We start from the raw sequence: 57,671 nt of genomic DNA, 5'->3' as shown, positions 1-57,671 counted from the left end.
GTTGATTTGCTGATTCCAGGCTTTCGGCGTCACTTCCGTAAAAGACTGACGCAGGTTTACTCCGGCGGCATTAACCAGAATGTCGATTTCAGGGTATTTTTTTAAGGCTTCAGTGGTGCAGTCGCGGGCAGTTTCAGGTTGTGAAAGGTCGGCGGTCATATGGTCGGCCTGCAGGTTTTTGGCGCGCAGGCGATCCGCCGCCTGGGCCAGGGCGGCAGAGTCGCGGGCAACGAGAATGACCCGTGCTCCGGCGAACGCAAGGGCCGTGGCCACAGCGTTGCCGATGCCGGAGCTTCCGCCCGTCACCAGGGCTGTCTTGCCCGTCAGATCAAAAAGACTCGCCATATTCATATGCGCCCCTTCATTCAAACATGCAGGGTTGTTACGTCTTGTCGCTTGGCTGCCCGGTCTGTCGTGAATAGCTTCAGGAAAAAGGTTCTTGCAATACCATGGCCTCATTGACGCTTTAATGGCTGGCAGATCTGTTGATGAAAAGCAGTCCCTTATGTAATGGCAATGAGCATTAGCTGTAAAAAAACATGGAATTGGCGTGGGTCAAAATTGCCACTGAGGAGCGGGGATTTATTGCCAGCCATGCGTCAAGCGTTGTCTGCGCGTCTGCTTTGCGCAGCAGGCAGCGGCCTGCGTCAGCCTCTGAGAGTTCTGTATGCAGCACAAGTTCGTGCTGTGCCGCCACGCGTGAAAACAGAAAAGCCTTGTGCGCGCCCATCTTGAATTCCTGCTGCATAAAGTCCTGCAGCAGGCTTTTGTGATCGGTGAAGCGGCTCACGTAGTTTTCGTACCTTTCATCGCCGATGCCTTGAGCACATTCTGCCAGAAGCAAAATGCGTCCGTGTTCTCCAGCGCAGCGCCGTGCGGAATCCAGCGCTTTTTGCGCTTGATAGAGGCAGATATCTTTTGGCGCGCCGCCGCAGGAGGCCACAACGATGTCCCAGGTTCTGGTGAGCTTGAAGCCGTAAAGCTTGCGGGTTTTTTCTGCCAAGGTGTTCAGCAGCGCGCAGGGATCGCCAACGTACAGTGCGGCAATTTTTTTGTCCGGCGTCATGACCACGTTGACGGCCATCCTGACTCCGGCCAGGATGCCGGCCTCATTGAGATCGTCACGCACGGGGTTGTTTTCAATGTTGCCTGCAAAGGCGCGTGAGTGCTGGAGCTGGCTGTGGTTTTTGGTGATCATGCCCGCTGAAGCGCATCCAATGACCACGCCCTTGGCACCACCGGTGAAACCTACGAACTGGTGCGCGTCCACCATGCCCATAACAATCTTGAGGTCTGCATCGGCGTAGGCGGCATTGATTTCCACCGGGGTTCCCCGGCTGGTCGTGCCCATGTGCCGCATGGGGGAATTTTGTGCGTCGTGGCTCACCACCGTGCAGCCGCGCAGGTCTTCAGGAAGGATGCGCGCCAGTTGGGCCTGGTCGGGCGGCTCATGGAGGCCCCCGCCAACCACGATGCGAACCATGTGGTGAGGCAGCGACGGATAGCTTGTAAAAATTCTTTCCAGTAGCGGAGGGAGCAGCAGCTTGATGGGGAAGGGACGGGTTTCATCGGGCACGGCGATGGCCACGGATTCAGGCGTCGGCATGTTTTCCAGGGCCGGACAGCCTTCGGGCGCATCAAGCGCGTTCATGAAAACGGCCAGCGGATTATCAAGCGGATCTACCTGCTGCGGGGTAAACACACTAACATCGCACGTATCTGGAATTTCCAGGTGCAGGCTGCCTGATCCGTATTTGAGCGTTTGGTTCATGGACGGAATCCTTTGGTAGCTGTCCACCGCGATGTTTATAATGCATGCAGTTCCAGTGGCGGGCCATGGGGCCTTGTTTTCATCCGCGTGCCGTAACGGAGTCTTACGGCACGCGGACGAAAAGGTTACGCGCTTTCGTAGAGTCTGGTCATGATAAATTCGCGATGGCCCAGGGCTTCAGCCGCGGTATTACGGCCGTTGCAGGTACGGACGAGCATTGCAAGCAGCATGTCGCCCGCCTGATCCAGGTTGATTTCGCGGCGCAGAATGCCGGAAACGTCCACGTCGATATGCTCGTTCATGGTGCGCACGGTGCGCGGATTGGCCGACAGTTTGATCACGGGCAGGATGGGGTTGCCGATGATGTTGCCCTGTCCCGTGGGGAAGAAGTGGGCCACAAAGCCCGAAGCGGCGCACAGGGTGACCATTTCGGCCGCGGCGGAAGAGGAATCCATAAACCACAGGCCGGAGCCGGTGGGGGTTTCGGCCTTGTCGAGGCAGCCGATAACCGGAGCCTTGCGGCCGATTTTCTGGATGTTGCCGAGAGCCTTTTCCTCAATGGTGGTCAGGCCGCCTTCAATGTTGCCCTTGGTGGGCTGGGAATCGCAAAGGTCGTCGGTCTTGTGGTCGTCAACAACCTTGGCGTAGCGGTCAAAGAAGCCCATGAATTTTTTGCGCACGTCTTCGGTGGCGCAACGGGCCGCGACCAGGTGTTCGCCGCCGGTGATTTCGGTGGTTTCACCAAACAGGGTAGTGGCGCCCATTTCCCACAGCTTGTCAAAAGCGTTGCCAACGGTGGGGTTGGAGGCAATGCCGGAAGTGGTGTCGGACTCGCCGCACTTGGTGGAAACCCACAGTTCGTCCATACTGCATTCGGTACGCTGCAGTTCGGTGGCAAAGTGGACGAACTCCTTGGCCTTGAGGGAAGCGGCGCGGATGGTTTCCAGGTCGCCATGCTGTTCAATGCCAAAGCCTACAACCGGCTTACCAGTCTTGGCAATGCCGTCCACTACGCGCTGCGTCCACACGGGCTCGATGCCGATGACGACAACTGCGGCCACGTTGGGGTTGCTGCCCACGCCGATAAGGGTGCGGAAATGCAGGTCAAGGTCTTCACCGAACTGCAGACGGCCATAGGCGTGGGGCAGGGCCAGGGTGCCTTTGATGTTGTTTCCCACAGCCTCACAGGCAGCGTTGGAAAGGTCGTCCAAAGGCAGAATGACCACATGGTTACGGATGCCCACACGGCCATTTTCGCGGCGGTAGCCCATAAATGTCTTGCTCATTGGTTTACCACCTCTTGGTTTTGACGTTGTGGACATGCAGGTGTTCGCCACGCTTGATGGGCTTGATCACCTTGCCGATGTCGGTGCCGTATTTGATAACGGTGTCGCCTTCAGAAAGGTCCTGGAGGGCGATCTTGTGGCCGATGGGGATGTCGCTCAGGGTTTCGAACACCAGGGTGGTGTCGCCGTCCATAACCCAGCCGTTGAGTTGGTCGCCCTTTTTGACGCCTTCAACTACGACCACGCCGACGCAGTCGCCGGGTTCATGCACCACAAAGTGGGTTGTCATACTGGCTCCTTGGATAGTATGGTAATAATAAAACGTGAATTAATGGACAAGGAATCTTTACTGCATACATGATAATGCGTATTAGCATTTGTCGAACGATTAAATACTATATTGCTTCATAGTATTTATTCGCAGATGCAACGCGGATCACTTGCTTCACCTTGGTCTTTGCCTAATTAATAGCAAGGGGCATGCCAAAAGAGCGAACAGGTCAATGATCTGCGCCATATAAGGAGAATCTTTTGCGCACATGATTGAATATACAACTAATATTGACCAGTTATGGTAATTTTGCTTATATTTGGGCAGAGAAATGATTAAATGTGGGCAGTGATGAGTTATGCCCTACGAGATTTCAGCAGACGGTTTGCGCAATCCCTCCCAGACAGTGGGTCAGGTGGTGCACCATCTGGCAAAGCTGGTTGTGGGGAAAGCAGAATTTGATGGAGTGTGCCGTGCTGTTGACCAATGGCCACCCGTTGGAACCGCGCCATTTTCTGCTTGAAAGCGACGACTGACCTCTGTTTGAGGATGACGAAGCGGATTATGCTTCTGAAGAAAATGGAAGCGCCGCCGACTCTGATGGCGTGCGACCGGCTCAGGACAAGACGTTGCGGCGACCGACCCGGCAGGCCTGTACCGGGACCAGGACGCCGCGCGGGCCACGCCTCAGGGTTCGGCTCATGGTACAAGCGACAGGGGCGCGGCCACAGGCGGCGCGGCAGTACCCCTGCGTGAGATGGAGCGTATCATGATTCTCAAGGGGCTGAAGGCGACATCGGGCAACAGGACCCAGGCTGCGGATCTGTTGGGCATTTCAGTACGTACCTTGCGCAACAAGCTTAACGACTACCGCGCAGCGGGACATCCCATCGACTGACGCGCCAGCGACGCACCCGGCCCTTGCCGCCGCAGCTGCACAAAAATCAGGACTCAGGCCGTATACGCGGCGTAAAATAAAGAAACCCCGGACAAACCGGGGTTTCTTGCCTCTGGCAAATAAGCGCCGCATCATTGCCGAATCTGCCAGTGCTTTCTTGGGGATATGGATTGAAGGGCAATGAACAGGGAGCGCGGTGCGCTACGCCAAAGGAATGCCTTTTTTGCAAAATTTGTTTCGCTTGTTGTCTGTGCGGTTTGCCGGGCAGGCCGCTTTACGTTTGCTCACCGGTTAACACTGTGCAGGCCTTGCCGCTGTGGCCATCTCCATTGGCCTAACGGCTTTGCGGCGAAGGTTGCTCATGTGGCCGCCGAGCCAAGCAAATAAAGGTCTTCTCGACAGTGCAGTCACTAGCAGCCATTGTTGATGGTACAGCAGGATTTTTTGAGCTTTTCGTACAGCCATGTGAAATCCAGCGTGCCCTGCTCTTCAATGCGGCGCAGTTTTTCCAGCCCTTCTTGGGTAATTTTTTGAGCCTGCGCGGCCAGGGTTTCGGCTTCTTCGCCGCGTATGGCCACAATGCCGTCGTCGTCAGCCACAATGATGTCGCCGGGGTTGATGACCACATTGCCGATGCTGACAGGCACGTTGACTTCTCCACAGGCGTCCTTGTACGGGCCATTGGGCGAAACCGCCCGCGCGTAGACAGGAAAGGGCAGTTCGCGCAAGGCGCGGGCATCCCGTACGGCTCCGTCAATGACAAAACCGGCCAGTCCGCGCTTCATGGCCAGATTGGCCATGATTTCGCCGCACACCGCGCGTTCTTCGTACGCGCCGCATGAGGCCACAATCACGTCGCCGGGCTGGGCGTTGTCCACGGCGTAATAGAGCAGTAGGTTTTCGCTGGCGGGCAGGTTGACGGTATAGGCTGAACCTCGCATGTGGCTGCGGCCAAGAGGTTTGAGGGCCGAGGGCAGGGCGGCGTTGCGGCCCAGGGCGTCGCAGATGTCGGCGACGGCAAGGCCGGAATACAGGTTTATGATGCCGGCGGGCAGGCGGTCGATATGGCGGTTGATGGTAAAGCGCATGCGTTAAGCCTTAGCGGTGCTTTGGGGTTGATTTTGTGCCCATCCGTCCGAGGGTATGGCGGTTCAGACGGATGGGCGCGGTTACAATCAAACACGGTTCAAGCAGTTTTCAGCGATTCAGACTTTAGGATGCGTCCTTAGCTTCCCGGTCTGTCGTGAATAGGTTCGAAAAAAAGCTCTTTCCAATTTTTGGCTTTGTTTTTTACCGCTCCTGTTTCATAGAGAAAATCGGAGAACAGAGATATCCTTACAGGCGTGGTGTTATAAACAATCTGGGGGTTTTCAAATATTCCAGTAATAAGTTCGAGCGGTTCTTTGGTTCCTGTTACCGCAATATACATCGCTGCTGCTTCTTTTTTGTTTTTGGTAACCCATTCGCAGGCATCATCCATAGCTTGAAGGACTATTTTTACAAGCATAGGATCTTTGTTATAAAATTTTTGTGAAGTGGCAACAACGTTGAAGATGTGGTTTCCACCCAATACATCGTACGAGTTGAAAACCATGTGAACGCCCTGAGTGCGCAGCTCAAGACTACTGAAAGGTTCTGACGCTACATGCCCTGTGATTTCTGACTTTCCTGAAGTAAGGGCCACGGCCGCATCGGGGTGCTTTGAAGAAACGGTCAGATAATCAAGCTTGTCATAATTTTTGATCCCGAACTCTTTGGCCACAGCCATTTGCAAAATTAACGCAGGCATGGAAACTTTGCCCGCCGGTACGGCGATACGGTCGTTATCGTTGAAATCAGCCAAGGAAACATTTTCAGCTTTTGAGGTGTTGAGTTTGAGCGGGGCCTGATCAATGGCCGCGATGGCTTTTACCTCCCCCTTGGTTTTATCCCAGAGCCTGACAAAGGGGCCGACCCCTAACGAAATAATGTCCACATTGCCGGAAAGAAACGCATCGTTTGTTGATGAACCACTGCCGAGGGTAAGCCATTTCACCGTAAGGTCTTTGACACCGGCGGCCTGCGCGTATTTTTCAATGAGTTTGCGCTGCTCCACGACATTTAAAAGAAAATGTGATATTCCGTATTGTTTGCTTATGCGTATTTCTGTGGCCTTTGCGTTGAGCGCGGGCAGAAGTAGCGCGGCAATAAATAGGGCAACTAAATATTTTCTCATGGTGTCTTTCCTTGCTGGTATGATTGCTAGTGGAGATGCCTATCCAGTGTAACAATTTCTATCATCGTGCGGGCAACCTCTAGAGTTTCATGCCCCATTTAATAATGGTTTTTTTCTCAACATACTTGAAGATAATGTTTTCAACGAGAACGCCAATGAGGATGATGGCGAACAGCCCGGCGAACACTTCGGCTATATCAAGCTGATTTTTCTTCTCGTAGATGAACCAGCCAAGGCCGCCCGACCCGGAGCTTACGCCGAAAACAAGTTCTGCCGCTATCAGGGTGCGCCAGGCAAACGCCCAGGCGACTTTAAGACCTGTGAGGATGTTTGCAAAAGCGGCGGGCACAAGAATGCGAAAGACAAGAGGCAGGCCTTTCAGTTCATAGCTTCTGCCCACCATGCGCAGCGTGCTGCTAACGCTGGAAAACCCGGTATAAATGCTCAAGGCGAGCGGCCACAACACAGCGTGGATTATTACAAAAATAATACTGGGCGCGCCAAGCCCGAACCACAGAAAGGCCAGGGGCAACAACGCAATGGCGGGCAGAGGGTTAAACATTGAGGTACAGACTTCAAGAAGGTCCGTGCCGAACTTTGTGGTGATGGCCAGAATTGTCAGCAGTGTGGCGATCACCACACCGCACGCATAGGCAATGGCCAAAACCTGCAACGATGTTAATACGCGAAGTCCCATTTCTCCTGAAGCTACTGCTGTATAAAACGCTACAAGCGTGTCGCTGAATGTCGGGAACATCAGCTCGTTATCAACTCTAACCGCGTAGATTTGCCATATAAGGGCCAGCATCAAGAGAATGAATATCTTTCTTGCCGCCGTACAGTTATAGAGTTTTTCAAAAGGGGAGAGGCGAACCTTGATTGCCTCCACATTTGTTTCCGGTGGTAGTTCCCTGACGTATTCTTCGCGCAATACTGGATTGGCTGACTTTGCACTCATTTTATTTGAACCTCTTTTGCCTAGTGGCTGAGCATGTCGTCTTTGAAAAGAATCCTCGAAATACGGCTTCGTATGGCAGCAGCTTCTGGGCTGTTGCGCCGTTCTTCCGGTGGCAGACTTACGTTTAACTCTGCTACAACTTGTCCTGGATGTGCAGAAAGCAGCACAATGCGCGAACCCAACATGATGGCTTCATCTATGGAGTGGGTTACAAAAACCATTGTGAATTTTGATTCTTCCCACAAGGAAAGCAATTCTTCCTGCATTTTTTGTCTGGTCAATGCGTCCAGCGAAGCAAAGGGTTCATCCATTAAAACCAGCTTGGACCTGAGGCCAAGGCAGCGCGCGATGGCGACGCGTTGTTTCATGCCCCCCGAAAGAAGGTGAGGATAAGAGTTTTCAAACTTGCTGAGGTTCACTTTTGCCAGCAACTCCTGGGCCTCGGTTTTCGCTTGTTCTTTGCTGATTTTTCTCGTCAGCATGATCGCAAACATGATGTTTTCAAGCGCTGTTTTCCAGGGAAGCAATTGGTCAAATTCTTGAAAGACAAAACCTCTGTCCGCCCCAGGTTTTTTTATTTCGCGGCCATTCAGGCTTATGCAGCCATGAACTGGTTTTATAAAACCGCCGATGGCCTTGAGTATGGTCGATTTACCACACCCAGAAGGGCCGAGAAGGATGAGGCGGTCAGCTTCATAGGCATCGAAATTTATCAAATGGGTGGCGGTAACAAGATGTTCTGTTGTTTTATACTGTAGCGTCAGGTCTTTAATGCTCAAAAAAGGTCGGATGCTTTGATCTTGCATGTGATTAGCTCCCTACCCTGTCAAAAATGGCGTCGAAATAGAGATCTTTCCAGCTATGAGCCTTGGTTTTAATTGCACCCTGGTCATAAAGAAAATCTGAAAACATCGTAATTCTAACAGGAACGGTGCTGTATACGATGTCGGGGTTTTTCAAGATTTCTGTGATGAGCTCGACAGGCTCTTTGGAATTGGTTTTTGTAATGTACAATTCTGCGGCCTTGACCTTGTTGTCGGCTATCCACGCCGAAGCGTTGTCCAATGCCAGAAGGATGGCTTTGCAGAGTTCTTTATTAGAGTTGTAGAAACTTTCAGAAGTGGAGATCAGATTGGAAATGTGGTGCCCGCCGAGAACGTCATAGGAACTGAATACACTATGTATCCCTGGGGAATTAAGTTCAAAGGTGCTGAAAGGCTCTGAAGCAACATGCCCGGTAATTTCAGACTTGCCGGAGGTAAGGGCGATGGCCGCATCAGGGTATTTTGCGGACACGGTCAGATAATCTATTTTATCGTAATTTTCTTTGCCGAACTCTTTGGCCGCAGCCATTTGCAAAGCCAGGGCCTGCATTGACACTTTAACGGCCGGCAGAGCTATTTTGTCGTTGGGCGTAAAATCTTTTAAGCTCTTTACTTCGGGCCGAGAGGTGTTCAGCACCTGTGGGGATTGGTCAAGTGAGGCCAAAGCTTTGACCTTACCTTTTGATTTGTCCCATAGCCGTAAAAAGGGTGCCACTCCACCGGATATAATATCAACATTGCCAGAAAGGAGCGCGTCATTTGACGTTGCACCGCTGCCGAAAGTCAGCCAGGTAACCTTGACATTGTTGAGCCCCACAGCCGCAGCCTGTTTTTCTATCAACTTGTGTTCTTCAACGACCATAAGCGGCAGATATGGAAGGCCATACTGCTTGCTGATGCGAACTTCGCTGTTCATTGCCAATGCTGGAGTGGCAAATAAAGCAATAAGGATGAGTGCAATAATGTTTTTTTTCATTTTATTCCCCATGATAATGCTGTACAGTTGATAAAAATCGCCCTTTATTCAAAATGTTACGCTTTTGAACGTTAGTTATAAAAAAACATGGAATTGGCGTGGGTCAAAATTGCCACTGAGGCGTGGGGATTTATTGCCAGCCATGCGTCAAGCGTTGTCTGCGCGTCTGCTTTGCGCAGCAGGCAGCGGCCCGCGTCAGCTTCTGAGAGTTCTGTATGCAGCACAAGTTCGTGCTGTGCCGCCACGCGTGAAAACAGAAAAGCCTTGTGCGCGCCCATCTTGAATTCTGCTGCATAAAGTCCTGCAGCAGGCTTTTGTGATCGGTGAAGCGGCTCACGTAGTTTTCGTACCTTTCATCGCCAATGCCTTGAGCACATTCTGCCAGAAGCAAAATGCGTCCGTGTTCTCCAGCGCAGCGCCGTGCGGAATCCAGCGCTTTTTGCGCTTGATAGAGGCAGATATCTTTTGGCGCGCCGCCGCAGGAGGCCACAACGATGTCCCAGGTTCTGGTGAGCTTGAAGCCGTAAAGCTTGCGGGTTTTTTCTGCCAAGGTGTTCAGCAGCGCGCAGGGATCGCCAACGTACAGTGCGGCAATTTTTTTGTCCGGCGTCATCACCACGTTGACGGCCAGCTTGACCCCGGCCAGGATGCCGGCCTCGTTCAGGTCTTCACGTACGGGGTTGTTTTCAAGGTTTCCCGCAAAGGCGCGAGGATCCTGGAGCTGGCTGTGGTTTTTGGTGAGCATGCCCGCTGAAGCGCATCCAATGACCACGCCCTTGGCCCCGCCGGTGAAACCTACGAACTGGTGCGCGTCCACCATGCCTATAACAATCTTGAGGTCTGCATTTGCGTAGGCGGCATTGATTTCCACCGGGGACCCCCGGCTGGTAATGCCCATGTGCCGCATGGGAGAATTTTGTGCGTCGTGGCTCACCACCGTGCAGCCGCGAAGGTCTTCAGGAAGAATGCGCGCCAACTGGGCCTGGTCGGGCGGCTCATGAAGCCCCCCCCGACCACGATGCGAACCATGTGGTGAGGCAGCGACGGATAGCTTGTAAAAATTCTTTCTAACAGAGGAGGAAGCAGCAGCTTGATGGGGAAGGGACGGGTTTCATCGGGCACGGCGATGGCCGCGGATTCAGGCGTCGGCATCTTTTCCAGGGCCGGACAGCCTTCGGCCGCATCAAGCGCGTTCATGAAAACGGCCAGTGGATTATCAAGCGGTTCCACCTGCTGCGGGGTAAACACACTAACATCGCACGTATCTGGTATTTCCAGGTGCAGGCTGCCTGATCCGTATTTGAGCGTGTGGTTCATGGACGGAATCCTTTGGTAGCTGTTCACCGCGATGTTTTTTATGCATGCAGTCCCAGTGGAGGGCATGAACCCTGTCTTCATCCGCGTGCCGTAACAATGTCTTACGGCACGCGGATGAGGAGGCTACGCGCTTTCGTAGAGTCTGGTCATGATAAATTCGCGATGGCCCAGGGCTTCAGCCGAGGTATTGCGGCCGTTGCAAGTACTGATAAGCATCGCAAGCAGCATGTCGCCCGCCTGATCCAGGTTGATTTCGCGGCGCAGAATGCCGGAAACGTCCACGTCGATGTGTTCGTTCATGGTGCGCACGGTGCGCGGGTTGGCCGACAGTTTGATAACGGGCAGGATGGGGTTGCCGATGATGTTGCCCTGTCCCGTGGGGAAGAAGTGGGCCACAAAGCCGGAAGCCGCGCACAGGGTGACCATTTCGGCAGCGGCGGAAGAGGAATCCATAAACCACAGGCCGGGGCCGGTGGGGGTTTCGGCCTTGTCGAGGCAGCCGATAACCGGAGCCTTGCGGCCGATTTTCTGAATGTTGCCGAGGGCCTTTTCCTCAATGGTGGTCAGGCCGCCTTCGATGTTGCCCTTGGTGGGCTGGGAATCGCAAAGGTCGTCGGTCTTGTGGTCGTCAACAACCTTGGCGTAGCGGTCAAAGAAGCCCATGAATTTTTTGCGCACGTCTTCGGTGGCGCAACGGGCGGCGACCAGGTGTTCGCCGCCGGTGATTTCGGTGGTTTCACCAAACAGGGTAGTGGCGCCCATTTCCCACAGCTTGTCAAAAGCGTTGCCAACGGTGGGGTTGGAAGCAATGCCGGAAGTGGTGTCGGATTCGCCGCACTTGGTGGAAACCCACAGTTCGTCCATGCTGCATTCGGTACGCTGCAGTTCGGTGGCAAAGTGGACGAACTCCTTGGCCTTGAGGGAAGCGGCGCGGATGGTTTCCAGGTCGCCATGCTGTTCAATGCCAAAGCCTACAACCGGCTTGCCGGTCTTGGCGATGCCGTCGACCACGCGCTGCGTCCACACGGGCTCGATGCCGATAACGACAACTGCGGCCACGTTGGGGTTGCTGCCCACGCCGATAAGGGTGCGGAAATGCAGGTCAAGGTCTTCACCGAACTGCAGACGGCCATAGGCGTGGGGCAGGGCCAGGGTGCCCTTGATGTTGTTTCCCACAGCCTCACAGGCAGCGTTGGAAAGGTCGTCCAGAGGCAGAATGACCACATGGTTACGGATGCCCACACGGCCATTTTCGCGGCGGTAGCCCATAAATGTCTTGTTCATTGGTTTACCACCTCTTGGTTTTGACGTTGTGCACATGCAGGTGTTCACCACGCTTGATGGGCTTGACCACCTTGCCGATGTCGGTGCCGTATTTGATGACGGTGTCGCCTTCAGCAAGGTTCTGCAGGGCGATCTTGTGCCCGATGGGGATGTCGCTCAAAGTTTCGAACACGAGGGTGGTGTCGCCGTCCATAACCCAGCCGTTGAGTTGGTCGCCCTTTTTGACGCCTTCAACTACGACCACGCCGACGCAGTCGCCGGGCTCATGCACCACAAAGTGGGTTGTCATACTGGTCTCCTTGGATAGTATGGTAATAATAAAACGTGAATTAATGGACAAGGAGTCCTTGTTGTATATATGATAATGCGTATTAGCATTTGTATAGCGATTAAATACCCCATCGTTTGAGAGTATTTATTCGCAGATGCAACGCGGATCACTTGCTTCACCTTCGTCTTTGCTTGTTTGATAGCAAGGGGCATGCCAAAAGTGCGCGTGGGCAATGACCTGTGCCATATATGGAGAATTTTTCACAAAGTTGGTTGGACGCGCAGCTAGTATTGACCGGTTGTGGTAATTTTGCTTGTATTTGGGCAGGGGAATGATTAAATGTGGGCAGAGGTGAGTTATGCCCTACGAGATTTCCGCAGACGGTTTGCGCAATCCTTCCCAGACAGTAGGCCAGGTGGTGCACCATCTGGCCAAATTGGTCGTGGGCAAGATGGATCGAAACGCGTTTTTTCGCATGCTTGCAAAACAGCTCCGCGTCTTGTTTCACTATGACCGCTTCTGCATCAACCTGTATGACGCCGAAAGGGAATTTCTCAATCTCTTTACGGCGGCCGACGGCACCGTGGTGGAATCGCTCTCCAACACGCGCATCGCCCAGAACACGGTGGCAGGCCTGGCCATTGCCTCACGCAAGCCCGTGGTCATCAATGACCTGGCGAAACACGATTTCGGCGACTCGCCCATGCCGCTTTCCACCGTGGGCCTCAACTCCACCATCGCCCTGCCGCTCATCGTCAGCGGCGAAGTTATCGGAACCCTGCACGTTTCATTTATAAAGCCCCCTGAAAACATCGTGCAGATCCTCAATGTGCTTTTGGAACTCAGCCCGGTGCTGTCCACCTTTCTTTTTGCCGTATTGTCCGAGGAGCGCCTTGAAAAAGCCCGCGCCACGAACACGACCATGCCGCAAACCCCTGACACGGACACCACGGGCAGCATCCAGCTGGCCTCAAGCCTGCTTGAGACGCCCGACCTGCACAGGCTTATGGCCCTGGCGCGCAAGGTGGCCAAGCTGCACATCGCGGTAATGATCGTGGGTGAAACGGGTACGGGCAAAAGCATGATGGCCCGCTGGCTGCACAGGCACAGCCCGCGCAGGGGAAACAATTTTGTGAAGGTCAACTGCCCGTCCCTGCCCCCCACCCTTTTTGAGAGCGAAATGTTCGGCTACGCCAAGGGGGCGTTTACCGGGGCCACGAGCAAGCGCGTGGGCCGCGTTGAACTGGCCCAGGGCGGCACACTTTTTCTTGATGAAATTGGCGAGCTTGCACCAGAAATGCAAAGCAAGCTCCTGCAGGTGCTTGAAGAAAATTCTTTTGAACGTGTGGGCGAAGCCTCGCCCATCGGGGTGGACATCCGCGTCTTGTCCGCCACCAACATCGACCTTGCGACAGCCATGGACGAAGGCCGTCTGCGCCGGGATCTCTATTACCGGCTTGGCTCGGTGGTGCTGCGCATGCCGCCGCTTCGCGAAAGAAAAAACGACATACCGCTGTTTGTGGATCATTTTGTAAAGCAGTTTGCCAAGGAATATGAAATAACCCCGCCAAAACTCACGCGTTCTGTCATGGAAGCCCTTTATGAGCACCCCTGGCCCGGCAATACGCGCGAGTTGCGCAACGTGGTGAGCCGCCTGTTGCTGCAAACACTGGATGGCCCCATTACCGAGAGCTTCGTGGCCGAGGCCCTGCATTTGTGGAAAACACCGGCAGGCGACCTTGCGTCCGGCCCGGCGTTTCCGGCTGCCGCTCCGCAGCCAGGCGCGCCATGGGGCAATTGGCAGGTGCCCATACTCCCCCAAACGGGCGTTGAAAAGCCGGGGGCTTCCTCTGCGCTGCCCACCCTTGAGCAAAACGAAAAAGCCCATATCGAGAAGGCCCTGCGTCTCAGCGGGGGCAAGCTTTCCGGGCCGGGCGGGGCTGCGGATCTGCTCGGCGTGCCGCGCTCCACCTTGCAGCACCGCATGCGCAAACTGGACATAAAGTAGGGATGTTGCCCCCACTTTCGGCGGATGTGCAGTCTTTCTTGAGTTTCCACAGGATTGCGCATATGATGCCGCTCTACGTCAAGAGCAATTACGCATTCCGGAGTCCGCATGCTTGAGTATATCCGTGATAAATCACAGTCTTTGGGCGTCAAACTGGCCTTTGCGCTTATCATCCTCGTCTTTGTTTTCTGGGGCGTGGGCAACTTTAATGACCGCAGCGCGGGCACTCTGGTGGCCGTGGTCAATGGCGACGCCATTACCATGCGTGAATTCGAGTCCGCCTACCGCAACGCCGAAGAAAACCTGCTCCGGAGCAACCCCGGAGTCACGCGCGAGCAGTTGAAACAGCAGCAGCTGGGTCGCCAGGTACTGCGTGACCTTGTCACCCAGACATTGCTGTCCCAGGAGGCCGCCCGCACAGGCGTGACGGTCACGCCTGTGGAACTGCGCGTGGCCATCGGCAGCATCAAGAGCTTTCAGAATGAAAAGGGGCAGTTTGATCCCGGCGTGTATTCCCGCATTCTGGCGGCGCAGCGTCTTACGCCCGCCCAGTTCGAGCAGGATACGGCGCGCGAGATGCTGCGGAAAAAGATGTACGACATGGTGACGGCCCCCGCCTGGGCCGACCCCGCCGAAGCGCAGAAGCGCTTTGAATTCCTGCGTGAAAAGCGGGATGTGGACTATATTTTCATCAACGAGGCGGATTTTGCCGCTTCCATCAAGCCTACCGATGAAGAGGTGGCGGCCTACTACGAGAGCCACAAGGCCCAGTTCGCCGTTCCCGCCAAGGCCGACGTTTCCTATGTGCTGGTGAATCCGCAGGATCTCGTGAAGGCCAGCAGCATCAGCTCTGCCGACGCGCAGAAGTGGTATGAAGAAAACGCCGCCCGCTTTGAGCAGAAAGAAGAAGTGAAGGCGGCCCATATTCTTGTGCCCCTGGCCGAGGATGCCTCTGAGGCCGATGTGAAGAAGGCCCAGGATCAGGCCGCCAAAATTGAAGCCGAGCTCAAGTCTGGCAAAAGCTTTGCCGCTGTGGCCGACGAGCACAACGGCCCCAATGCCGCCGGGCCTGGCGGCGAACTTGGCTGGGTCAAGCGCGGCATGACCGTGAAACCCTTTGAAGACGCCGCTTTTGCCCTTGACGCTGGCAAGGTTTCCGCTCCTGTGCGCAGCCAGTTCGGCCTGCACATCATCAAGGTTGAAGAAAAGAAGGCAGGCGGTCTGCCGCCCTTCAAGCAGGTGGAAGCCGAAGTTCTGGCCACCATGGCCCAGGAACAGGGCGTGGACAAGCTGCACGACGTGGTGGACAGCCTTGTTGAAGACAACATCCTTGGCCGCCCCCTCAAGCAGGGCGCGGAAAAGTACGGTCTCAAATGGGGTGAAACCGGCCTGCTTTCTGCCGCCGACCTCGTAAACACGCTGGGCGTCACTGCCGAAGGCGCGTCTGTTCTTGTGGGCACTCCGGCGGGTAACCCTGTGGACACGGCACTTGAGGCCGGAAAGTCCTATGTGGTGGCTCGCGTGCTCAAGTCCGAGCCCGCAACCACGGCTCCCCTGGACTCCGTCAAGGGCCAGATCGTCAAGGCCCTGATCGCGGAAAAGGCCCTTGTGGCGGCTATGGACGCCGCAAGCCAGGTGCGTAAGGATCTGGACACCGCGCCCTTGGGCGCAGCGGGACTGAAGGGTCGTGAAGTCAAGATTGCCAAGGGCGTGGAGCGCAACGGCGGTCTGCCCGGTTTTGCGCCCAACCCCGAAATGACTGAAGCGCTGTTTGAGGCCAAGGCCGGCCAGTGGCTGCCCGTGGCCTACGCGGTTGAGGGCGACAACGGCTCCGGCGCCGTTCTCGTGCGGGTCAAGGGCGTACAGCCCCCTGACGCCGCCGAATGGGATATGGTCAAGGATATCATGGCCAATGCCGTTACCCGTGACCGGGCCAATGCCCTGTTTGAAATGTTCATGCAGCGGCTTGCTTCCAGCGCCAAGATCAAGGTTTACAACGAAGATTTTGTTGACCGCAAGAATATGTAACAGCACGCGTCTTTCAGGCGACGGGATTTGCGCGCACATTGTGTGCCCACATCTTTAACAGCCCGAATAAAGAGGCTGTTGCGCCTGATATTATACTATTCTGGCCGGAGCCGCTTGACGGCTCCGGCCTTGTTTGTAAGAGCAAGACATGTGAGCATGGCGCAGGCCTTACAGACCCGCCGCCAGACAAAGGCAAGGACGTTTCAGGGCCGTGAATTTTTGCGGCGCCGGGGGGCACGGTCTTCCGGTTGTATATAAGGAGGCACGCTATGTGCGGTATTATTGGTTATGCAGGACACAGACCGGCCGTTCCCGTTGTGGTGGAAGGGCTGCGCAGGCTTGAATATCGCGGCTATGACTCCGCTGGCGTGGCCTTTGTGCGCCAGAATGACATACATGTGGTGCGCGCCATGGGCAAACTGGCTGCCCTGGAAGAAAAGCTCGCCCACGAGTCCGTCACCACGCCCACCTGCGCCATGGGCCACACACGCTGGGCCACGCACGGCGTGCCCGCCGAACGCAATGCCCATCCCCATTGCAGCAACGACGGCTCACTGGCCATCGTGCACAACGGAATCATTGAAAATTATCAGGAAATCAAGGCGGAACTGACGGGCAAGGGCTATACCTTCAGCTCTGAAACCGACACCGAAGTGCTGGTCAATCTTGTGGCCGAGCGCCGCAAGACCTCGCCCGACCTGCTGCACGCCTTTGCCACGGCCCTGCGCGAGGCGCACGGCGCGTATGCCGTATGCCTTATGGACAAGGACGAACCCGGCGTCATCTATGCCGCGCGCATGTCTGCCCCGCTCATCTTCGGTCAGGGAACGGGCGAAAATTTTGTGGCTTCGGACATTCCGGCTTTTCTGCCCTACACGCGCAAGGTGGTCTTTTTGCAGGACGGCGACCTCGTGCGCGCCACGGCGGGCAGCTTTGAAATCCTGCGCCTTGAAGACCTGAGCCCCGTAAGCCGTGAAACGCAGACCATCCAGTGGGACATGCAGGCCGCGCAAAAGGGCGGTTACCGCCACTTTATGCTCAAGGAAATTTTTGAGCAGCCCCGCGTCATTTCCGATGGCCTCACCGGCCGCCTGAACGCGGACAAAAGCCAGGTGCGCCTGGAAGAGCTGGATGCCCTGCCCGTGCCGAAACGCCTGCACATCGTGGCCTGCGGCACCTCCTATCATTCTGGCCTGTGGGGGCGGCATCTGCTGGAACACTGGGCGCGCGTGCCCGTGCAGGTGGAAATCGCCTCGGAGTTTCGCTACCGCGACACCCTGCTGCTGGACAAGGACGACATGGTGCTTGTCATCAGCCAGAGCGGCGAAACGGCGGACACCCTTGCGGCCCTGCGCATTGCCAAACAGAATGGCGTGACCGTGCTTGGCCTGTGCAACGTGGTGGGTTCATCCATCGCGCGTGACGCTTCCGCCGTGCTCTATACCCAGGCCGGGCCGGAGATCAGCGTGGCCTCCACCAAGGCCATGTGCAGCCAGATGCTTATGCTGGCCCTCATGGCCCTGTACTGGGGCACGCGCAAAGGCTGCCTGCCCGCCGATGATTGCCGGAGCACACTGCAGATTCTCGAAAATCTGCCTGCCCTGCTGGACGACTGCCTGCCCGCGCTGCACGACCGCGCCAAGGAGATATCCCGCAAGTACGCGCAGGTGCGCAATTTCTTCTATCTTGGCCGTGGGCACTGCTATCCCCTTGCGCTGGAAGGCGCGCTCAAGCTCAAGGAGCTTTCCTACATCCACGCCGAGGGGTATGCGGCGGGCGAAATGAAGCACGGCCCCATAGCGCTCATCGATCCGAGCTTTCCCACGTTCGCCCTGGCTCTGGACGACGCGCTGCTTCCCAAGGTGAAATCCAACATGGTCGAGGTTCAGGCCCGGCAGGGCAAGGTCATTGCCCTGACCAACAAGGGCGTGGAGCTGGATGCAGAAGATCGCTGGGAAATTCCGGCCCTTCCCGCCCCGCTCTCGGCCTTTGTGGCCCTTCCCGCCCTGCAGCTGTTCAGCTATGAAACGGCTGACTATCTTGGCAAGGATGTGGACCAACCCCGCAACCTGGCCAAAAGCGTTACCGTGGAATAAGGCTTTTCAAAAGGCCTTTGTGAATATTCCGAAGACAGTGGGCGCGCGCTTGAGCGCGTCCACTGCGGAAATACAGCGCGTCTGTTCCTTCGCGTGAGCTTCTGCACCGCAGAGCCAGAGCAAGTTCACTCCCAGAGGTACTCTGCTCTTTGATTTCAAAAAAAGCCCCTGTTCAGGGGCTTTTCCATTTTGCTCTCAGTCGTAATGCGTAGTTATCCGCCAAACTGGATCATGTGGAAGCGACGCAGCATGGCCGGAGGGATATCAGACGTCCAGTGCCCGGTGCTCACAGCCCACAGGTATGCGGCAAAAAGCACTGCCAGACAGCCGGCGGCAACAGTCCAAAAGGGGATACGACGGTTCGCCGCAGAGAGATGGAGGCAGTCCCTTTGCGGGCAGGCTTCAATGCAGGCCGTGCAGCCAAGGCATTCCGGCGAATTGACGCGCGCCTTCTGGTGCACGGCAATGGCCGCAGGGCAGGCGCGCTGGCAGCGGCGGCAGCTTGTGCAGGCATCGGCATTGCGGCGTATTGCCACCGGGCTCACCAGCGCAAGAATACCCAAAAACGCCCCATATGGGCAGAGATAACGACACCACGCATTGCGCACCACCAGCGAGGCGGCCACAATCACGCCCACCACAATGAACGTGGTGGTTGATGCCCGCAAAAAGAAAAACAGCATGCTTGAATCGGCCACCATGTTGAAGGGCGCGCCCATAAAGGCGTCGATTTCATCCATGCTCATGACAAGCAGGCTGAAATAGCACAATAATGCCAGTGGAATATACTTGATGGACAAAAGGGCCAGTTCCAGCTTTCGCGGCGGATTGCGGTTCAGGCCAAGACGCTCGCCCACGCGGCCCAGCAGGTTGGCGGCAAGGCCCACGGGGCAGATATAGCCGCAAAAGCCCTTGCGGAACAGCAGGGCCATGAGGCCAATGGCTAAAAAGAGCGTCAGTCCGGCAGGATGCACCATGTCCCACATGCCGGTTTCAACCAGGCGACGGGCCGCCATAAGTTCGCTGATGGGCAAAAACCCCTCAACAGAAGGCGGTTTGGGCGTGAATGCCTGGCTTTTTCCTGTGGCCCATTGCACGTAAAGGTAAAAATTCCAGCCCACCCATGTGAGGAAAACAGCGAACGCGACCTGAATGCTGCGCCGCAGCAGAGCGGGGGTCAGGCGGCGTTTTTCAGAAGCAGGAGCAAGAACAGATGCACCAGCCAAGGGAGTATGTTTTTGCGCTGGGGGCATTGTGGTCTCGTGCGCGGAGTTTGTTGTCCGAGGCATTGGGAACTTCCTTTCAGACTGTTCAGATAAACAATTGCGGACTCGTTGTGTCACCATTGGCAGCCACTGTCCATGCCTGGCGTCACAAGACTGTGCTCGAGCGCTGTCATCTCCTGCACCCGTGAATCAAGCTGCTTTGGCCAAAGGAGCTTTCACCGGCTGCGCGTGCCAGCGCGCAACAGAGAACACCGCGCCAGCGGCCTGATTATGCAAAAAGGTATATTTGTCTGTAATTTGCTGGAATGCGAGAGGATGTTGAGCTTTCAAATAAGAATGTCTTTTGCTAGGATGTCATAAGGCTTTTTACATTTTGTATAAAAAGCTTTAAATTACGGAAAGATACTGGATTTCAGCAAGGTTATATAAATGGAAAGACTGGCTAGAAGAAAAATTCGTATATTCTATTATGCAACAAGTTTTCTGGCGATGCTGGCCTTGGCTGTGGCTTTGTCGGTGCCTTATTTCATATCGGTGCGCAAGCAGTTCGACGCGATGGTGGACGAGTCAAGAGCCCGTATATTCGGTGAAAAAAGAGACGCCCTCGCTGAAAGGGTTGAAAGGATCATTGCCGAAATCGAAGTCATAAGAGAGACGGTGTACGCAGAGTACCAATCATTGGCCAAAGCCCAATGCTCGCTGCTGTCCACCCTGAAAATGAAAACTTCAGATATTATAAGCGGTTTTGACCGCAAGGTGACCAAACGCACCTCCCGCTTTTTGCTGCACAATTCGGGCGTGGGGATAGCGGTGTACGACCGTGAAAAGCAGAAGATCCTCTGGACTGATGAAAACGAGCTTGCACCCCAGTTGCTTGCGGCATTCAAGCGCGGGCAGCAGGAGCCCTCGGAGGAGTTTCCTGTCTGGGCCCAGGACAACCTCGGCGACAACCGCATGATTGCCATATTTGCCATTGAGGAGGCCCTGGACAATATCGCCAAGAAGCGCAGCGTAGCCATTGTGCGCAGCCTGCGTTTTCCACTCGGCCAGTATGTGTGGATTAACGGCGTTCGCGACTACACTGGCGGGCCGGGCTACGCCGTGCGGGTGGTGCATCCGTCCATGGAGGGGGATGAGGAGGTGCTGCTGTCAACGGAAACCGCGGATCCGCGGGGCAACCTTTCCTACAAGCAGGAGCTTGAAGGCGTGCTCAAGCAAGGGAGCCTCTATTTTTCCTATGTCTTCAAAAAGCTCAATTCTGACGAGCTGAGTGAAAAACTCGCCTACGCCCAGCTTTACAAGCCTTTCGACTGGATTGTGTGTACGGGCATACACACTGACGAAATGCAGAACATCGTGGACAAGCGTGAAATGGATTTCAACAGGGCCTTCAACAACCAGATTTCATCATACGCCAAGATTATTTCCGTCATCAGTCTGCTGTATATTGGTATGGTGTTTTTTTTCGAACGCAGGCTGACCAGCATGATCAATATTTTCATCGACAAGCTCAGGGAAGACGAGACCGCGCTGCGCGAAGAAAAAAACAAGCTGGACTTTGCCTATCAGGAATTGCAGCGCGTGGCCTACAGCGATTTTCTCACGGGGCTGCTCAATCGGCGGGCCATGTATGAGAGGGTTGAGCAGGAGGTTTCGCGGTCGCAGCGTGAAGATCTCAATTTTTGTCTTATATTGGCCGACATTGACCACTTCAAGGCCATCAACGACACCTACGGCCATGACACGGGCGACAGGGTGCTCAAGGCCATTGCAGGGATTTTTTGCCAGCATATCCGCGCCGAGGACAGCGCCTCGCGCTGGGGTGGCGAGGAATTTCTTATTCTCACCCCTTCGCTACGGCTGGAAGAAGGTCTGGTTTTGGCAGAGAGGCTGCGCGAGGCAGTGGAAAAAACGACCATCTACGATGGGGACATTACCATCAACACAACCATAACCCTGGGTGTGGTGGCGTATTCTCGGGGCAAGACCTTTGACTCCCTCATCAAGGAAGCGGATTTTTATCTTTACGCAGGTAAAAAGCTGCAAAGAAACTGCGTCATGTCCAGCGCGGGCTCCTGCTGATGGGGCTGTGCCGCCCCGGCTAATGCGCCTTCCGTGGTGCCACTCCTTGGCAACAGCCTGGAAATAGAGACAGCCCGGAAAAAACCGGGCTGTCTGTGATTTGGGGTCGCGCTGCGGCAGAGGTGGGCTGCTGGAGCAGATAACGTTTAACCTGCTGTAATGCCTGAAAAGCCTGTTGTTAACATCGCAGCCATGTACCCGCTACCGCCAAAAGTTTTAGGGGGAGGCTTTGTGGGGGAGGGACCCTTTTACAAAAGGGGCCTTCCCCCACAAAGCCTCTCAACGAAACGCGCAGTTATTTTGTTTGGCCAGGCGTGATCTTTTTTTGAAGCAGGAGTGGACTCTTTCGTCCTCGACTGTTTCAAAAAAAGTGAACAACGACGCCAAACGGAATAAATCAGCGTTTCCTAAAGGTACGGCGAGAATATCCAGCAGGCGGCATTGCGCAGCTTGACGGGCAGTGACAGGGTTTTGAGCTTGTCTGCCGTTATTTCGGTACTGCGGCTGATGACATCGTCAATATGGGCGGCGATGCCTTCACAAAACTGCGGGTCGAACACTTCCATATTCAATTCAAAATTGAGGCGCAGACTGCGGGGGTCCAGATTGGCCGAGCCTACCTGGCTGTAATAGTAGTCCACGGTGAGCAGCTTGGTGTGGGCAAAGGGCGGCGGCTGATACCAGACGCGCACGCCTGCCTCAAGCAGGGTGGGCAGCAGGCGAAACTGCGCCCAGTGCACATAAAACAAATTGTTTTTGGCGGGCAGCACCACTTTAACGTCCACACCGCGCTGGGCCGCGCTGCGCAGGGCCGACATAAAGCCGTGCGTGGGCAGAAAATAGGGCGTCATGATGCGCACAGACTGGCGGGCGGCATTGACGACGCCGCAAAAAATATCATTGAGCACGTCCGCTTCGGAGCCGGGGCCGTCCATAATGATGCGGCAATGGCTTTCACCGACAGGCTGGCCGCTGGCCGGGGGCAGGGGCGAGTATTTGCCGGTGCAGAAGCCCCAGTTGAGCAGAAAGGCGCGGCGCAACTGGTCTGCAATGGGGCCCTGGCAATGAAAATGCACGTCCTGGACGTATTTGGTCTTGCCGGCGGCTATGTTGTCATCGGAAATGTTCATGCCGCCGGTAAAGGCGGTATTGTCGCAGACAAGCATTTTGCGGTGGTTGCGCAGATTGATGCTGAAGTTGGGCGGAAAAAGCCTCGGCGGCAGAAACATGGCGACCTGAACGCCGTGCTCCGCCAGTTTTTTCCAGGGCTTGCGCCAGGAATAGAGCATGCCGATGCCGTCCACCAGCAGGCGGACATCCACGCCGCGTTGCGCAGCTTCTGTCAGAGCGTCGCCAAATTCTGCGGCAACCTTGCCCGCATTGAAGATATAGGTGCACAAAAAGACCTGTTCTCTGGCTTCGCGTATGGCCGCGAGCATTTGCGGGTATGCCTCGTCGCCATTGTGCAGGGTCATGAGCTTGTTGCCGCTGGACAGGTGCTGTTCCGTAAGGTGGCGGCCGACTTTCTCCATGCTGATGATGTAGTCGGGCACTTTTTCCGGCGGGTTGTCGGAAAATGGCGGGTGGGCGTAGTCAGGCTCAAGGGGTTCCTGACGCCGCATGATGCGGCTGGCACGGCTTTCAGCCCGGCTGATGCCAAAGGTGGCGTACAAAAGCGGGCCGATCAGCGGCAGCAGCAGGGCCGTAACTGTCCAGCCCAGGGCCGCGCGCGGATCGTGCTTGGTCAGCAGCGCATGGCAGACGGCAATCCACGACAGGATATGAACGGCCACAAGGGCCAGTGTTTCCAGCACACCTATAATCATGCAACATCCTTATTTTATAGCGTTTTCGCTTTGAGAATGTCCATTCTCGCGGTAGCCGTTGCCCGAAGGGCCAGTGACTCCAGCGCTTGTGGCAACAAAAAAAGACGTGCGCTGGAAGGCACAGTCTCTTTTTCAAAGTTAAAATGCTCTAGAGCAGATTAACTTTGAAATGCTTCACATTTCAAAGTTTTCATTCAGCCGAAAATTGCGATTTTCGGCTGAATCCACGCCACGTTGTGGCGCGCTGTACTTTCGTACAGCGTTAGAGCATTTACACTTTTTCAAAGTTAAAATGCTTCTAGAGCAGATTAACTTTGAAATGCTTCACATTTCAAAGTTTTCATTCAGCCGAAAATTGCGATTTTCGGCTGAATCCACGCCACGTTGTGGCGCGCTGTACTTTCGTACAGCGTTGGAGCATTTACACTTTTTCAAAGTTAAAATGCTCTAACATCCCAGTTTTAAATAAAAGTTTACTAAAAGTTTTAGGGGGAGGGGGTGTGGGGGAGGGACCCTTTTACAAAAGGGGCCCTCCCCCACAAGGTATTTCAGAGCCTCATTGCAACCCCCACAGAGCATTTCAAAGCGTCATTTGAAACACTACATAGGGCCCTGGTTGTGCGGGTTGAGGGTAATGCGATTACGCTCAACAGCCACTGCCAGTTCGGGCAAAAGGTCGTGCAGGGCGTTCATGTCATTGGCATTGGCGGCACGTTCCACACAACTGGCCATGCGTGCCAGCACGCGGAGGCCGAAGGCGTCTGAATCATTGGCTATGCGTGTGGCGGCTTCGCCAACACCAGGGCAGTTACGGCTTTTGAAGGCGCGCTGGGCGTCTTCCATGGCGGCGTCCAGGCGGCGCAGCATGTGCAAAAGGGTTGCGTCAACACGCGGTTGCGCGGCAGCCCGTGAAGGCGCTGGGGCCGCAGCAGGTGCGGCAGGACGCGCCGGGATGCCTGCGTCGCCCTTTGTGCCCTTTGTCTGTTCTGCGGGGGCTGGTGCGGCGGCTCCCGCGATGAAGTCCACAATGGAGGGTTCGGCATCAAAGCCTGCCTGCCGTGACGCTGCGGGGCGCTGGGCGGCTGCCGTGCTTGTGCCGCCAGCGTTGTCGGTGGGCGACGCTGGTCTGGCAGCCGGTTCTGTGGACGCCACATTGCCCAAAAGCTTCAGTATGAGCCTGCCTGTCGCGGTGCGCGGCATTTCTCTGGTTTTTTGCGCAAGCTGCGACGGTTCGGCTGCAACCGTGGCGGAGCTTTTGCGCTCTGCTTCAGAGGGGTCGGGCTTGGGCCAGGGGATCGTTCCAAGGGGTTTTGCCGCCGGTGCGGCAGCGGGTTCCGGCATCTGGGAGCTGGCCCCGGTTGCCGTACCGCCAAAAGTTTTCAGGCGCATGGCTGGCGTCGGGTTTGCGGCCTGCTCAATACCGTCTGTGGTTGTCGCGGATTTTGGCGCCATGGGCATGGGTTCGCCCACCCATTCGCCGGGGCCGGACAGGCTGGGGCTCACGTAGCCGCGTGGCGTGGCCGCTTCAGTGACTTTGGGTGAAGTGGCGGAAGGCCCGGCAGCGGTGTTGGCGGTAGAAAGAGGCGTGCCGACGGGGGTGGGTTCACCCACCCATTCGTCGCCCCAGCTCAGATTTTCGTGCAGCGCCGCACCGGAAGCGGGAAGGTTGCGATCAAGGTATTCTTCAGGGCTTGCGGCCGGTGCGGCAGGCGGGAAGGGCGCATTGACCGGGCGTAGTATGGCCTCGCCAATCTTGCCCTGAACCGTAATGACAGGTTGCCCCGCATTGGAGGCGGAATTGCTGATGGCGGCAGCGAGACTGGCGGCCGGGGCCGTTGACGCGGGTGCCAGGGTTTGTGGCGCGGTTTGTGGCGCGGCCATGGTTGATTCGTCCTGAACTGGTTCAGCCTGAACGGATTCGGCCTGCATGGGTTCCGCCAATGCGAAAACGTCCTGCACAGGTTCGGCCGGTGCAGTCTCGATTTGCGCAGGCGTGTCTGGCGCAGACGTGTCTGGCGCAGACTCGCTGTGCACAGATTCGCCGTCCGCAGATTCGCTTTGTGCAGACGTGTCTTGCACAGATTCGTCTTGCGCGGGCTCGCTTTGGACGGGTTCCGCCAACGCGAAGATATTCTGAACGGATACGTCCTGAGCGGCTTCGGCCAATGCAGCCCCGGCCGTCATCTCTCCGGGCTGTTCCGCGATGTCCGTCCTGTCTTCCAAGCCTGTGTCGTCAGCCAGGGGGCCTGAAGGCTGCTGTGCCCCTGCCTCATTCGTTTCATTTGGCTCGTTCGGCTCACCCGCCACACCGGGCATGGTCTGTTCTGGCCCGGAAAGGGGGGTTACAGGCACGCTCCAGGCGGCAGGGTGTTCGGTGGCGGCACTGGCTTCTCCGTCCCACTGGGGGCCTTCCAGGCCCGCTGCGGCTCTGAAGTCAGCGTCATTGATCTGATCAGGGGCGCTGTTGTCTTCAGGTTCCGCTGTTTCTGAAGCGTGCGTGAACTGCGGTTCGGCAGCCGTTTCGGCGTCTGCCTCGGCAGTCGGCACAGTCACGGCAGTCGGTTCGGAGTCCGGCCCGGCGTTCATTTCCGCATCCAGAGCGGCGTCCACTTCCGCGTCCTGGTCTGGACCCATACCGCCACCCATATCAACGTCAATATCATCATCCAGGGCAACGTCGAGGTCTGCGCCCGTATTGTCGGAAATGTTTTCGCTGCCGTCGCCTGCGCCGTCCGCCTGTGTGCGGTCAGAAATGCCCGGAAGCGGCAATTGCAGGGAATCGATGTTGGAAAGATCCGGTATGTCGGGATCGTCGGGATCTTCCGGCTGTTCCGGCAGGGGGGCCATGTCTGGCAGGAGAACCCCGGCGTCCACCAGCATGGCGGTCTGCGGAGCATTTGCCTCGTTGTTGGACTCGTCGTCGGGCTCGTCCTCTGGCTCGGCCATGACGGTCTCGGCCATGACGGGTTCGGGCATGCCGGGCATGGTCATGGCGTCCCCGAATCCTGGCATGGCAACTCCGGCTTCGGCCGACACAGGCTGGCCGTTTTGGCGCATCTGGTCGGTCATGTCCATAATCTGCGGCAGGGCCGAGAAGTCCGGCAGGCGTGAGGCATCGCCACTGGCGGGCTTCCACTGGGTAGCCTCGCCAAAGAGGTCGGGCAAGATGGAAGAAGAGGCTTCAGGCCGCAAGGCGTCGCCGTCCTGAGCGTCGCCCGCGTCGCCATCGGCAGAATGGACAAAAGGCGCGTCTCCGGCCGGGGTCGCGTGGCTGTCCGCTTCCGGCGTCTCCGTCGCACTGGACTCGCCTTCAGACGCGGCCTCTGCTGCGGCTCCTGCTGCAGCTCCTGGGGCGTTGTCCGGCAGGGCGAATCCGGCTTCTTCAAACAGTTCGCGCACGGTGAGGGCAAAGGCCGCCCGCTCCACAGGCTCCAGCAGGGCGTGGGTGTATCCGGATTCCGCCAGGGCGTCCCAGCGGCTGTCGTCCGCAGTGATGGCCAGGGCCTTGAAAAAGGGCAGACCAGCCTCAAGAGCCTGATTTTTGAAGCGCTCCAGCGCATCGGCTTCGGCAGGGCCGTCCATGGGGGAGTGCACCACCAGGAGAAGAGCCGGGATTTCCCTGTTCAGTTCCAGAGCTTCGCGCATGGTGCGGGCTTCTGTGCTTTGCAGGCCGAGGGCCGCTGTCATGTGGGCCAGATCCTGCCGTTCCACGGCCCTGTCGGCCACAATGGCCACATGGGCCTGACGGGCTTCCGGCGCTGCGGCCTCGTGCTCCAGCGGCTTGAGCCGCAGGGTAAAGGAAATGGTCGTGCCCTGTGGCCCGCATTCAACATTGAGGTAACAGTTGTTGGTTCCGGCCAGCTCCCAGGCCCGCGTTACGGCGAGCGTGGAGCGGTTGCGCGGGGGCAGGCCCGTGCCGGTGTCCGTTACCGTAAACAGCAGGTGGCCGGGGTCCGCGCTTTCGGGCACACGCCGCGCCGAAAGGTGCACGGCCCCGCGCGAAGTGGCGCGCACGGCGCTTTCCAGCAGCATGCAGAGGGTTTCGCGCAGGGCTTGCGCCTGCCCTTCATACATGTGCCCGAGTTGGGGCGGCATGTACCAGGCGAGGCCAATGCCGGCATTTTCGGCCGTGGCGCTGACGGCGTCGTGAGCCTCACGCACCAGATGCTGGAGGTTGAAAGGACTGCGGGTTTCGCCAATGAGGCTCTGGTTCAGGCTTTTGCCAGGATTATCCACCACATGGGCCAGGTCGGACGCGGCCTTGAGCATGTTTTCGGCATACTGGCGCACTGCCGGGGGCAAGGAGCAGTTGCCCAGAGCCGCGCCTTCGCGCATGAGGCGATCAAGGGGCGCGCGCAGGGCGTTTTCCCACAGGCAGGGATCGGCGCTGCCGAACCCGGAACCCCCGTTTGTACCGGAAGCGCCCGTTTGCTGGCGCGCTGCCGCTGCGCCGTCCCAGGACGTTCCCGGTTCGGGCGGCGCGCCCAGGGGCGCGTTTTCGGGCGACCGATTCCAGGCATTGACGCCAGTGGGAATCGTGGGCGGCAGCAGGCGCAGATTGGGGTCGTCCAGAGGCTGATCGAGGTTTATGGCCCCGTCTTCCATTAGAAGAGCCGCGCTATTTCCGGAAAGCTCGGGGGAAAAATCGGGCATGGCTGGGCCGCCGAGCCCGCCAAAACCATCCAGGCCGGGCAGCGAACCGCCTTTTTTGCTGTTTTTTTTGCGTCCGCGTTCGGCAGCCCCGCTCTGGGCCATGTCGCGCGGCGCGCCCGTGCCCGCGATGAGCAGGGCACTCAGGGCCGTGCCCCAAAGGGGGGCCGAGGCCATGAGGTTGGCGGCGTATCCGCTGTCCAGCCCCAAAACTCCGGCGGTCACGAAGAGCGGCGGCAGCAGGCAGCCCAGCAGAAAGCGCCGCGCCCCGCCAAGGCCCATGATGGCGCCGCCAATGGCGCTGGGCACAAAGATCAGTGTGCACATGGGCCACAGGGCCAGGTAGCGTATGATCCAGCCAAAGCCGGGCATGAGAGGCAGCAGCGCCAGGGCCGCGCCCGGCAGGGAGAGCAGCACGAACTGCGCGTCCAGAATGCGTGAGCGCTGCTTGGCGCGCAAAAGATGGCGGCCCACGTGGGGCAGCAGCATGAGGGCCACGCCGGGACTGAGCACGGCGGCGGCCTCCATCATGGTGATGCGCCCTGTACCGTAGGCGGGCATGCCCATGACGGCCTGCGCCAGGGCAGCGGCCACGTACAGGGCTGTCCACACGCGCCACTGGCCTTTCTCGGAAAGGCCGCGCAAAAGGCAGAGCAGCATGACCACGGCCAGGGCCAGAATGGCCGCTGTGCCCGAAAGGCTGCCCCAGTTGTTGGCGGCGTCCTGCGGGGTGCGCAGCATGGGCTCAAACCACAGGCCGGGCAGGCCGTCAAGGCGTATGTAGCAGGTCAGGGCTTCGCTGGTTGCCTCGGGCAGCAGAAGCACGGCGCGCTGCGTCGGGACAATTTCCCGCCATTCCACACTGTCCGTGAGGGGATTGGCGTGCGGCTCGTAAAGAACAGGCCCTTCGGGCACGCTGGAGCCCATGTCCAGCAGCATGGCTCCGGCCTTGGCGCCCTGCGGCAGGGGCGCAAGGGTAAAGCGAAGCCACATGATGCCCACGGCGCGGGGCAGGCTTTTCATTTGCAGGGGACGAAAGGCGCTGGCATTGGCAGGGCTGGCCACCTCTTCCACGTCCATGGTCCCTGTCTGGTCGATGAAGTACTGAAGTTTGGGCAGGAGCGGCGCGTTGGGCGTCAGCAGAAGGGGCGGCACCATGACTTTTTGCGCGCTGACAGGCGGAGGAGAAAGAAGCGCCTCGGTGGGTGCGGCCCTGAGCGCACCCGGCAGTGCGGCCAGGACAATCAGGCACAGCAACGTGGCGCAGAAGCGTGCAGCCGCGCCGCGACCACGTCGAAACTGGCGCGCATCGGCGGGGTTCTTGCCGGAATGGAGGCCGGTGGGAGTATGTGTCATGGTAATTCCGCCTGTATCCTCTGGCTGTATGCGACCCTGCCCCGCAAGGGCATGTTTTGAAGCTGGAGGTGCGGCTGCGCGCCGCGCCTTCAGCCTTAGAGCGTTTAACACTTGAAATGCTCGCGGATGGCAGGCTTTCGCCTGCCTGCACGCATTAGCGGCAAGGATTTTCAGGAAAATCCCCGCAGAGCAGTCACCACGTTTCATTCGTAAACTGCTCTGGATCAGATTTACGGAAGCACTGATCAAAGAGCCTCCTGGAAACGCGCAGTTATTTCGTTTGGCAAGGCGCGATCTTTTTTTGAAGCAGGAGTGGACTCTTCCGTCCTCGACTGTTTCAAAAAAAGTGAAGCAAGTCCGCCAAACGGAATAAATCAGCGTTTCCTTACATATCAAAGCTGCATTTCTGCCGAAAAAAGTGCTTTGCGGCAGAATCCACGCCGCATTGCGGCGCGTTGCACTCACGTGCAGCGTCAGGGCAGGCACCCTGTTTAAGGGTACACTGCTTCAAAGTAAAATTGCTCTAATGCAAATGCTGTATCAGTTCTGAAACGGGTTTGCCGTCCGGCGCGCGCGCACCCGGGTTCGCCTTCAGCAGGCGCTTCCAGGCGATTTCGGCTTCGTCCTTGCGCTTGAGGTCATAGTACAGCACAACGCCCTCGTTAAACATGGCGTTTTCAAGGTCGGGCTGCAGGGATGATGCCTTGCGAAAGCTCGCCACGGCCTTGTCGAACTGGCCCAATTCGCGTTGCATGATGCCAAGGTCAGTGAGCACAAGCGCGTTGTCGGGCGCAATGGACAGGGAACGCTCGTAGGCGGAGACGGCCTTTTGCGCCTGGCCCGTGTCAAAATAGAGATTGCCCAGGCTTGTCCAGCGCGAGGCGTCGCGGGGATTGTCCAGCAGGGCTTTTTCCAGTTCGCCAATGCGCGCGGACAGTTCGGGCGTCATTTGCGGCATGCTGGCTTGTGGCGCGGGGCGAGAGTTTTCGGGAACCTGCCCAGGAACCTGCCCAGAACTCTGCGCAGTCGCCTGCGCGCCAGGGGCGGCGGCCTGCTGCGGGGGCATGGGTTGCTGGGCGGAACCGTGCAGCATGGACGGGATCAGGCTGCCCACATACAGACCCAGCACCAATGCCAGGGCCACGCCCATGATAAAGGTGCCCTTGCGTACCATGCCTGTGGGGGCTGCTTCCTGCTGTTCCTGTTGGGCGTGTGCCGTGGGGGCTGCCTGGGGAGCAGGACGGGTGCCGGGCAGGGGCGTGCTGGACGTAATTTGTGTAGGGGCCTGCTCTTGCGCAGTGCCGGGGGAACTCTTGCTCTTGCTTTTACGACGGGCCATGAAAACCTCTTGGAGCATTTCGCGCCGGAAACGGCTGTTCACGGTGCGTAGCTGACGCCAGTTGGGCGGTTGGGTCGCATGAAAATATGCCTGGGCCAAAGCGGCGGCGGATGCAGGCGGTATTTTGCCGGTTGGGCGATGTCATTGCGGCTTCAGGGCCACAAGATTTGCAATAAAAGGTACAACCAGTAAAAAAAAGAGGCAAGCCCGCAGCTTCTGTATACGCTGGGGCTTGCCTGTATTGTACGTCTATGCCGATCAGCATGCCCGGCATGCCGGGCAAAGGCTTTTCCAGGCCGTGTGCGTTTTCTGTCTCGTGCGCGGGGCGCAGCGCCAAAGGCTCGTCGCCAAACGGAATAAATCAGCGTTTCCAGAAGGCTCTTTAATCAGTGCTTCCCTCACTACTTGGTCTTGCTGGCAGGGGCCGCGGGTTTGGCGGCCTTGTCGGCATTCTTGCCCTTGGCGTTTTCGCTTGCGGCGGGTGCGGCCTTGTCGGCGCTTTTGCCCCTGGTTTCGCTCGCTGCCGGAGCGGCCTTGGCGTTCTGGTCGGGCTGCGGGGCTTTTTCCAGTTCCTGCATGATGGCCGCCTTGAGTTCATCGGAAGCCTTGGGGTCTTGCAGACCGGCCGTCAGATGCTCTATGCCCTTGGCGGGATTTTCAAGAAAATAGAGGTACAGCACGCCCAGGCTGTAGCGCACGGAGGCTTCGTCCTTGATGGCGAGCACTTTTTCCAGCGCTTCGGCGGCTTCCTTGTTGCGGCCCTGGTTGTGCATGATGACGCCAAGCAGGTACAGGGGTTTGGAGTTGGCCGCATCCAGCGTTATGGCCCGCTGGGCAAAGGTTTCAGCCGCGTCCCAGTTCTGTACGCCGATGAGGTGCTCCACCAGGTGGTTCATGGCGGTGCTGTCATTGGGGTTTTCCGCAATCTGGCGCATGAGCTTGCCGATCTGCTGGGCGTCATCTTGCTGCCCGCCCGCCTGGGCAGCCGGGCCGGGCCGCCGCTGCTCGGTGAGGCCGGGACTTTCAAAACGTTCCTTGAGCGAAGTGACCAGCATGGTCACAAGGCCCACGGCCAGCAAAAGAATAAGCGCGCGCGAAGATGTGGTGCGCTTGGGACTGTCAGTCATGATTGATAATCTCCCATTGGGCCAGACGTGCGGTAAGGGCGCGCTGGCGCGCTCCCATAAAAGCCAGGTACGCGCCAAGGCCAATCCATACGGCGGCATTGGCGATGATAATCCAGGTCAGAGTATCCATATATCCTCCGGGGAAGGCCCGAACCCGCGTCCGCGCAGCGCTCGCTGGCGGTATCCTGCGGGCCGCGCGGTTACAGTCCTTCTTGCATCAGCCTGTTCTGCTGCAGCGCGTCAAGACGCGCGGCCAGGTCCAGCTGGCGTTTGCGAATCCATACCAGCCCGGCCCACAACAGGCCGAAAGAAATCACGCAGGCTATGACCGTGAGGCGCATTTCCGGTTCCAGGCCGCCGCCCTTGTTGCCAAACACGGCAGGATGGATGGAGCGCCAGATGCGGGCGGACAAAAACACCAGGGGCACGTCCAGAAAGGCCACAATGCCCACCACCGCGCAGACCACGTTGCGGCGTTGCTGCGGCAGGTCGAGGCCGCGCAGCACAAGGTAGCCAGCGTAAATGAACCACATGATCAGGGTGGTCGTGAGGCGGGGGTCCCACGTCCACCAGACGCCCCACGAGCGACGCGCCCACAGCATGCCTGTCACAAGGGCTAGCCCGCTCAGCAGTACGCCTGTTTCGGCGGCGGCGGCGCACAGCCGGTCAGCAGCGGGATTGCGACGCCACAAATAGGCTATGGAGCCCAGAAAGACCATAAAAAAGCTCATGAGCGCCCACCATGCCAGAGGCAGATGAACGTAAAAAATCTTTTGCGGCAGCCCCAGAGTCTGTTCCACAGGGGCATAGGCATAGATAAGCCACTGGCAGGCGGCGAAAGCCAGGCCGCCCAGAAGGGCCAGCCACTGCGGCAGCGCAGAAAATTTGGGCATTATTCGTCTCCCGCGTAAATGTGGCCGAACAGCAGCAGCCCGGCCCCTAAAAAGACTGCGTCAAAAGCCGCCGCCACCCCAAGCCATATGCCGGGGCCGTCGGCGCTGGGCGCGCCAAGGGCTTGCGCCCCCACGCTTATGCCCGCCAGCAAAAGGGGCGTCAGCAAGGGGAAAAGCACAATGCTCAGCAGTGATTCGCGCGCGGCCTGACCCTGGGCCAGTGCGCCCAGCAGGGAGCCCATGGCGCACATGCCCACGTCCGTGAGGGCCAGGGCGGCCAGACCCTGTGGCAGGGGGCCGCTGAGTTCCTGCCCAAGAAAGATTACGCCAGCTGGCAAAAAAACGATCTGGGCCAAAAGCAGCAAAATCAGCCCGGCGCAGCCCTTGCCAAGCCACACGGCCTGTATGGGCGCGGGGCAGAGCAGCAGGCCCAGGCGGGAGTTGTTGGCCTCTTCAAGCGCGTACAACTGGTTGAAAATCAGCACCTGACAAAAGGCGGAACTGAGCCAGAACACGGCAGCCGCGCTTTGCGGGGTCATGCGTTCGCCCACGCCCTGCGACAGGCTGAAAACAAAGAGCAGCAGCAGGCCGAGCAAGAGGGCCTGCACAAGACCGCTGCCACGCGAGAGCGTGAGGGAAAGATCCTTGCGGGCCATGGCCAGGGTCAGGCGCAGCACTGCGGGCCTCCCTGCGGCGTGTCGCCGTCTGTGCCGGAATGTTCACCGCTGCGGGCTTTTGCCTGCCCGCATTCGTGTCGGCTCGCCTGCCCGCATTCGTGTCGGCCTTCATGTGCGCTGTCCGGCGGATTCCCGCTTGCGCCGTGCGCCAGTGCGGCAGCGGCTTTTGCAGCGCCATTGTCTGCGGTATTGTCCGGGGCACTGCCCTGGGCACTGTCCGGGGCGGCGTCCGTGGCATTCTCCGGGGCGGCGGTTGCGCCCATCGGCCTGTAGCCTGCGGGTGGCCCGTCATAGGCCAGTCTGCGCCCGTCCAGGGCCAGCAGACGATCCGCCAGAGGCGCGTCGCCCGCCAGATCATGGCTGATAAGGATGACGCAGGCCTCGCGCGACCGGGCTTCCATCACTTCACGGCGCAAGAGGGCCAGGGAACTGGCGTCAAGGCCCGTACCCGGCTCGTCCAGCAGCAGCAGGTTCGGCTCCTGCATGAGGATGCGGGCCAGATTCAGGCGCTGCGCCATGCCGCGAGAAAAGACCCCTGCCCGTTCCTGCGCGTGCGCTTCAAGCCCCACGCGCTCAAGGGCGGCCATGAGATCCTTGCGCGAAAACGCAAGACCGCAGGCGTCGCGCCAGAAGGCAAGATTCTCCAGAGCCGTAAGGCCGGGATACAGGAATGTGGCGTGCCCGAGATAGCCCACGCGAACGTGTTCCGCCAGCCGGGCTTCGCCGGCGCTGGGGCGCGAAAGCCCCGCCATGACGCGCATGAGCGTGCTCTTGCCCGCGCCGTTGCCCCCCACCAGCAGAGAAACGCTGCCGGGCGCAAAAGCGCAGCTCACATCCTTGAAGATGACCTTGACCCCGTAGGTCTTGGCAACGCGCACAAGCTGCAGCACTGGCGGCACTCCGGCGGACTAGGCCGATTTGTTCCTGCCTGCGGAGCTGGCGCTGGCTGCGCCCGTGGTCTCTCCGCCCTGGTCTCCTTCCTCTTCGTCCATGCCCTCGGCCAGTTCTGCGGCCTCGGCTGCGCTGGCCTGCTTGCGGCGGCGCAGGCCCACAAGGGGCACAATGCTCATGATGGCGCCGCCAATCCACAGCCAGTTGACCAGCGGTTCCACGCTGAGTTTCACCACAACGTGCGAATCTTCGTCCAGACCCAGCAGGGAGGCGTAAATTTCGTTGCCAAGGCTGGGGATCACGTCAACCTCGGAAAACTGCATGCTGCCGAATTTTTCGTACACGCGGCGTTCCGGGGCCACAATGCCGAGATCCTTGCCGTCCTTGTCCACAACGCGGATGCGGGCGGCGATATAGTCATAGCCGGGGCGCACGCCCTCATTGAGTTCCAGCAGGGTCGCCGTGTAGCCAGCCAGCGTCTGCGCCTGCCCCACGGTAAGGTGCAGGTCGCGTTCCTGCTTGTACGGGCCGGAAAAGGCAATGCCCAGAGCCATGAGCGCCATGCCCAGATGCGCGCCGAGAGCGCCCAGGGTGTTGGGCTGCCGACGCACGGCCTTGTCGGCCAGCTGAAAGAGCATTCCTGTAACGATGGCGATGGCCGAAGCCGCGCCCAGCAAAGCCGTGGGCTGGCGATAGCCCATAAACCAGAGGGCCGCGCCGCTGGCCACAAAAACGCCCAAAATACTGAAGAAGGCTGTTTTGTTGCGCAGGCCGCCGCCCCATCCAAGCCAGGGGCAGGTGGCCATCATGAGCATGAGCACTGCGCCCAGGGGCAGGCAGACGCGGTTGTAGAAGTTGGCGTCCAGCCCGCGCGGGGCCGAGGCCCAAAGTTTGCTGATCACAGGCCACATGGTGGCCACAAGAATGATGGTCGCCAGGGCCAGCAGCACCCAGGCCACCAGGGTGAGAAAGCCTTCACGGCTGTCCAGCCCGGACAGGGGGCGGCCCTGCTTGGGGGCCATGAGGGGTACCCAGAGGGAAACCACAAGCCCGGCGAGGACGAACCAGGTGAGGGGCGTGCCCACGCCGCCGTCGCCAAAGGCGTGCACGGAGTCAATAATACCGCTGCGCACAAGGTAGGTGGCAAAAAAGGCCGAAACCGTGGTCAGGGCCATCATGGCCACGTTGACGCGGCCGAGTTTGTTGCGGCGGTCTTCGATAATCAGGGTGTGCAGGGCGGCCGAGCCGATGAGCCAGGGAATGAGGGAGGCGTTTTCCACCGGGTCCCATGCCCAGTAGCCGCCCCAGCCGAGTTCCATATAGGCCCACCACGCGCCAAGCACTATGCCGGACGTCAGGAACAGCCAGGCCAGGATGATGGCCGGGCGCGAAATGCGGTACCACGCGCCTTCAACGGAGGCCTGGCCCGAAAGCGCCTGGGCCAGGGCAAGACAGGCCGGGATGGTGAAGCCGCCGTATCCAAGGAACAGCAGCGGCGGGTGGATGATCATGCCGGGGTTCTGGAGCAGGGGGTTCAGGCCGCTGCCGTCCGCCGGGACGGGGCTTTGCAGCATGAAGGGATTGCTCCAGCTTGTAAGGATAAGGGCAAAAAAGGCCATGATGACATAAAAAAACGTCCAGTACCACAGGCGGGTGGAGCCGCTCAGCTTCTTGAACGCACGCGTACAGGCGAAAAGGGAACCGCTGACGCCGACGGCCAGCGCCCAGAAGAGCATGGAGCCGGGCTGTCCGGCCCAGAAGACCGTCAGTCGGTAAAAGACCGGCAAAATGCGGTCGGTATAGCTGGCCACATACTGCACCTGAAAATCAAACCAGAACAGCGCGTGCAGCAGAATGGCGGAGGCGATCAGCAGTGCGCCGCTGATCACGACATGGGCTTTTTCAACAATACGGAGGGAGTCTTCACGTCCTTGCCACAATTGCAGCAGGGCCAGGCCACCGCCGCCCAGAGAGGCGAGCAGGGCCAACAGAAGGAGGGCAAAGGCAAAAACGTACATGGGACTCCTTTTACAAGGCTCTGGGGCCGTAATGCGGGGCCGCGCGCTTCCGTTCACGGAAGGGCTGGCCCCATGCGCTTACTCTCCGGCACTGTGCCGGGCCGGGGAAACTGTCGGCTCTGCCGTCAGCTCTGGCGGTTTTCTTTCTGGTATTTGGAAGGACACTTGGTCATCAGGGTTTTGGCCACAAAACTGCCCTGGGCGTCCAGGCCGCCCTCAACGATGACTTCCGCGCCCGCCTTGAAGGTGTCGGGCACAGTGCCGCTGTACCGGACGGCTATGGTCTGGCTGGCATTGTCCTTGTCTTCAAGCAGAAAATTGACGCCGGAGCCGGATGAACCTTTTTCAATGCCGTCAGCCGCCACAGTGCCGAAAAGCCGGGCGGCGGTCAGTTTGTCTGGCGTGGAAGCTCTGGCTTCGGAAACATTAAGAAAATACACGCTGTTTTCCGAAAAGCCCGAATAGGCCAGATAGCCGACGCCGCCAAGAAAAAGCAGCAGGGCGACTATATAGATGCTGGTGTTTTTTTTGCGGGCCATGGTTACCTCATTCCTGCGGTATACGCGCTTGAACACAGGGCGGAACGCGCCGTGGGCGGCGTGTCGCGCGCGTGAAAGTGTGACCCGTGGTTTTGGGTCGGCCTACGCGTCTGTACGGAGAACAACCTAGACCATTTCTGTCAGCCTGACAAGATGAGAATAATTATTGTTAGAGGGGCGAAGCAGGGTGCGGCGCGGATTTTGTGATCGAAACACAGAGGGGAGTACCCTCTATTCCCCATTATCGGACTAGGTAAGTGGCTAATTACTTGAGACAAAAACCGTGGCAGGCGGCCCGGTTGGTCACAAGGGAATACGCCTGGGCGGCCCGCAGGGCAGCCGCTGTGACAGTACGGCGAATGTTGACTGAAAGAAATTTTTTTACGGTGGGCCTTGGGCGCGGCAGTTTTGCTGTGCGGTGGACTGCTGTGGCTGCTACTGTGGCGGTCGCGTGAAGCAATATTAATGAGTAAAGGTTTTAGGGGGTGGGGGTGTGGGGGAGGAGACCCTTTTGCAAAAGGGTCCCTCCCCCACAAAGCAATCCTCAAAACCAACCCGCGTTACGGAATATCCCGAAATGAGGGGGCAGGGGGCTGGCTGGCCTGATCGGCCCCGCCATAAAAGCACATGTGCCTGACCATGCCGTCCACGAGCCCCACCTTGGGGATGATGAACCTGCCCGCGCCAGATCGGGCCGCCACGGTGAGGAAGATCTCCAGCGCGGGCACGATGACGTCCGCCCTGTACTGGTTGAGGCGGTAGCGTGCCCTGCGTTCGTCATAGGGCAGGGTGCGCAGGTCTTCGTACAGGGCTTGCAGTTCTGCGCGGCTGGTGGCTTTGCCCTCTTTTTTGTCCAGCAGCTTGGCGGCCTTGTTGATGTTGCCGCCAGAGGCGATGAGCTGGCGCGGCTTGTAGGTTTCGGCCATGCGCGCCAGGTGGGCGTCAAGGCGCAGCCATTCCTCCGGCGCAACAACCTGGGCCAGCATGCGCAGCGTGCCCACCTGAAAGGACTGGGCCTCCAGCAGGGTATTGTTTTTCACGGCGATGATTTCGGTGCTGCCGCCGCCCACGTCCACATAGAGCGCGGTTTCGTCCGGTTCTGTCCAGGCGGAAAAGGTATTGGCCTCAAAGAGAATTTCGGCCTCCTCCACGCCGGAGATGATGGAAATTTCAAGCCCTGTGGCGCGGCTCACGCTGCTGATGAGGGCTGGCCCGTTGGCCGCGTCGCGCATGGCGCTGGTGGCGCAGATGCGGTAGTGGTCCACATCGTAGGCACGCATGAGGTGTACAAAGGCCGTCATGGCTTCAAGGAACATGCGCTGTCTTGCGTCGGAGATGCGGCCGCTGGTGAAAACGTCGGCCCCAAGGCGCACGGGGATGCGCAGGTAGGCGCTTTTTTTGACGGGTTTGTCCGGCCCGAGTTCCGAAACGTCGCTGATCAGACAGCGGATGGCGTTGGACCCCACGTCCATGGCGGCAACGGTTTGCAGTTTCATCTTATTCTCCGCAGGCTGCTGGAGTGCCCGTAGCAGCAGGCGCGGCAGCGGGGACGGAGTATTGCGCCGTGGAGGCGGGCGCGGTCTGGTGCGCCGGTTTTACGCCGCCATGCAGGTGGGCCTTGTGGCGGTAATAGTCGTGCAGCATGGTTTGCGATCGGCAGGGAATGGACGCAAGCCCCGAGTGATAGCTGTTGGCGCAGGTGTCGGTAAGCACGCGGGCCTTGATGTTGTCCGACCACTGGATGGCAAAGATGTCTCTGAGGGTCTGGGCCAGTTGCGGGCAGAATATGGGGGCAGCCACTTCAAGCCTTCTGTCGAGGTTTCTGGGCATCCAGTCCGCGCTGGAAATAAAGACCTTTTCCGCGTCATTGTTGCAGAAGATGATGATTCTGGCGTGTTCCAAAAACTTGTCCACAATGCTGATGGCCCAGATGTTTTCGCTGAGGCCGGGCTGCTGGGGCTTTAAGCAGCACGCGCCGCGCACGATAAGGCGCACCTCCACCCCGGCCTTGCCCGCCCTGTAGAGCAGGTTGATCATGCTCTCGTCGGTGAGGCTGTTGAGTTTGGCGTAGATATAGGCCGGTTTGCCCGCGCGGGCATTGCGAATTTCCGCCTCGATATGCCGCGAAAAAACGCTGCGCATGTTGTGCGGGGCCACCACCAGATCCCTGCTGACCATGGGCTTGTGCGAGGCCCCAAGAAAATTGAAAATGCTGCGCGCGTCCTCGGCAAGGCGCTGGCTGGCGCTCAGCAGGCCCACGTCGCTGTAAAGCCGCGCCGTGTCCTCATTGAAATTGCCTGTGCCTATGTAGACATAGCCCGTTTTTTTGCGGCCCTCGGTACGTTCAACCAGCAGAAGCTTGCTGTGTACTTTAAGATCCCGCAGTCCGTGGATGATGCTGACGCCCGCCTGGTGCAGGATGTCGATGGTCCTGACGTTGCGCTCCTCGTCAAAGCGGGCCATAAGCTCAACGAATACCGTGACCTTTTTGCCGTTCTGGGCAGCGTTGACCAGGGCGTTGATGACGCGCGAATGATCGGCCGTGCGGTACAGGCTGATGGAAATATCCGTGACCTTGGGGTCAATGGCGGCCTCGCAGAGAAAATCCACCACATGATTGAAGGTGTGGTAGGGAAAGTGCAGGAGGATGTCCTTTTTCTTCACCACTTTGAGGATGCTGGAAAAGGGCTTGATGTCCGGGTGTTCCAGCGGCGGCATGACGCGGTTTTCAAGGTCGGGCCGCACACGGGGAAAGTTCATGAGGCTGCGCATCATGTGGTAGCGCGCGCCAGGGTCAAGCTCGCCGCTCTTGAGGTGGAGTTTTGACGCCAGCAGGTTCAGCAGATCCTGAGGCATGGCCTGGTCATAGATGAGCCGCACGGGGCGTCCGCGCAGCCTGTGTTCCAGGCCTTCTTCCATTTTTTCAATGAGGCTTTTGGACACGTCGTCGTCAAGGGTCAGCTCCGCGTCGCGCATGACCTTGAAGGTATACGCCGAAATGGCGTCGTAGTTGAACATGAAAAAGATGTCGTTGAGGCAAAGGCGGATGATGTCGTCCACAAAGATGATGTCGCTGCATCCGGCTGGCGAGGGCATTTCAACAAAGCGCGGGCATTCGGCGCTGACAGGAATGCGCAGTATGGCATAGCGGTTCTTGTTGCCGCTGGCGGGCTGCATTTTGACGGCGTGGTATATGTGACTGTCCTGAAGAAAGGGCAGGTTGGCGCTCTTGGTCAGCATGAGGGGAACCAGCTGCGGATTGATGACCTGGGCGAAATAGTCGCGGCAGAATTTTTCCTGCCCTGGCGTGAGCTGGGTTTCGTTGCGCACCCGTATGCCCTGCTCCTGCATGGCGGCGAGGACGCTTTTATACGTTTCGCGAAAGGCGGCCTGTCCTTTGGCCACGCTGTTGTTGACGCGGTGCAGGGCTTCCTGCGGGCTGAGGCCGCCCATGAGCAGTATTTTGCCCGGCTCGCGGCTGCGTGAAAGACGCGCCAGCGAGGCCACGCGCACCTTGATGAATTCATCCTGATTGCTGGAGAAAATGCCCAGAAAGCGCAGCCGCTGCACGAGAGGATTGGACGGGTCGCGGGCTTCCTGCAGTATGCGCTCGTTAAAGCACAACCAGCTCAACTCCCTGTTGTTCATCTTGCCACTGTCTTTCATGATCAAAACTCCAGGCCCCTCAGTATGTTAAGGCATGCCTGTGATGTACCATCCCTGTGTGAAGATCATGTGACAAAAGGAACGCAAGTTTATTTTTGCGCATTGGCGGGGCTCTACCCCGCAGCGAACGTGGGTGATTATGGGGAAATAGCGCAACATGCAGGCTTTGCCTGGCAATGGCGAGCGCTCCGGCAGTCAGGGGCGCGCCCCAAAAACGTGGGTTGGCAGGAAAGGCAGGGGCCAGCGTGGTACTGTACGAGTTTTAGCTGAATGCCTTCGCCCACAAAGCTTTTCTCATCCCCCCCCCAAAAAAAAATACACCCACAAAGTCTTTCAGTGCGACAGCGCCCTACTGTTCTGTCGCCCTTGCTCCGGTTCTTTCCTCAACGGCCCTGAGCAGCACGCCTTCGGCCTGGGCGGCCAGGCGGCGCGGGGAGTAGCGCTTTTCAATGAAGGCGCGCAGCGCTTCCGGGTCTGCGGGCGCGGCGTAGATGCGCCGCACGTCGTCCAGGGTATCGGCGATGTACTGCTTGGGAAAGAAAAATCCCGCGCCCCAGAAGTTGTTGATAATGGGCTTGATGCCCTTGCACATGGCTTCGGCGATGTTGTAGCCGAAGCTTTCAAAAATGCTGGCGGATATCAGGCAATCCTTGTCTTCAAGCCAGTCATTCATCCTGTCTCTGGGTACGTTTTTTTCAAAAAACACGTGGTTCTTGAGGCCAAGATTGGCAATCATGAAGGTGAGGTAGGTGAAGGTGCGCTGTTCTTCAACGCCGCCGTGCGGCTCTGCGGTCAGGTGCAGCGTGAGGGAGGGATCGTCCCGCCAGAGCGTGTGGAACATCTGGAGCGCATAGGGCAGGTTTTTACTGGCGTTCATGGCCAGGCTCACGCAGGCGATTTTTCCGGTGCGCTGGCGTGATGCCTTGAGGGGAAATTTGCGGGCTTCCACGGCATTGAGCATGACTTCGCCCGGCACGTCCGCTGCCTGCGCGTTAAAAAGCTGCTCAATAACAGGAGAGACAAAAATCATTCTGGATATGTTTTTCCACACGATGCCAAGGGGCACAAAGCATTCATAGCTGTGCAGGCGGCAAACCAGGGGGCAGGCGTCTTCCACAAGGCTGGCCGCATGGGCATGCGAGGCCGCCCATTCCAGCCAGGCCACATCGGCCCAGTGCAGAAGGGCCTGTATTGCATCCATATCTATGGTGTCGGAAACGCGCACTTCATGCCGCGCGGAGAGTTCCTCCACAATGCCTTGCAAAAAGTAGTCTGTGCCTTTGCCGTGCAAGAATGCAATTTTCATGGGCCACCTCGCAGGGGTGTTTTTTGCGCGGCCAGCTCCTCCGCGTGGCTGCGCCAACTGCCAAAGAAAAATGCCGGGATCTACAGCGGCTGTGCGTCTGCATGCTTAGAGCATTTTACCTTTGAAAAAGTGTAAATGCTCCAAGGCTGCGCGACAGTGCAGCGCGCCACAACGTGGCGTGGATTCAGGCGAAAGTCACATTTTTCGGCTGAATGAAAACTTTGAAATGTGTAGCATTTCAAAGTTAATCTGCTCTAGTGGTAATGCGTCTGACGGCTTTTCGCAAGGCTGCGGCAAGGGGGCGGGCTGTGGCGTGGCAGGCTGTGGGGTGCAGGCAGCAAAAAGCCCTTACGGTTCAACTCCATAAGGGCTTGAGGTCGAAGTTTTTGGCTGACAGGATGCGGCCGTTCTCGCGCGGGCGCGCCTGTCCAGTCGGGCTGCGTTTCATTTCATAGCTTATGGCGCGTTTTTACCGCAGTTTGAATGCAAAGGGCAGCACCACCAGCGTGTTCACCGGCTGACCCTTGAGTTTGCCGGGAGCAAAACGCATGCTCTGGGCTGCCTTGAGCGCCGCGTCTTCAAAGTAGCCTTCGGGCGTCGCGCTGATGATCTCGCAGTGGCGGGGCTGGCCGGAGGAGTCCACCACAAGGCGTACCTTGACGGAGCCCTGAATATTCATGCGCCGGGCCTTGTTGGGGTATTCCGGTTCAACGCGGCGGGTAACGCTGGGGCGCTGGTCCAGCGTATCGATCTCATAGGCGCTGAGGCCGCCCATTGCGCGTGGCTGCGGCCCGGCCGGGGCTGCCGGAGGGCTTGGCGGCGCAGGCGCAACGGCCTCTTTGGGCACGGGAGCGTCGCTCTTTTTGGGGCTGATTTTTTTGACATCCGGCTTGGGCTGCACAGGCTTTGGTGGCTGGACTTCCTGCTTTTGGGGAACCGGTTCCGGAGGCGGCGCCGGGGCATCCGGCACAGCAGGCGGGGTCTGCGGCAGGTTGGGGGCCGGGGCAAATTCTGCAAGAGCCACGCGATACACCCTTTCCGCGTTATTGGGCGCTTCCTTTGCCAGAAAAATAAAGCCGCCCAGCAGCAGCGCGTGCATGCTTACGGAAAAAGCCAGGGTTATGCTACGGGCGGCTGTCATCATGGCAGTGTGCCTTTCTTCGCGTCCTGTGCCGCATTTGTGCCCGTACCGTTGGTCGGCCCGTCGTCGGAGCCGTCAGGCACGGATGTGGTCACAAGCCCCACGTCGCTGACGCCCGCCCCGCGGACGCGATCCATGACGTGCATGACCGTGCCGTAGGGCACGTCCTTGTCGGCGCGTACAAAAAGTTGCCGCCCGGCGTTTTTCACGCGCGTGGCGAGCACTTCGGGCAGGTCGGCCATGCCGGTTTCATACTCGTCAAGATACAGCGCCCCGTTGGACTTGATGGTCAAAATGATGTGGTCATCATCAGTGGGCAAAACTTCGGATGTCTCCACCTTGGGCAGCGCCACATCAAGCCCTTCTGTCATCATGGGGGCCGTGACCATAAAGATGATCAGCAGCACCAGCATGACGTCCACAAAAGGCGTGACGTTGATGTCGGCAACAAAATCGTCGTCAGCGGATGAGGCGGCCATGCCTAGCGCTCCCCGGCAAAGCTGATGCCGCTGCTGTGATCCGGCGCTTCATGCTGCAGGCGGTTGAGCAGTTGACCGGCGTAGTTGATGCATATCCCTTCAATATAGATGAGCTTTGCTTTGAAGACGTTGTAGCCGCACACGGCGGGTATGGCCACAAACAGGCCGACGGCCGTGGCTATGAGCGCTTCGGCAATGCCGGGGGCCACCGTGGCCAGCGACACGCTCTTCATCTGCGCGATGGCGGTGAAGGAATGCATGATTCCCCAAACTGTGCCGAACAGGCCGATGAACGGGGCCGTGTTGGCGGCCGTGGCCAGCAGGGCCAGTGAGGACTTGAGCCGCGCGACTTCCTCGGCAATGGCGAAGTGCAGAGCGCGGCGCACGTTGTCGTTAAGCAGGCGTTCTGTGTCGCCCGTGCGGGTGAGGCGGTTGAACTCGCGCACGGCGCGGCGTGTGATGCCGTAGAGGGGCGATTGCCTGTCGGCCTCCATCACGGGCAGGGCATGGTTCAGGCCGCCGGCATCGTCAAAGGCCACAAGCCCTTGCTGGGTACGGCGCTGGGCTGACCGCAACGTCATCCACTTGCCGCACATATAGGCCCAACTGGCCACAGACATAAAAAGCAGCAGCACCAATACGCATTTGGATATGAGCGTGGCCTGCAGCACGGCCTCAAGCATTGGATTCATCTGGCCTCCCCGCTGAATATGAAATTGAAATTCAAAGTAGTCATAGACAGTTCATGTCGCTGTGTCAATGACTGCATTGCGGGAGATGCTATGGAAAATACGCTGAATCTTGATCGTTATGGGATTTTTGCGTGAAGCATGAAAGGAGGAAAATCCGTAGTTCCGCGCGTATAGCCATATTGTAAGCGGCAACGTACTGGATTCATAGCATGCCTGCGCCAGGCAGATGCATGGATTCAAGGGCTGAGATGCCACGTTGGCCGAAAACCAACGTGTACTGGCCCTTTAGGAGCAAAGGCGACTAACAGGATCGGGGGACTTTACGCGTTTTTGTCCCATGCCGTTGTTTTTCGCGCCCGTGCCGTCCGGGGCTGCCATCATCATAGGGCGGAAGAGTCTGCGGCATGCATGGCATCGTGACAAAAGAAAAAGCCCTTACGGCTCGTCTCCGTAAGGGCTTGAAAAATCTGGTTGCGGGGGCAGGATTTGAACCTACGACCTTCGGGTTATGAGCCCGACGAGCTACCGAGCTGCTCCACCCCGCGACACGGCAACAGTGTGTTGTTGCGAAACAGATAAGTAGTCCTTTGGCAACAAAGTGTCAAGCATAATCGCAAAATTATTATTGTGCGTTAAAAATATCAAGCAGATAGGCGAGCTGCTTGGCGCGTGTCGGGCAAGCCCGCACAGGATGCAGACGCCTCCACCGACATGGTGCCCCCTTACCCGCATTGTACACCTCACCACTGCGCACCCTACACGCACGTCCCGTACATCTCGTTTGTCGTGCCCCGCACCCCTCTTCTGTGCATATTCTATTGGGCGCAGTCTATCACCCCACACCAGCACAGGCGTGCATGGGACCGCCGCACAGGGCATTCTGGAACACTTGCCCACATGCATGCAGGCGTCAGCTTCAACCGCATGGCAGCGCAGGAGCCAGCACCGGGGGCCGCGTAGGGGTCTGAGTGAAAGCCTTCATTTCGTGCGTCCACAGCCTGCCCCCCCGGCATATCTAAACGGGCTTGCACTCCGGGGCAAAAATCCGTGCTGGTTTTACGAACAAGTATTTTGGCAATTTTTATTTATAATATTAGTATGTTAAATGCGATAGGAACAGTGCTTACGGCGCGTTGCGACCATCAACGACAGCGATTGCAACAATTTCCCGGTGTTGCAACGCGGCCGGGGTTGGCGTCAATTGCCCCCTCAACGCGCCTGTTAAGAACATTGAATGCAGCGTAAATATTAAATGAAATTGGTATGTTAATCTATTTATGCACAAAGAGGACGCACAGTTGTCTGCAGTCACGCACATGGGTGACACTCTGCCAAGACACGCTGGCAAGACACGCTGGCAAGGACGCTGGCAAGACACGCCAGCAACACACGCCAGCAAGGCATGCCGGCAAGGCACGCTGGCAAGACACGCTGCCAACAAGGCGGGGCTTTCGGTTGCCAGATCGCTTTGTGCAGTATGCAAAAAAGCGCGCCCGCCTGAATGTTCAAGCGGGCGCGCAGTGCGTCAGTACAAAAGCTATTGCTCGTGGAGGGACTTTTCAAGCGGAGGCGGTACGCATCGCGCTCGGGCCGTTTTTGGGCGGCCAGAACAAGGGGGCCGCCGGGTCACTCAAGGCTGACAATCCCGGCGTCCAATCCAAGCTGGCAACCCCGGCAGTCAGGCATTCGTGTCAGGGGGCTGGCCCGGCCAGTCAGGCCAAGAAAGCGGTTCGGTAGACGGCCAGGCGGTTTGACGGTCAGCCCAAGCGGCCAATCGAGCGCACAACCCCGGCGAACAACTCCAACGAACAACCCCGACAAACGGTCGTGTCAGGGGCATGCCCGGCGTCCAATCCAGTCTGGCAACCCCGAAAGTCAGGCCGCTTCAGTGCGGGCTGTGACGTTATGCCGTTTTGCCAGCTTTTTTCTTTTCTTCAGTCTTTCGCAGGGTGAAGGCAAATATGGTGCCCACCAGGGCCACCAGAGCCAGGCACTGAAAGGTGCGCGGCAGGCCGTGATTGTCGGCTATCCATCCCAGCACAGGCGCGAACACGCCGCCCAGGCTCGTGGCCAGACCCAGCGTCACGCCAGAAGCAAAGCCGATATTGCGGGCAAGGTACGTCTGCCCAAGCACGACCAGCGAACTGAAGGGCACGTAGAGAACAAAGCCCAGCAGAGGCAGCATGGCGTAGGCGGCGTAAAGATTGGGCATCAGGCTGAAAGCCAGCACAACGGGCGTGACCAGGGCGAATGCCAGGCGCACGATGGCACGGAAGCCATATTTGTCGGCCAGAACGCCGCCAAGTATGTTGCTCAAGACGCCGAACGTGCAAAAGACGGTCAGGGCCACGGCTCCGGCGGCCTTGCTTTGGCCAAAGCCGCTCACCCAGTACAGGGGAATAAAGGTGTTAAAGCCGATAAAAAGAATGGAGCGCGTAATGATGGCTCCGGTGAGCTTTGAAAACTCGTGCCAGTTATTTTGCAGCGCGGCGTCTTCGCCGGATTTTGCCTTGTCGCCTGCGGCGTTTGCAGCGCCCTTGGGCTGCCCGTAGGCCGCCTCAGCGGTACGTTGCGCCGCCGCAGCCGCTTCGGGCGCGACCATGCGCATGATGAGCAGCAGAAGAATCGAGGCCATGACCGTGCCCAGCAGGCCGAAGATGACCATGCCCGGCATGCCGAACATGGTCAGAAAAAACGTGGCCAGCAGGGGGCCTACCACAAAGCCCGCGTTGCCGCCGATGGAAAAAATGCTCATGCCCGTGCCCTTGCTGTCGCCGGACACCTTGTTGGCAAAGCGCGCCCCTTCGGGATGAAAGAGCGCCGCGCCCACGCCGCTGACGCCAATGGCCGCGAAAATGGCCCAGTAGCTGGACATAAAGCCAACGGCGGTCAGGCCGATGCCCGCCAGAAACACGCCCAGTGGAATAAGCCAGGGCTTGGAGAGCCTGTCCGCCATGAGGCCGAAGATCGGCTGAATGATGGACGAAAGGCAGGAGTATGCGAACATCAGTCCGCCCGTGGCCTGATACGACAGCCCGTAATGCGTGCGCAAAAAGGGCAGAACAGCGGGGAGAGCCCCGCCGTTTACGTCGCAGGACAGATGCCCCAGTGACACAAGTGATATCTTTTTTTTGTCCATCGGCGCAACCTACACTAATACCACAGTAAAACCAAGGAGGGGGCACAGTAAAATTTTATACAATCATGCATATTGGTTGAAATAAATGGGCTGCATTTTTTAAGGAAACGCTGATGTATTCCGCTTGGCGGTTTTGCTTCACTTTTTTTGAAACAGTCGAGGACGGAAGAGCCCACTCCGGCTTCAAAAAAAGATCGCGCCTTGCCAAACGAAACAACTGCGCGTTTTCAAGAGGCTCTTTAATCAGTGCTTCCTTAACTGCAATGTGCCTTGCCTGCGCGGCGTCTTTGCCGCAGGGCCGCAGCGGGGCTGTGCCCGCCTGCCCCGCGCCGTTGACGCGCTTGCCCCCCTCGCATAATCATGAACGCAACAGTATGAACATCTGTAACGTCAAAACCAAGCCCGTGCCAGCCAAAACCCCGGCGGATTACGCGGCCTGCGCGGATATCTGGCTTGAAGCGTCCCTGTTGGCGCACGATTTTGTCCCCCCGGCGCTGTGGACTGCGCAGCGTGAGGCCATGGCGCGGCACTATCTGCCCGCATCGCAGGTGACAGTTTTTCGGCATGCTGGCCGTCCCATTGCCTTTGCCGCCGTGTGCAGTCCTGACGGCGAAGACCTGCTTGCCGCGCTTTTTGTGGCTCCGGCTTTCTGGCGCAAGGGGTTCGGCAGTGCGCTTCTGCGGCATGTGCTGCGTGGGCGTGTCCGGCTTCGGCTCGATGTGTACTGCGCCAACACAGGGGCGCAGGCATTTTACAAAAGCATGGGCTTCGTGCCCGTGGGCGAAAGCCTTTGCGGTCACACCGGGCAGCCGCAAATGGCCATGCTGTGGACAGCGCCCGCACTGCCGCAAGAGTAAGGTTTACAAGATGATACTGAGATCCCAAACGCGCAAAGCCGTCAACGCCGCGCACAACACCCCGCCGCGAGGCGTGGAAGCCCCGGTGCAACGGGAGCCCGCATGAGCCCGACCTCACGTATGAATGCCAATGGTTCTGAATCCGCCGCACTGCCCCAGGACGCGCGGCTCCAGGCCGCTCAGCTCCAGGACGCTCAGCCCCAGGTCGCCCTGCCTCAAGTTGCGCTGTTGGGCACGGGAGGCACCATTGCCGGGGTGGCCGACACTCCGCTGGAGCAGATAAGCTATCAGGCCGGCGTATTGTCCGTGGAGTGCATGCTGGAAAGCCTGCCCGGCATCGAAGGGGTGGCGCGTATTGCCAGCCGCCAGTGCGGCAACCTGCCCAGCGAGGACATGCGCCCCTGCCACTGGGCCAAACTTGGGCGCGACTGCGCTCAAGCGCTGGAAGACGAAGACATGTGCGGCGTTGTGCTTACCCACGGCACCGACACCCTTGAAGAATCGGCCTTCTACCTGCACCTGACCATGAACAGTTCCAAGCCTGTGGTGCTCACAGGGGCCATGCGTCCGGCCACCTCGCTCAGCGCGGACGGCCCCATCAATATAAGGGACGCCGTGGCCGTGGCTGCCAGCCCGCAGGCGCGGGCGCGCGGGGCGCTCATCGTCATGAACGGGCGCATCATTTCGGCCCGCACGGCGGTCAAGGCCGGAACGCTGGACGTGGAAGCCTTTCGCGCTCTGGAATCCGGCCTGCTCGGCCGCGTCATCAACGGGCAGCCCGTCTTCTATCACAGCGGCGAGGACGGCCCAGTCCTGGCCGGAACGTACGCTGCCCATGCCGGGAAGGACAATCTGCCGCGCGTGGATGTGCTCTACGCCTGCGCGGGCATGCCGCTGGACGCCACGCTCTTTTCTCTGGAGCGTTCGTCCGGGCTGGTGGTGGCGGGCATGGGCAACGGCTCCATGCCGTCAGATATCCGCAAGGCTCTGGACCTGGCCGTCAGGGAAGGCAAGCCCGTGGTGCGCGCCAGCCGCACGGGGGGCGCTCCGGTGACGGATCTTGAAGAATATGCGTCGTTCATCGCTTCGGGCATGCTTTCAACTCCCAAGGCGCGGGTACTGCTCATGCTGGCCCTGGCCGAGGCCGAACGTCAGGGAGCGCACGACCCCGAAGCGCGGGTGGCCAGCGTGCGCCGCGCCTTCACGCATTGCCGCGAGGTCTAGGCGTTTTCAGCAAGCTCTCCGCTTTCAGGGCCGCACCGCTTTACTGGCAGCGCCCTGCGGGTGTTTCAGGCACGGAATGATCAATCCTTGCCTGCGGGGCGTAAAAGAAGCACAATCGCCCATCGCATTTTGGAGCCCGGCGTCCAGCAAGGTTCCCGCGTTGGAACGGCTGCCGCGAAGCCCAGTACGGCTGTACGGCTGTACGGCTGTGCCGTTGCGACAGCGCGCGCCGTGACGAGCGTGTTTTGAACAGTGTGACCGCACGTACCCAACGTGAATTCGCTCTAGCCTGAAGGAGCCGCAGAAGCATGTCCTACCGCTTCATTCCCCAGCTTGATGATGCAGATATCCGCCGCCAGCAGGAAGAAGGCTTGGCTAACACCCTGGCCCGCGTCTGGAATTCTCCCCAGTATGGCAGCAAGCTTCGCGCCTGTGGACTGAAGCCCGGCGACCAGCTTGGGCTGGACGACCTTGCCCGCCTGCCCACGGTGGACGTGGACGACCTGCGCGAGGGCTATCCCCTGCCCCTGCTCTGCGTTCCGCCCACCGACGTTGTGCGCATCCACGCCTCCAGCGGCACCACCGGCAAGCGTAAAATTCTGGCCTATACCGCTGCGGATGTGGACACATTCAATCTGCAGATGGCCCGCTGCTATGAACTGGCCGGGCTTACGGCTGAAGATCGCATGCAGATTGCCGTGGGCTATGGCCTCTGGACGGCGGGCGTGGGCTTTCAGGGCGGCAGCGAAAAGCTTGGCATGCTGACCGTGCCTGTGGGGCCGGGCAACCTTGAGATGCACCTGCAGCTTTTGCAAGACCTTGAAACTACCTGTTTTGGGGCCACGGCATCCATGGCCCTGCTGCTGGCCGAGGAAGTGGAGCGGGCGGATCTGGGCAAAAAAATCAAGCTGCGCAAGATGATCTGCGGTTCAGAAGCGCGCAGCGAAAAAATGCGTCAGACCATCGAAAGCAAGCTGGGACTTCAGGGCTGTTACGACATCGCGGGCATGACCGAAATGTACGGCCCCGGTACGGCCATTGACTGCGACGCGCACGAGGGCCTGCACTACTGGGCCGACCTCTTCATCATAGAAGTGCTTGATCCCGTCACCCTGCAGCCCGTTGCCGAAGGCGAAGTGGGTGAAATGGTGGTCACCAGCCTGCGCAAGGAGGCCGTGCCCCTGCTGCGCTACCGCACCCACGACCTGTGCCGCCTGCTGCCGGGCCGGTGTTCCTGCGGACTGAACATGCCCAGGCACGATCGCATCCTTGGCCGTTCCGACGACATGCTCATCTACCGGGGGGTCAACATTTACCCCGGTCAGTATATGGCCGTCATAGGCGAATTTACGGAACTCGGCGGTGAATACCAGGTGGAGCTCACCCGCGACGAGCGCGGCCTTGACCATCTGACCCTCACTGTAGAGCGCGCCCAGGGCGTTGGCAGCGGCAATGACGCCGCACTGGCGCAGGCTCTGGAACACCGGTTGCACAAGGCCATACTGGCCCGCATGCAGGTGGTTGTGGTGGACTATGCCACATTGCCGCGCACGTTCAGCAAGTCGCGTCGCGTTGTGGACAAGCGCTGAGACGGGTTCGGCTAGCCGCTACAGTGCGGTCAGGTTGAAATGCTTTGTGGGGGAGGGACCCTTTTGCAAAAGGGTCTCCTCCCCCACGCCCCCACCCCCTAAAACCTTTATTGCCTGTCCGTAGCGCGGGAATAGTCCCTGTTGCCTTCATTGTTCCCATTACATTCATTGATCAGCGCCTCCGAAACTGGACAGTTTCGGAGGCGCTATTTTTTCAGGGCTGGTAGGGGCGCTGTTTTTAGCTGGCAATAGGCGAGGCAGGCTCACCTATGTAGTCTGCAGTCCGTTGTGCCGCAGCCGCCAGCTAATGCGCAAAGAACCATGAACAAAGGGCACTGCGCAAAGGACACTGCCGGAGCACTGTGAACGCATGTATATTTCTTTTATTTTTAGTAACATATGCTCAGTGGCATCCAAGGGAAAGAGAACGGATATGGTGCTGTGCCCATACCGCGCGAAAACAATCTTTTGAAAATATATGATTCTGTATAAAAGTATAAGATGCTAGTAGATATTGAGGTTGTTCATCCGCGTGATAGAGTGTGGCGTGCTCCAGGACGCTTTTTGATGCTTGACAAAGAATACTAAAACACTATTATTAAGATGTGAGCCTGCTCACGCGATCTGCCCAGAAGGTCGCTCCCCCTGCCTTATTTGGCTTTTTACAAGCCCGGCAAATGGTTTCAAGCTTTTGCCTGTTCTATTCTTTCAGTAAATATCTTTAAAATACACATGGTTGTCCTGCTGTGTTGCTACGGCCTTTCGCATTGCGAAGGGCGCACGCAACGCCCTGGCAGGGCTCCGGGGCAGATTTGGCCTTTGCGCCACCTGTACTCTTTCAGGCCCTGTCCGGATACACTTTAGGAGTTTTGTTATGGCAAATATTCATCTTACCCGTCCGAAGTTCGGACAGCAGACCACGATCGCCAATGCTGCGGAAGACAGCATTGTTCTGGATTTTCCCACCACTGATGCCACGCTGAGCCGCGAAGGCGACGCCCTGACCTTTACGTTTGAGGACGGCGCAAAAATTCGTCTTGACGGTTTTTATACCGACTATACCAGTGAAAATACACCCGATTTTATCGTGGATGGGCAAATGGTTTCCGGCAAGGACTTTTTCAGCGCCCTGGGGCAGGAGGATCTCATGCCCGCAGCCGGGCCAACGGCCGCCACGCGCAATGCACATTATACGGAACACGCCGATTCCAGCCTTGATTCGGGTATTGACCATCTTGGCGGCCTGGACTGGAGCATGCAGACAGCCAGCGTCGCTCAGGACACGCTGGCCACGGACAGCCTGCTTGGCCGCGATGACGGCGGCCAGGGGCCGGACGTGCCCGGAACCGGCGGCGGTGGCGGCGGTGGCGGTACCCCCGCCATCTACCATGCGCGCCTTGTGGTGGGTTCTGACGCCGGTCAGTCCATGGTGTTTCAGGCCATTGACGAAAACGGCAACCTTGTCACGGACGCCAGCCAGGTGAGCCTGGCCTTTGCGGGCGGCTCTTCGGCCTATTTCAATGCCCCGGTTGTGGACCCCGTCACCGGCCTTGTCACCGTCACACTTACGGCGGCGGGGCAGGCCGCTCTGGCCGCTGGCGAAAAGTTTGACTCCGTGCTTGAAGTGACCGTTGGTGGAAAGACCTACAATATGGAGCTGCTGGGCAATGACAGTTCCTCCTACGACTCTGCGCAACGCGAAGCTGAAACAGACCTTGGCGGCCCCCTCAAGGGCGAATGGTACGATTCGCACGGCATGAATGTTAATGGAGAAAAAATCACGCTGGGCGGCGAGGACTACAGCAGCGCTGTTGTGGAAAACACCACGGCTTCCGGCAATGCCTATGGCGCACTCAATACGGACATTACCTTTGCGCATGACAGCGCGGGCAAGATAGACGTTTCCGCCAGGGCCGAAAACGGCAATGCCTACGGTACCTCCGCATATGGCAGACCTGGCGGTGGGACCATCACCATTGACGCCGGAACAAAGGGCGATGTGAACATGGCCGCATCGGCGGACGGTGGATCGAGCATGGCTCTGATCACCGGAGGCGACAAGGACGGCAGTGGCAATTTTTATCAGGCGACAGCCAATGTGCACGGCAAGGACATAAACTTCACGGCTGGAGCCAATGAAAAGACCGCCGCAGGCATATGGGGGGGCGGCAAGTCCACCGTGAACGTGCAGGCCGAGGGCGACGTGAACTTCTCCAGTTCCGTCACAGGCGGCACTGTCAACTATATGGCGACTTCTGTGTATACCAAGGACCAGGCCGTTGTGAACATCAGCGGGCAGAACGTCAGCGGTGAAACCAATGCTTATAAGGGCGGCGGTGCGGATGGCACGGTCATGAGCAGCGTGTTCCGCACCACGGCGGGCACGGCCATCAATATCGATACCGCCAGCGACGGCAAGTTCAGCGCCACGGCCTATCAGGAAACATCGCCGTATGACAGTCCCTACACCGGCGTTTCCTGGACAGGCGGCCGGGCGGCGGGCTTTACCTCCCTGGGGCTTGCGGCCTCCGGCAACCTGAATCAGGCCGGTCAGGGCGACAAGTCGGCCATCAACATCAACGCGGGTGATGTGGACATTTCCGCCACGGTGGACGCCGCATCCCCCAAGGGCACGGCCGCTGCCATCTATGCGGGCTATGGCGGCGACGTCAAGCTCAATACCTCGGGTACGGACAATGAATTGAACATCACGGCCGATGCACCCAGTTGGGGCGTCAGCATTTTCTCCACCAACTACGGTACGACTACCATCAATACCGGAGCAGGAGACGATATCATCAACCTCAATGCCTCTGCCCACAACGGCGCTGCGGCCATCGGTCTTGGCGCGCAGGCAAGCGGCCAGAACTTCATCAACGGCGGCGACGGCAATGACACGCTGAACATTAACGCCACCTTTACAGGCACCCATACGCTGTCCACCGACTACATGGGCACTACGCCTGCGGGCGCTTTCGGCATGAACGCGGCCTGGGGCGGCGCATTCAACAAGATCAGCAATATTGAAAATGTGAACATCACAGCCGATGCCAGCGGCAGCGACACCGGCTGGGCCTACGGCATGTATGCGCATGAAGACTGGCACGGCGCTGTCAAAAACATCATTGAAAGTACAGACAGCCCCATTACGGTGGTCATCACGGCCAAGGCCGGAACCGCCGGACAGGCCTACGCCATGTACGGCGTCCAGAATGCCTCCAATATCATTCAGGGCGGCAGCAAGGCCGGAGACGCGCACGGCGACAGCATCACGCTTACGGGCGATATCGGCGGCAGCTACAACACTGCCAACACCATCAATACCGGCAGCGGCAATGACCACATCGAAATCAACGGCAGCCTGCGCGGCGGAAAAAACACCTTCAACATGGGCGATGGCAACGACATCTTCACGTTGAACGGCAATATCGCGGACGGCACCAACAAGATTGTGATGGGCACTGGTGATAGCCACGTGAATATCCACGGTGATATTACCGGCGGCTCCACCAGCATCAGCCTCGGCGCAGGCAATGACGTCGTGACCCTTGACGGCCACGTGCAGGGCAACCACCTCACCATCACTGGCGGCGACGGCTATGACCTGCTTGTGCTCAAGGCCGATTCCTACGCCGACTTTGTCGCCAAGTACGACACCTGGCTGCAAAACAACCTGAGCTCTATCGAGGTTGAGGGCATTCACGTGAGCGTCAACGGCCTGAGCGCCGCTGACCAGGCAGATCTGCACGCTTACCTGAACAGCGGCCATTTCAACGGCTATGACGTCACGTATTCTGACAGCACCGTGCCCTTCTCGGCTGCCATGGCTGACGATTTGCCCGACGGCTACCGCGAGGCGGGGCTTTCACACCACGGCGATCACGACGGCGGCTCCGGGGATTCTGGCGGCGATGCTTCTGCCTTCAGCCAGAACGCGCACTCCGACAGTGTGAGCGATGATATGAGCACACTGGCGGCGCAGCACCAGATACACTCCGAGTTCGGCGTCTAGAGCAGTTTACGAATGAAATGAGTTAAATGCTCTGCAAGGATTTTTCTGAAAATCCTTGCCACGAAATGCGAGTAGGCGGGCTTTTGCCTGCCGTACGCGAGCATTTCAAGTGTTAAATGCTCTAGACTGTGTCGTCGCGAGCGCCTTTTCAGGCATTTCTCCGTCGAACTTCGCCTTGATATGACTGAAAAATCATCTCGTGACTACACTGTCTGGGGCAATAGCGCTTTGAAGTGCTTTTGGGGAGGCTGGAGTGCCTTGTGGGGGAGGGACCCTTTTGTAAAAGGGTCTCCCCCCCACGCCCCCACCCCCTAAAACTTTTATTATAGAGCATGCTAGCGTTGGAAAAGATGAAATGTTCCAGCGATCACTGGGGCGTAGATTCTGCCGGAAACCATACCCATCGGCAGAATGACAACACTTCAATGTGAGGCATTTCAACATTGATTTGATCCGCCACAGTACAAGGTACTTCCTGGTTGGAAGCGGGGGGCCAACGGCAGCGTCTTTCAGGCGTCACATCGTTTCACGGTGCATCCGCTCTGGGCAACACTGCCGCTTTGGCATAATGGGGACCGCCGCTCCGGTACATCCGGAGCGGCGGTTTGTTGCGTGCTGGGATCATTTTACCTTTACAATGCGCAGGGGCTCTGCGTGAATATCATGCTGCCCCCCGCTGGACGCTTGCCCGCGAAGTTGCGTCGTGCAATTATGTGACAGCGCGTAGTGGTGAGCCAACACCCTTTGCACCAACACCCTTTTTGGGGGAGACTCCATGCCCACAGGCAACATGCTGAAGCCCTGGCCGCTTCTGGCCGGATATATCTGTCTGGCCGGGGGCGCGTTTGCCCTGTGGGTGCCCATACTCGGCCTGCTGCCTCTGCCGGTGCTTCCCTGCGCCTTTGTGGCGCGGCGCATAGCCATGGCGCGTCAGGACGTTGTGGCGGCGGAGCACGCACGCTGGCAACTGCGTACGTTCTGGCTGCTCTTCATGCTGCTGGTGGGCCTGATGGGACTGTTTGCGGCGGTGGGTATTGTTTTCAGCGAGGCTGCGGTTCTGGATCTTGTGGAAGGTATAGGCGATGCCTACAGCGCCAACCAGATAGACATGGGCGTGGTGCTGGAACGGTTCTGGGCCATTAACGAAATCCGCTATTTTACCTGGGCGGGCCTGTTTTGGCTGATGCTGGCGCAGGTGTGGCCGCTCAAGCGTATTATTCAGGGCATTTGGGCGCTGTTTGCGGGATGCGTCCCCACAGGGCCGGGGGGCGGCGTAAAATGCCTGGCCCTTGTTGTGGCCTTTGCTGTGCAGGGGGGCATCTTGGCCCTTATATGGGCGATATAGGGCCAAAGGCCTTTCGTAACGCGACGTGACCCCTTTTTGAGGACGCGCAACAGCGCCACACTGTTTCAGTTTGCCGAGGTTTCGCGGTTGGCGTCGTCCTTGACCTGCCGCATGTAGTTGTACACGGTGTAAATGGACACGCGCATGGCCTTGGCCAGATACTGCACCATCCCCTTGATGAGAAAAGCCCCTTCTTCATCCATAATCCGCACAAAATTGATTTTTTCTTCTCTGGTCATGGTGGCGGGATGCTTGCCCGCCCGCCGTATGGCCGTCTCGATGATGGCGTCGCTGGTTTCGCCAAGGCAGGAGGGGAAGGCCTCGCTCATCTCCTTGCCGGGGGCGTTTTCAAAGCGCAGCAGGGCGTGCAGAACACCCTGAAAGCGCTCCAGATCCGTCAGGTCAAAGTGAATGCACACAGCCCCGATGACCTCGCCCTCACTGGTGCGCAAAAAACTGATGGATGACTTGAGCGTCTGCCCTGAGGGCGTTGTGGCGGCATAGGCTATGATGTCCTGTACATTGTCGCCGCCCTGACGCCACGCCTTGGTGACCATATTGGTGGCCGGAGCGCCCACATTGCGCCCTGTAAGGGAACCTTCGATGTGGATGATGGAATGCTCAAGGTCGCTGAAGTCGTGTACCGCCACTTCGCAAAAAGGCCCCAGGGTTCGGGCCACCATGCCGGCCATGCGTTTGGCGTTGGCAAAGATGGCCTGGGCTTCCGCCACGCGGCAGTTGATTTTTTCCACATCCGGCGCATAGGCGCGAGGGGTTCTGGCGGTTCGGCGGGGGGCGGCTGCGGGCCGCGGTGGAGATATCTTGCGACTTTGCTTGGGCATGCGGGCCTCCCGTGAATCACAGCTGCTCATCATGTCCGACAGCAGTGCTTTGCTATGGAATTTTATGTAGGCTACATGAAAAAAACAGTATTGTGTACCCCCCGGCTCCACAAAAAAACGATAAAAATCGGCCATACGTGGTGTGCAGCGCCCTGTCCGGGGTATTTTAGGGCAGACTGCCCGCAGTTTCAGAAAAAGCGTGCGGGCTGCGTCGAAAGGCCCTGCAGGAGGCGCGGTATGGCGCCGGTGGCGGGCAAAAAGGGGCGCCAGGGCGAACGGTGTGGCGGGCAAAAAGGGCGTCAGGCGAGCGGTGTGGAGGGCAAAAAAGGGCGCCAGGGCGAACGGTGTGGCGGGCAAAACAAAAGCCACCCGCGTGGTGCAGACCAGTGGCGGGTGGCTCAGAGGCATAAAGGTACCGTTCCTGGGTGATGCGGCTGTGCAGCCCATCGTACATCCGGAAAAAAGTGCTTTATACGGCGCGGCGATTACGGCTTTTTGGGTTCCTTGGTCAAATCGTCGGTGCTTTCCTTGGCGTGGCGCACAAGAATGGCG

General features: G+C 58.4%; 40 protein-coding genes, 1 tRNA gene and 3 pseudogenes (2 of these 44 cut by a window edge). 10 read left to right on the top strand and 34 right to left on the bottom strand.

All coding sequences use genetic code 11. From position 1 onward, the window contains the following. The 4 genes from RBR41_RS05260 to RBR41_RS05245 all read right to left on the bottom strand — a co-directional run. Positions 1–351, bottom strand: the 5' portion of a protein-coding gene (locus tag RBR41_RS05260) for an SDR family NAD(P)-dependent oxidoreductase (RefSeq protein WP_320351539.1). 417 nt of this gene lie to the left of the window's left edge; only the first 351 of its 768 coding nucleotides appear in the window; the start codon lies at positions 349–351; its stop codon lies beyond the left edge, outside the window. A 172-nt stretch (positions 352–523) separates the two neighbouring features. After that, positions 524–1,771, bottom strand: a complete 1,248-nt coding sequence (larA, locus tag RBR41_RS05255) for a nickel-dependent lactate racemase (RefSeq protein ID WP_320351538.1) — start codon at positions 1,769–1,771, stop codon at positions 524–526. A 125-nt stretch (positions 1,772–1,896) separates the two neighbouring features. Further along, on the bottom strand, positions 1,897–3,057 hold the full coding sequence (locus tag RBR41_RS05250; RefSeq protein ID WP_320351537.1) for a UxaA family hydrolase: 1,161 nt from the start codon (positions 3,055–3,057) through the stop codon (positions 1,897–1,899). Positions 3,058–3,061: 4 nt separating this feature from the next. Continuing rightward, complete coding sequence (locus RBR41_RS05245; RefSeq protein WP_320351536.1) at positions 3,062–3,346, bottom strand: UxaA family hydrolase; 285 nt, start codon at positions 3,344–3,346, stop codon at positions 3,062–3,064. 434 nt (positions 3,347–3,780) lie between these two features. Between RBR41_RS05245 and RBR41_RS14615 the strand changes: the two are divergent. Then, positions 3,781–4,226, top strand: a pseudogene (locus RBR41_RS14615) (helix-turn-helix domain-containing protein); the annotation flags it as partial. A 410-nt stretch (positions 4,227–4,636) separates the two neighbouring features. Here RBR41_RS14615 and RBR41_RS05235 read toward each other — a convergent pair. The 9 genes and pseudogenes from RBR41_RS05235 to RBR41_RS05200 form a co-directional block, all read right to left on the bottom strand. Further along, positions 4,637–5,314 carry a dimethylmenaquinone methyltransferase gene (locus RBR41_RS05235; protein ID WP_320351535.1) on the bottom strand — a complete coding sequence of 226 codons (678 nt, stop codon included), beginning with the start codon at positions 5,312–5,314 and terminating at the stop codon, positions 4,637–4,639. A 137-nt stretch (positions 5,315–5,451) separates the two neighbouring features. Further along, positions 5,452–6,441 carry an ABC transporter substrate-binding protein gene (locus tag RBR41_RS05230; protein ID WP_320351534.1) on the bottom strand — a complete coding sequence of 330 codons (990 nt, stop codon included), beginning with the start codon at positions 6,439–6,441 and terminating at the stop codon, positions 5,452–5,454. A 79-nt stretch (positions 6,442–6,520) separates the two neighbouring features. Further along, the gene (locus tag RBR41_RS05225; RefSeq protein ID WP_320351533.1) at positions 6,521–7,399 is read right to left on the bottom strand and encodes an ABC transporter permease; all 879 of its coding nucleotides are present in this window, start codon (positions 7,397–7,399) and stop codon (positions 6,521–6,523) included. 20 nt (positions 7,400–7,419) lie between these two features. Beyond that, positions 7,420–8,205 (bottom strand): ABC transporter ATP-binding protein, encoded by a 786-nt coding sequence (locus RBR41_RS05220; RefSeq protein WP_320351532.1) that lies wholly within the window; start codon positions 8,203–8,205, stop codon positions 7,420–7,422. A 4-nt stretch (positions 8,206–8,209) separates the two neighbouring features. Further along, a complete protein-coding gene (locus RBR41_RS05215; RefSeq protein ID WP_320351531.1) occupies positions 8,210–9,199 on the bottom strand; it encodes an ABC transporter substrate-binding protein in 990 nt (329 codons plus the stop codon). Between the two features lie 130 nt (positions 9,200–9,329). Beyond that, entirely contained in the window at positions 9,330–9,812 is a 483-nt protein-coding gene (locus RBR41_RS14610; protein WP_413785135.1) for a hypothetical protein, read from the bottom strand. Between the two features lie 147 nt (positions 9,813–9,959). Continuing rightward, positions 9,960–10,516: pseudogene (locus RBR41_RS14605) on the bottom strand (lactate racemase domain-containing protein); the annotation flags it as partial. Between the two features lie 123 nt (positions 10,517–10,639). Continuing rightward, complete coding sequence (locus tag RBR41_RS05205; RefSeq protein WP_320351530.1) at positions 10,640–11,800, bottom strand: UxaA family hydrolase; 1,161 nt, start codon at positions 11,798–11,800, stop codon at positions 10,640–10,642. A 4-nt stretch (positions 11,801–11,804) separates the two neighbouring features. After that, on the bottom strand, positions 11,805–12,089 hold the full coding sequence (locus RBR41_RS05200; protein WP_320351529.1) for a UxaA family hydrolase: 285 nt from the start codon (positions 12,087–12,089) through the stop codon (positions 11,805–11,807). Positions 12,090–12,429: 340 nt separating this feature from the next. Here RBR41_RS05200 and RBR41_RS05195 point away from each other — a divergent pair, with 340 nt between their 5' ends. The 3 genes from RBR41_RS05195 (at position 12,430) to glmS (ending at position 18,203) form a co-directional block, all read left to right on the top strand. Further along, complete coding sequence (locus RBR41_RS05195) at positions 12,430–14,079, top strand: sigma-54-dependent Fis family transcriptional regulator (RefSeq protein ID WP_320351528.1); 1,650 nt, start codon at positions 12,430–12,432, stop codon at positions 14,077–14,079. A 108-nt stretch (positions 14,080–14,187) separates the two neighbouring features. After that, positions 14,188–16,107, top strand: a complete 1,920-nt coding sequence (locus RBR41_RS05190) for a SurA N-terminal domain-containing protein (protein WP_320351527.1) — start codon at positions 14,188–14,190, stop codon at positions 16,105–16,107. 269 nt (positions 16,108–16,376) lie between these two features. Beyond that, the gene (gene glmS / locus RBR41_RS05185; RefSeq protein ID WP_320351526.1) at positions 16,377–18,203 is read left to right on the top strand and encodes a glutamine--fructose-6-phosphate transaminase (isomerizing); all 1,827 of its coding nucleotides are present in this window, start codon (positions 16,377–16,379) and stop codon (positions 18,201–18,203) included. 212 nt (positions 18,204–18,415) lie between these two features. Here the strand turns inward: glmS and RBR41_RS05180 are convergent, their stop codons facing one another. Next, positions 18,416–19,456 carry a 4Fe-4S binding protein gene (locus RBR41_RS05180; RefSeq protein ID WP_320351525.1) on the bottom strand — a complete coding sequence of 347 codons (1,041 nt, stop codon included), beginning with the start codon at positions 19,454–19,456 and terminating at the stop codon, positions 18,416–18,418. 402 nt (positions 19,457–19,858) lie between these two features. Here RBR41_RS05180 and RBR41_RS05175 point away from each other — a divergent pair, with 402 nt between their 5' ends. Beyond that, positions 19,859–21,511 carry a sensor domain-containing diguanylate cyclase gene (locus RBR41_RS05175; RefSeq protein ID WP_320351524.1) on the top strand — a complete coding sequence of 551 codons (1,653 nt, stop codon included), beginning with the start codon at positions 19,859–19,861 and terminating at the stop codon, positions 21,509–21,511. 407 nt (positions 21,512–21,918) lie between these two features. On the opposite strand, the gene RBR41_RS05170 is transcribed toward RBR41_RS05175, so the two are convergent. The 18 genes and pseudogenes from RBR41_RS05170 to RBR41_RS05085 form a co-directional block, all read right to left on the bottom strand. Then, the gene (locus RBR41_RS05170; protein WP_320351523.1) at positions 21,919–23,337 is read right to left on the bottom strand and encodes a phospholipase D-like domain-containing protein; all 1,419 of its coding nucleotides are present in this window, start codon (positions 23,335–23,337) and stop codon (positions 21,919–21,921) included. Between the two features lie 1,628 nt (positions 23,338–24,965). Beyond that, complete coding sequence (locus RBR41_RS14600; protein ID WP_413785134.1) at positions 24,966–25,358, bottom strand: hypothetical protein; 393 nt, start codon at positions 25,356–25,358, stop codon at positions 24,966–24,968. A 4,508-nt stretch (positions 25,359–29,866) separates the two neighbouring features. After that, the gene (locus RBR41_RS05160; RefSeq protein ID WP_320351521.1) at positions 29,867–30,682 is read right to left on the bottom strand and encodes a tetratricopeptide repeat protein; all 816 of its coding nucleotides are present in this window, start codon (positions 30,680–30,682) and stop codon (positions 29,867–29,869) included. 401 nt (positions 30,683–31,083) lie between these two features. Further along, the gene (locus tag RBR41_RS05155) at positions 31,084–31,809 is read right to left on the bottom strand and encodes a hypothetical protein (protein ID WP_320351520.1); all 726 of its coding nucleotides are present in this window, start codon (positions 31,807–31,809) and stop codon (positions 31,084–31,086) included. Further along, positions 31,802–31,939 (bottom strand): CcmD family protein, encoded by a 138-nt coding sequence (locus RBR41_RS05150; RefSeq protein ID WP_320351519.1) that lies wholly within the window; start codon positions 31,937–31,939, stop codon positions 31,802–31,804. The genes RBR41_RS05155 and RBR41_RS05150 overlap by 8 nt, the downstream gene beginning before the upstream one ends. Before the next feature lie 70 nt (positions 31,940–32,009). After that, on the bottom strand, positions 32,010–32,702 hold the full coding sequence (locus RBR41_RS05145; RefSeq protein WP_320351518.1) for a cytochrome c biogenesis protein: 693 nt from the start codon (positions 32,700–32,702) through the stop codon (positions 32,010–32,012). Continuing rightward, complete coding sequence (locus RBR41_RS05140; RefSeq protein ID WP_320351517.1) at positions 32,702–33,379, bottom strand: heme exporter protein CcmB; 678 nt, start codon at positions 33,377–33,379, stop codon at positions 32,702–32,704. Before RBR41_RS05140 ends, RBR41_RS05145 begins: the two co-directional genes overlap by 1 nt. Positions 33,380–33,603: 224 nt before the next feature. Next, a pseudogene (locus tag RBR41_RS05135) lies at positions 33,604–34,269 on the bottom strand (ATP-binding cassette domain-containing protein); the annotation flags it as partial. 18 nt (positions 34,270–34,287) lie between these two features. Further along, the gene (locus tag RBR41_RS05130) at positions 34,288–36,288 is read right to left on the bottom strand and encodes a heme lyase CcmF/NrfE family subunit (RefSeq protein WP_320351516.1); all 2,001 of its coding nucleotides are present in this window, start codon (positions 36,286–36,288) and stop codon (positions 34,288–34,290) included. Between the two features lie 125 nt (positions 36,289–36,413). Further along, on the bottom strand, positions 36,414–36,827 hold the full coding sequence (locus RBR41_RS05125) for a cytochrome c maturation protein CcmE (RefSeq protein WP_320351515.1): 414 nt from the start codon (positions 36,825–36,827) through the stop codon (positions 36,414–36,416). A gap of 560 nt (positions 36,828–37,387) precedes the next feature. Next, the gene (locus RBR41_RS05120; RefSeq protein WP_320351514.1) at positions 37,388–38,323 is read right to left on the bottom strand and encodes a hypothetical protein; all 936 of its coding nucleotides are present in this window, start codon (positions 38,321–38,323) and stop codon (positions 37,388–37,390) included. 1 nt (position 38,324) lies between these two features. After that, on the bottom strand, positions 38,325–40,493 hold the full coding sequence (ppk1, locus tag RBR41_RS05115) for a polyphosphate kinase 1 (protein WP_320351513.1): 2,169 nt from the start codon (positions 40,491–40,493) through the stop codon (positions 38,325–38,327). Positions 40,494–40,842: 349 nt separating this feature from the next. Further along, positions 40,843–41,799: a glycosyltransferase gene (locus RBR41_RS05110; RefSeq protein ID WP_320351512.1), complete on the bottom strand. Its 957-nt coding sequence runs from the start codon at positions 41,797–41,799 to the stop codon at positions 40,843–40,845. Positions 41,800–42,268: 469 nt separating this feature from the next. Beyond that, positions 42,269–42,943, bottom strand: coding sequence for an energy transducer TonB (locus tag RBR41_RS05105; RefSeq protein WP_320351511.1), 675 nt, complete (start codon positions 42,941–42,943; stop codon positions 42,269–42,271). Then, the gene (gene tolR / locus RBR41_RS05100; RefSeq protein WP_320351510.1) at positions 42,940–43,419 is read right to left on the bottom strand and encodes a protein TolR; all 480 of its coding nucleotides are present in this window, start codon (positions 43,417–43,419) and stop codon (positions 42,940–42,942) included. Before tolR ends, RBR41_RS05105 begins: the two co-directional genes overlap by 4 nt. 2 nt (positions 43,420–43,421) lie before the next feature. Continuing rightward, positions 43,422–44,111 carry a MotA/TolQ/ExbB proton channel family protein gene (locus tag RBR41_RS05095; protein ID WP_320351509.1) on the bottom strand — a complete coding sequence of 230 codons (690 nt, stop codon included), beginning with the start codon at positions 44,109–44,111 and terminating at the stop codon, positions 43,422–43,424. Between the two features lie 468 nt (positions 44,112–44,579). Next, positions 44,580–44,656, bottom strand: a tRNA-Met gene (locus RBR41_RS05090). A 1,358-nt stretch (positions 44,657–46,014) separates the two neighbouring features. Next, entirely contained in the window at positions 46,015–47,250 is a 1,236-nt protein-coding gene (locus RBR41_RS05085; protein WP_320351508.1) for an MFS transporter, read from the bottom strand. A 374-nt stretch (positions 47,251–47,624) separates the two neighbouring features. Here RBR41_RS05085 and RBR41_RS05080 point away from each other — a divergent pair, with 374 nt between their 5' ends. The 5 genes from RBR41_RS05080 to RBR41_RS05060 all read left to right on the top strand — a co-directional run bounded on the left by RBR41_RS05080 (position 47,625) and on the right by RBR41_RS05060 (position 56,277). Then, positions 47,625–48,107 (top strand): GNAT family N-acetyltransferase, encoded by a 483-nt coding sequence (locus RBR41_RS05080; protein ID WP_320351507.1) that lies wholly within the window; start codon positions 47,625–47,627, stop codon positions 48,105–48,107. Between the two features lie 102 nt (positions 48,108–48,209). Further along, entirely contained in the window at positions 48,210–49,331 is a 1,122-nt protein-coding gene (locus RBR41_RS05075; RefSeq protein WP_320351506.1) for an asparaginase, read from the top strand. Positions 49,332–49,639: 308 nt separating this feature from the next. Beyond that, on the top strand, positions 49,640–50,920 hold the full coding sequence (locus RBR41_RS05070) for a phenylacetate--CoA ligase (RefSeq protein WP_320351505.1): 1,281 nt from the start codon (positions 49,640–49,642) through the stop codon (positions 50,918–50,920). 874 nt (positions 50,921–51,794) lie between these two features. Continuing rightward, the gene (locus RBR41_RS05065) at positions 51,795–54,932 is read left to right on the top strand and encodes a hypothetical protein (RefSeq protein WP_320351504.1); all 3,138 of its coding nucleotides are present in this window, start codon (positions 51,795–51,797) and stop codon (positions 54,930–54,932) included. A gap of 775 nt (positions 54,933–55,707) precedes the next feature. After that, complete coding sequence (locus RBR41_RS05060; RefSeq protein ID WP_320351503.1) at positions 55,708–56,277, top strand: hypothetical protein; 570 nt, start codon at positions 55,708–55,710, stop codon at positions 56,275–56,277. A 65-nt stretch (positions 56,278–56,342) separates the two neighbouring features. Here RBR41_RS05060 and RBR41_RS05055 read toward each other — a convergent pair whose 3' ends face one another. Together RBR41_RS05055 and RBR41_RS05050 are read right to left on the bottom strand one after the other, a co-directional pair. Beyond that, positions 56,343–57,119 carry a helix-turn-helix transcriptional regulator gene (locus RBR41_RS05055; protein WP_320351502.1) on the bottom strand — a complete coding sequence of 259 codons (777 nt, stop codon included), beginning with the start codon at positions 57,117–57,119 and terminating at the stop codon, positions 56,343–56,345. A gap of 485 nt (positions 57,120–57,604) precedes the next feature. Next, positions 57,605–57,671, bottom strand: the 3' end of a protein-coding gene (locus RBR41_RS05050; RefSeq protein WP_320351501.1) for a sirohydrochlorin cobaltochelatase. The gene runs 851 nt beyond the window's last position; the window shows 67 of its 918 coding nt (coding positions 852–918); the start codon falls outside the window, past its right edge; its stop codon occupies positions 57,605–57,607.

This window comes from Desulfovibrio sp., assembly GCF_034006445.1.
In the GTDB taxonomy this organism is placed as follows: Bacteria; Desulfobacterota; Desulfovibrionia; order Desulfovibrionales; family Desulfovibrionaceae; genus Desulfovibrio.
The sequence above is the reverse complement of the archived record's forward strand: the minus strand, read 5'-3'. Positions and strand labels throughout refer to the sequence as shown.

What these genes read in the sequence shown, in the direction of transcription:
- larA (WP_320351538.1), bottom strand. Translation starts at nt 1,771, where the DNA reads ATGAACCAAACGCTCAAATACGGATCAGGCAGCCTGCACCTGGAAATT.
- RBR41_RS05250 (WP_320351537.1), bottom strand. Translation starts at nt 3,057, where the DNA reads ATGAGCAAGACATTTATGGGCTACCGCCGCGAAAATGGCCGTGTGGGC.
- RBR41_RS05245 (WP_320351536.1), bottom strand. Translation starts at nt 3,346, where the DNA reads ATGACAACCCACTTTGTGGTGCATGAACCCGGCGACTGCGTCGGCGTG.
- RBR41_RS05235 (WP_320351535.1), bottom strand. Translation starts at nt 5,314, where the DNA reads ATGCGCTTTACCATCAACCGCCATATCGACCGCCTGCCCGCCGGCATC.
- RBR41_RS05230 (WP_320351534.1), bottom strand. Translation starts at nt 6,441, where the DNA reads ATGAGAAAATATTTAGTTGCCCTATTTATTGCCGCGCTACTTCTGCCC.
- RBR41_RS05225 (WP_320351533.1), bottom strand. Translation starts at nt 7,399, where the DNA reads ATGAGTGCAAAGTCAGCCAATCCAGTATTGCGCGAAGAATACGTCAGG.
- RBR41_RS05220 (WP_320351532.1), bottom strand. Translation starts at nt 8,205, where the DNA reads ATGCAAGATCAAAGCATCCGACCTTTTTTGAGCATTAAAGACCTGACG.
- RBR41_RS05215 (WP_320351531.1), bottom strand. Translation starts at nt 9,199, where the DNA reads ATGAAAAAAAACATTATTGCACTCATCCTTATTGCTTTATTTGCCACT.
- RBR41_RS14610 (WP_413785135.1), bottom strand. Translation starts at nt 9,812, where the DNA reads ATGACGCCGGACAAAAAAATTGCCGCACTGTACGTTGGCGATCCCTGC.
- RBR41_RS05205 (WP_320351530.1), bottom strand. Translation starts at nt 11,800, where the DNA reads ATGAACAAGACATTTATGGGCTACCGCCGCGAAAATGGCCGTGTGGGC.
- RBR41_RS05200 (WP_320351529.1), bottom strand. Translation starts at nt 12,089, where the DNA reads ATGACAACCCACTTTGTGGTGCATGAGCCCGGCGACTGCGTCGGCGTG.
- RBR41_RS05195 (WP_320351528.1), top strand. Translation starts at nt 12,430, where the DNA reads ATGCCCTACGAGATTTCCGCAGACGGTTTGCGCAATCCTTCCCAGACA.
- RBR41_RS05190 (WP_320351527.1), top strand. Translation starts at nt 14,188, where the DNA reads ATGCTTGAGTATATCCGTGATAAATCACAGTCTTTGGGCGTCAAACTG.
- glmS (WP_320351526.1), top strand. Translation starts at nt 16,377, where the DNA reads ATGTGCGGTATTATTGGTTATGCAGGACACAGACCGGCCGTTCCCGTT.
- RBR41_RS05180 (WP_320351525.1), bottom strand. Translation starts at nt 19,456, where the DNA reads ATGCCCCCAGCGCAAAAACATACTCCCTTGGCTGGTGCATCTGTTCTT.
- RBR41_RS05175 (WP_320351524.1), top strand. Translation starts at nt 19,859, where the DNA reads ATGGAAAGACTGGCTAGAAGAAAAATTCGTATATTCTATTATGCAACA.
- RBR41_RS05170 (WP_320351523.1), bottom strand. Translation starts at nt 23,337, where the DNA reads ATGATTATAGGTGTGCTGGAAACACTGGCCCTTGTGGCCGTTCATATC.
- RBR41_RS05160 (WP_320351521.1), bottom strand. Translation starts at nt 30,682, where the DNA reads ATGGCCCGTCGTAAAAGCAAGAGCAAGAGTTCCCCCGGCACTGCGCAA.
- RBR41_RS05155 (WP_320351520.1), bottom strand. Translation starts at nt 31,809, where the DNA reads ATGACTGACAGTCCCAAGCGCACCACATCTTCGCGCGCGCTTATTCTT.
- RBR41_RS05150 (WP_320351519.1), bottom strand. Translation starts at nt 31,939, where the DNA reads ATGGATACTCTGACCTGGATTATCATCGCCAATGCCGCCGTATGGATT.
- RBR41_RS05145 (WP_320351518.1), bottom strand. Translation starts at nt 32,702, where the DNA reads ATGCCCAAATTTTCTGCGCTGCCGCAGTGGCTGGCCCTTCTGGGCGGC.
- RBR41_RS05130 (WP_320351516.1), bottom strand. Translation starts at nt 36,288, where the DNA reads ATGTACGTTTTTGCCTTTGCCCTCCTTCTGTTGGCCCTGCTCGCCTCT.
- RBR41_RS05125 (WP_320351515.1), bottom strand. Translation starts at nt 36,827, where the DNA reads ATGGCCCGCAAAAAAAACACCAGCATCTATATAGTCGCCCTGCTGCTT.
- RBR41_RS05120 (WP_320351514.1), bottom strand. Translation starts at nt 38,323, where the DNA reads ATGAAACTGCAAACCGTTGCCGCCATGGACGTGGGGTCCAACGCCATC.
- ppk1 (WP_320351513.1), bottom strand. Translation starts at nt 40,493, where the DNA reads ATGAAAGACAGTGGCAAGATGAACAACAGGGAGTTGAGCTGGTTGTGC.
- RBR41_RS05110 (WP_320351512.1), bottom strand. Translation starts at nt 41,799, where the DNA reads ATGAAAATTGCATTCTTGCACGGCAAAGGCACAGACTACTTTTTGCAA.
- RBR41_RS05105 (WP_320351511.1), bottom strand. Translation starts at nt 42,943, where the DNA reads ATGATGACAGCCGCCCGTAGCATAACCCTGGCTTTTTCCGTAAGCATG.
- tolR (WP_320351510.1), bottom strand. Translation starts at nt 43,419, where the DNA reads ATGGCCGCCTCATCCGCTGACGACGATTTTGTTGCCGACATCAACGTC.
- RBR41_RS05095 (WP_320351509.1), bottom strand. Translation starts at nt 44,111, where the DNA reads ATGAATCCAATGCTTGAGGCCGTGCTGCAGGCCACGCTCATATCCAAA.
- RBR41_RS05085 (WP_320351508.1), bottom strand. Translation starts at nt 47,250, where the DNA reads ATGGACAAAAAAAAGATATCACTTGTGTCACTGGGGCATCTGTCCTGC.
- RBR41_RS05080 (WP_320351507.1), top strand. Translation starts at nt 47,625, where the DNA reads ATGAACATCTGTAACGTCAAAACCAAGCCCGTGCCAGCCAAAACCCCG.
- RBR41_RS05075 (WP_320351506.1), top strand. Translation starts at nt 48,210, where the DNA reads ATGAGCCCGACCTCACGTATGAATGCCAATGGTTCTGAATCCGCCGCA.
- RBR41_RS05070 (WP_320351505.1), top strand. Translation starts at nt 49,640, where the DNA reads ATGTCCTACCGCTTCATTCCCCAGCTTGATGATGCAGATATCCGCCGC.
- RBR41_RS05065 (WP_320351504.1), top strand. Translation starts at nt 51,795, where the DNA reads ATGGCAAATATTCATCTTACCCGTCCGAAGTTCGGACAGCAGACCACG.
- RBR41_RS05060 (WP_320351503.1), top strand. Translation starts at nt 55,708, where the DNA reads ATGCCCACAGGCAACATGCTGAAGCCCTGGCCGCTTCTGGCCGGATAT.
- RBR41_RS05055 (WP_320351502.1), bottom strand. Translation starts at nt 57,119, where the DNA reads ATGCCCAAGCAAAGTCGCAAGATATCTCCACCGCGGCCCGCAGCCGCC.